This is a genomic window from Mucilaginibacter sp. P4_G9 (assembly GCF_056400985.1).
Genome location: NZ_JBFUKF010000003.1, coordinates 1 through 57671, shown reverse-complemented (window position 1 = coordinate 57671; position 57671 = coordinate 1). Strand labels below are relative to the sequence as shown.

At 43.5% G+C, this 57671-nt stretch carries 43 protein-coding genes (1 of these 43 running past the window's edge); 32 read left to right on the top strand and 11 right to left on the bottom strand.

The annotated features are described in order from the left end of the window. From AC1DPZ_RS00960 to AC1DPZ_RS00905, 12 genes are all read left to right on the top strand, one after another. Nucleotides 1-137 carry the final stretch of a DUF3826 domain-containing protein gene (locus AC1DPZ_RS00960; RefSeq protein ID WP_477400604.1) on the top strand. Its footprint begins 577 nt before the window's first position, so the window shows 137 of its 714 coding nt (coding positions 578-714); the start codon falls outside the window, past its left edge; its stop codon occupies nucleotides 135-137. Nucleotides 138-148: 11 nt separating this feature from the next. Continuing rightward, nucleotides 149-1285, top strand: a complete 1137-nt coding sequence (locus AC1DPZ_RS00955) for a sialidase family protein (protein WP_477400603.1) — start codon at nucleotides 149-151, stop codon at nucleotides 1283-1285. Between the two features lie 12 nt (nucleotides 1286-1297). After that, complete coding sequence (locus AC1DPZ_RS00950; RefSeq protein ID WP_477400602.1) at nucleotides 1298-2698, top strand: acetylxylan esterase; 1401 nt, start codon at nucleotides 1298-1300, stop codon at nucleotides 2696-2698. A 5-nt stretch (nucleotides 2699-2703) separates the two neighbouring features. Continuing rightward, nucleotides 2704-3597: a sugar phosphate isomerase/epimerase family protein gene (locus AC1DPZ_RS00945; protein WP_477400600.1), complete on the top strand. Its 894-nt coding sequence runs from the start codon at nucleotides 2704-2706 to the stop codon at nucleotides 3595-3597. A gap of 6 nt (nucleotides 3598-3603) precedes the next feature. Beyond that, nucleotides 3604-5526, top strand: a complete 1923-nt coding sequence (locus tag AC1DPZ_RS00940; RefSeq protein ID WP_477400599.1) for a hypothetical protein — start codon at nucleotides 3604-3606, stop codon at nucleotides 5524-5526. Next, entirely contained in the window at nucleotides 5523-6248 is a 726-nt protein-coding gene (locus AC1DPZ_RS00935; RefSeq protein ID WP_477400598.1) for an L-rhamnose mutarotase, read from the top strand. Before AC1DPZ_RS00940 ends, AC1DPZ_RS00935 begins: the two co-directional genes overlap by 4 nt. Before the next feature lie 6 nt (nucleotides 6249-6254). Next, nucleotides 6255-7334 carry a Gfo/Idh/MocA family protein gene (locus AC1DPZ_RS00930; protein ID WP_477400596.1) on the top strand — a complete coding sequence of 360 codons (1080 nt, stop codon included), beginning with the start codon at nucleotides 6255-6257 and terminating at the stop codon, nucleotides 7332-7334. Between the two features lie 8 nt (nucleotides 7335-7342). Next, entirely contained in the window at nucleotides 7343-8932 is a 1590-nt protein-coding gene (locus tag AC1DPZ_RS00925) for a sodium:solute symporter family transporter (protein ID WP_477400595.1), read from the top strand. Further along, nucleotides 8933-11128: an alpha-L-rhamnosidase-related protein gene (locus tag AC1DPZ_RS00920; RefSeq protein WP_477400593.1), complete on the top strand. Its 2196-nt coding sequence runs from the start codon at nucleotides 8933-8935 to the stop codon at nucleotides 11126-11128. It begins immediately after the preceding gene. A 3-nt stretch (nucleotides 11129-11131) separates the two neighbouring features. Further along, the gene (locus AC1DPZ_RS00915; RefSeq protein WP_477400592.1) at nucleotides 11132-14404 is read left to right on the top strand and encodes a glycoside hydrolase family 2 TIM barrel-domain containing protein; all 3273 of its coding nucleotides are present in this window, start codon (nucleotides 11132-11134) and stop codon (nucleotides 14402-14404) included. Between the two features lie 31 nt (nucleotides 14405-14435). Then, nucleotides 14436-17843, top strand: a complete 3408-nt coding sequence (locus AC1DPZ_RS00910; RefSeq protein WP_477400590.1) for a glycosyl hydrolase — start codon at nucleotides 14436-14438, stop codon at nucleotides 17841-17843. Between the two features lie 102 nt (nucleotides 17844-17945). Continuing rightward, the gene (locus AC1DPZ_RS00905; protein WP_477400589.1) at nucleotides 17946-19991 is read left to right on the top strand and encodes an aceric acid hydrolase; all 2046 of its coding nucleotides are present in this window, start codon (nucleotides 17946-17948) and stop codon (nucleotides 19989-19991) included. Nucleotides 19992-20741: 750 nt separating this feature from the next. Here the strand turns inward: AC1DPZ_RS00905 and AC1DPZ_RS00900 are convergent. From AC1DPZ_RS00900 to AC1DPZ_RS00870, 7 genes are read right to left on the bottom strand one after another with little or no spacing between them, the layout of a single operon-like run. Next, nucleotides 20742-23069, bottom strand: coding sequence for a DUF5703 domain-containing protein (locus tag AC1DPZ_RS00900; protein WP_477400588.1), 2328 nt, complete (start codon nucleotides 23067-23069; stop codon nucleotides 20742-20744). Between the two features lies 1 nt (nucleotide 23070). Next, entirely contained in the window at nucleotides 23071-24495 is a 1425-nt protein-coding gene (locus AC1DPZ_RS00895) for a sialate O-acetylesterase (protein WP_477400587.1), read from the bottom strand. Between the two features lie 32 nt (nucleotides 24496-24527). Then, complete coding sequence (locus AC1DPZ_RS00890; protein ID WP_477400585.1) at nucleotides 24528-26111, bottom strand: sodium:solute symporter family protein; 1584 nt, start codon at nucleotides 26109-26111, stop codon at nucleotides 24528-24530. Between the two features lie 12 nt (nucleotides 26112-26123). Beyond that, nucleotides 26124-27275, bottom strand: coding sequence for a four-carbon acid sugar kinase family protein (locus tag AC1DPZ_RS00885; RefSeq protein WP_477400584.1), 1152 nt, complete (start codon nucleotides 27273-27275; stop codon nucleotides 26124-26126). Next, nucleotides 27272-28318 carry a 4-hydroxythreonine-4-phosphate dehydrogenase PdxA gene (pdxA, locus tag AC1DPZ_RS00880; RefSeq protein ID WP_477400583.1) on the bottom strand — a complete coding sequence of 349 codons (1047 nt, stop codon included), beginning with the start codon at nucleotides 28316-28318 and terminating at the stop codon, nucleotides 27272-27274. Before pdxA ends, AC1DPZ_RS00885 begins: the two co-directional genes overlap by 4 nt. Continuing rightward, the gene (locus tag AC1DPZ_RS00875) at nucleotides 28315-29247 is read right to left on the bottom strand and encodes a dihydrodipicolinate synthase family protein (protein WP_477400581.1); all 933 of its coding nucleotides are present in this window, start codon (nucleotides 29245-29247) and stop codon (nucleotides 28315-28317) included. Before AC1DPZ_RS00875 ends, pdxA begins: the two co-directional genes overlap by 4 nt. A gap of 6 nt (nucleotides 29248-29253) precedes the next feature. After that, the gene (locus AC1DPZ_RS00870) at nucleotides 29254-30420 is read right to left on the bottom strand and encodes an iron-containing alcohol dehydrogenase (RefSeq protein WP_477400580.1); all 1167 of its coding nucleotides are present in this window, start codon (nucleotides 30418-30420) and stop codon (nucleotides 29254-29256) included. 446 nt (nucleotides 30421-30866) lie between these two features. Here AC1DPZ_RS00870 and fbp point away from each other — a divergent pair, with 446 nt between their 5' ends. Beyond that, on the top strand, nucleotides 30867-31889 hold the full coding sequence (gene fbp / locus AC1DPZ_RS00865; RefSeq protein WP_477400578.1) for a class 1 fructose-bisphosphatase: 1023 nt from the start codon (nucleotides 30867-30869) through the stop codon (nucleotides 31887-31889). A gap of 336 nt (nucleotides 31890-32225) precedes the next feature. Here the strand turns inward: fbp and AC1DPZ_RS00860 are convergent, their stop codons facing one another. Next, nucleotides 32226-33329, bottom strand: a complete 1104-nt coding sequence (locus AC1DPZ_RS00860) for a WD40/YVTN/BNR-like repeat-containing protein (RefSeq protein ID WP_477400577.1) — start codon at nucleotides 33327-33329, stop codon at nucleotides 32226-32228. A 151-nt stretch (nucleotides 33330-33480) separates the two neighbouring features. Here AC1DPZ_RS00860 and AC1DPZ_RS00855 point away from each other — a divergent pair, with 151 nt between their 5' ends. Further along, nucleotides 33481-34374: a winged helix-turn-helix domain-containing protein gene (locus AC1DPZ_RS00855; RefSeq protein WP_477400576.1), complete on the top strand. Its 894-nt coding sequence runs from the start codon at nucleotides 33481-33483 to the stop codon at nucleotides 34372-34374. Between the two features lie 262 nt (nucleotides 34375-34636). Next, nucleotides 34637-35110, top strand: a complete 474-nt coding sequence (locus AC1DPZ_RS00850; RefSeq protein WP_477400575.1) for a MarR family winged helix-turn-helix transcriptional regulator — start codon at nucleotides 34637-34639, stop codon at nucleotides 35108-35110. 622 nt (nucleotides 35111-35732) lie between these two features. On the opposite strand, the gene AC1DPZ_RS00845 is transcribed toward AC1DPZ_RS00850, so the two are convergent. Next, nucleotides 35733-36431 carry a Crp/Fnr family transcriptional regulator gene (locus tag AC1DPZ_RS00845; protein ID WP_477400574.1) on the bottom strand — a complete coding sequence of 233 codons (699 nt, stop codon included), beginning with the start codon at nucleotides 36429-36431 and terminating at the stop codon, nucleotides 35733-35735. A 58-nt stretch (nucleotides 36432-36489) separates the two neighbouring features. Then, complete coding sequence (locus AC1DPZ_RS00840; protein ID WP_477400573.1) at nucleotides 36490-36933, bottom strand: DoxX family membrane protein; 444 nt, start codon at nucleotides 36931-36933, stop codon at nucleotides 36490-36492. A 130-nt stretch (nucleotides 36934-37063) separates the two neighbouring features. Here AC1DPZ_RS00840 and AC1DPZ_RS00835 point away from each other — a divergent pair, with 130 nt between their 5' ends. The 11 genes from AC1DPZ_RS00835 to AC1DPZ_RS00785 all read left to right on the top strand — a co-directional run bounded on the left by AC1DPZ_RS00835 (nucleotide 37064) and on the right by AC1DPZ_RS00785 (nucleotide 48771). Continuing rightward, nucleotides 37064-38926, top strand: coding sequence for a chloride channel protein (locus AC1DPZ_RS00835; protein WP_477400571.1), 1863 nt, complete (start codon nucleotides 37064-37066; stop codon nucleotides 38924-38926). Nucleotides 38927-38947: 21 nt separating this feature from the next. Then, nucleotides 38948-39229, top strand: coding sequence for a hypothetical protein (locus tag AC1DPZ_RS00830; protein ID WP_477400570.1), 282 nt, complete (start codon nucleotides 38948-38950; stop codon nucleotides 39227-39229). A gap of 313 nt (nucleotides 39230-39542) precedes the next feature. Then, nucleotides 39543-39848: an ArsR/SmtB family transcription factor gene (locus tag AC1DPZ_RS00825; protein ID WP_477400569.1), complete on the top strand. Its 306-nt coding sequence runs from the start codon at nucleotides 39543-39545 to the stop codon at nucleotides 39846-39848. Nucleotides 39849-39896: 48 nt separating this feature from the next. Further along, nucleotides 39897-40337, top strand: coding sequence for an SRPBCC family protein (locus AC1DPZ_RS00820; protein WP_477400568.1), 441 nt, complete (start codon nucleotides 39897-39899; stop codon nucleotides 40335-40337). Nucleotides 40338-40363: 26 nt separating this feature from the next. Continuing rightward, nucleotides 40364-40927: a dihydrofolate reductase family protein gene (locus AC1DPZ_RS00815; protein ID WP_477400566.1), complete on the top strand. Its 564-nt coding sequence runs from the start codon at nucleotides 40364-40366 to the stop codon at nucleotides 40925-40927. A 175-nt stretch (nucleotides 40928-41102) separates the two neighbouring features. Continuing rightward, nucleotides 41103-41771, top strand: a complete 669-nt coding sequence (locus AC1DPZ_RS00810; RefSeq protein WP_477400565.1) for an ABC transporter ATP-binding protein — start codon at nucleotides 41103-41105, stop codon at nucleotides 41769-41771. A 344-nt stretch (nucleotides 41772-42115) separates the two neighbouring features. Continuing rightward, complete coding sequence (locus tag AC1DPZ_RS00805; protein ID WP_477400563.1) at nucleotides 42116-45295, top strand: histidine kinase dimerization/phosphoacceptor domain -containing protein; 3180 nt, start codon at nucleotides 42116-42118, stop codon at nucleotides 45293-45295. Between the two features lie 6 nt (nucleotides 45296-45301). Continuing rightward, nucleotides 45302-46042, top strand: coding sequence for a LytR/AlgR family response regulator transcription factor (locus tag AC1DPZ_RS00800; RefSeq protein WP_477400562.1), 741 nt, complete (start codon nucleotides 45302-45304; stop codon nucleotides 46040-46042). A gap of 353 nt (nucleotides 46043-46395) precedes the next feature. Next, nucleotides 46396-47061 carry a peroxiredoxin gene (locus AC1DPZ_RS00795; RefSeq protein ID WP_477400561.1) on the top strand — a complete coding sequence of 222 codons (666 nt, stop codon included), beginning with the start codon at nucleotides 46396-46398 and terminating at the stop codon, nucleotides 47059-47061. Nucleotides 47062-47306: 245 nt separating this feature from the next. Then, nucleotides 47307-48434: an NAD(P)/FAD-dependent oxidoreductase gene (locus AC1DPZ_RS00790; RefSeq protein ID WP_477400560.1), complete on the top strand. Its 1128-nt coding sequence runs from the start codon at nucleotides 47307-47309 to the stop codon at nucleotides 48432-48434. Between the two features lie 43 nt (nucleotides 48435-48477). Then, a complete protein-coding gene (locus tag AC1DPZ_RS00785) occupies nucleotides 48478-48771 on the top strand; it encodes a hypothetical protein (RefSeq protein WP_477400558.1) in 294 nt (97 codons plus the stop codon). A gap of 372 nt (nucleotides 48772-49143) precedes the next feature. On the opposite strand, the gene AC1DPZ_RS00780 is transcribed toward AC1DPZ_RS00785, so the two are convergent. Next, nucleotides 49144-50124 carry an NADP-dependent oxidoreductase gene (locus AC1DPZ_RS00780; RefSeq protein ID WP_477400557.1) on the bottom strand — a complete coding sequence of 327 codons (981 nt, stop codon included), beginning with the start codon at nucleotides 50122-50124 and terminating at the stop codon, nucleotides 49144-49146. A 65-nt stretch (nucleotides 50125-50189) separates the two neighbouring features. Here AC1DPZ_RS00780 and AC1DPZ_RS00775 point away from each other — a divergent pair, with 65 nt between their 5' ends. The 6 genes from AC1DPZ_RS00775 to AC1DPZ_RS00750 form a co-directional block, all read left to right on the top strand. Continuing rightward, nucleotides 50190-50534, top strand: coding sequence for a winged helix-turn-helix transcriptional regulator (locus AC1DPZ_RS00775; protein WP_477400555.1), 345 nt, complete (start codon nucleotides 50190-50192; stop codon nucleotides 50532-50534). Nucleotides 50535-50830: 296 nt separating this feature from the next. After that, nucleotides 50831-51439, top strand: a complete 609-nt coding sequence (locus tag AC1DPZ_RS00770) for a TetR/AcrR family transcriptional regulator (protein WP_477400554.1) — start codon at nucleotides 50831-50833, stop codon at nucleotides 51437-51439. Between the two features lie 54 nt (nucleotides 51440-51493). Then, nucleotides 51494-52855, top strand: a complete 1362-nt coding sequence (locus tag AC1DPZ_RS00765; RefSeq protein WP_477400553.1) for a TolC family protein — start codon at nucleotides 51494-51496, stop codon at nucleotides 52853-52855. Nucleotides 52856-52864: 9 nt separating this feature from the next. Then, nucleotides 52865-53965 (top strand): efflux RND transporter periplasmic adaptor subunit, encoded by a 1101-nt coding sequence (locus tag AC1DPZ_RS00760; protein ID WP_477400551.1) that lies wholly within the window; start codon nucleotides 52865-52867, stop codon nucleotides 53963-53965. A 4-nt stretch (nucleotides 53966-53969) separates the two neighbouring features. Next, a complete protein-coding gene (locus AC1DPZ_RS00755) occupies nucleotides 53970-57023 on the top strand; it encodes an efflux RND transporter permease subunit (protein ID WP_477400550.1) in 3054 nt (1017 codons plus the stop codon). 97 nt (nucleotides 57024-57120) lie between these two features. After that, the coding region (locus AC1DPZ_RS00750; protein ID WP_477400548.1) for an SDR family NAD(P)-dependent oxidoreductase at nucleotides 57121-57671 on the top strand (551 nt) is incomplete at its 3' end.

The window sequence follows — 57671 nt, the reverse complement described above, 5'->3', positions numbered from 1 at the left end:
TTTTTGAAATCTACAAAACCAAAAACGAGCAGTACCTCAACAATAATGGCCGTAACTGGCACCAGTTATTTAMGGCTTATGTAGATGCTGCTAAAGCTAAAAAATCTGCTGATGCAGCAAAGAAAACAGCTCAATAAATATAATAGTTATGTATAAGAAAATCTTGCTGATCATATTAGCCGCCTGCGCAATAGCCGGCGAAACATTTGCCCAAACTAATCCCTGGCGCAAAGGCATTGTAAAGGATGAATTTATTTACGATAAAGCACCTTATCCCGAATGCCATGCAGCCACCATTGCCGAAACACCAAAAGGCCTCGTGGCATCCTGGTTTGGTGGTACAAAAGAACGTAACCCCGATGTATGTATCTGGGTAAGCAGGTTGGTTAACGGCAAATGGACCGAAGGCATTAATGTGGCCAACGGCATACAGAACGATACTTTAAGCTACGCCTGCTGGAATCCCGTGCTTTACCAGGTTCCGGGTGGTAAGCTGTTGTTGTTTTATAAAATTGGCCCAAGTCCTGCAAAGTGGAGGGGGTATATGAAAACATCAGACGACGGAGGGATTAGCTGGTCGGCTCAAACTGCTTTGCCGGATGGCTTTTTAGGCCCGATTAAAAACAAGCCGGTTTTGCTGAAGGATGGCACATTATTAAGCCCGGTAAGTACCGAGGGTAAAGCCTGGCAGGTGCATTTTGAAGCCAGTCATGATTTTGGTAAAACCTGGACCATGATAGGCCCTATTAGTGATGGTAAAGAGCTGAAAGGTATACAGCCCAGTATCCTGATCCATAAAGATGGCAGGCTGCAGGTACTTTGCCGTAGCCAGAACCGGGCGATACTAACAGCCTGGTCAAAAGATAAGGGACAAACCTGGTCGCCGCTCGAAAGAACTACTTTGCCAAACAATAACTCGGGTACCGATGCGGTGACGTTAAAGGACGGCAGGCAGCTTTTGGTTTATAACCATGTGTTACCGCCGGGAACACTGGCAAAAGGCGCCCGTACGCCTTTAAACGTGGCTGTATCAAAAGATGGCGTTAACTGGTATGCTGCCGCGATACTGGAAGATTCGCCAATCAGCCAGTATTCTTACCCATCGGTGATCCAGTCGGCAGATGGACTGGTGCATGTGGTTTATACCTGGCGCAGGCAAAAAATAAAACATGTAGTGATCGATCCCCAAAAACTGGATCTGAAAGAAATAAAAGACGGGGTGTGGCCTAAGGTTGATGGGTACACAGCACCTGTGGCAACAACAGGTGATGCTAAAGATCTTTAAAGGAAAAATGTGATGAAAAAAATAATCGGTATACTCATAACCTGCTTTACATTATTGTTTTATACAGCCGGTGCACAGCAAACCACGGATGGCCTGTACAAAAAATCATTAAAGGAAGTACTTGATGAGATCCAGGATAGGTATCATGTAAAGATTAAATTCACCGATGCCCAGGTTCAGGATAAATGGGTAAACTATGCAGAGTGGCGTTTCCGGCCGGATGTGGATACTACGCTGGCTAATGTGCTTACCCCGCTCGATCTGAAAGTAAATAAAGAAGGCCCCGGCAGGTATAAGCTAAAGGAGTACGAATATTTCCGCTGGGCTGTTACCGATGGCTGGAAGGAGTTGGACCGTATTGCATCGCAGTATCATGATAAAGCGAGCTGGGAACAGCGCAAAGTTTTACTTAAACCACAACTATATAAAGCTTTGGAGTTATGGCCTTTACCTGCAAAACCTGCTTCAAAACCTATCATTACCCCAAAAAGAGTATTTGATGGTTACACCGTAGAGAACATAGCCATTGAAATTTTACCGGGTTTATACATCAATGGGTCGTTATATAAACCATCAAAAATAAAAGGGAAGATCCCGGTCGTATTAAGTCCCGACGGGCATTGGGAACACCAGCGCTACCGTGCCGATTGCCAGTTGCGTTGCGCCACCCTGGCCCGTATGGGGGTTATGGCCTATAGCTATGACCTTTTTGCCTGGGGCGAATCGCTGTTGCAGTTTAAGTACGAAGATCATCGCCGCAGCCTTGCGCAAAGTATTCAAATTTTAGGAGCTATCAGGATATTGGATTATGTATCATCATTAAAAGAAACGGATACTGCAAGAATAGGAATCAGCGGCGGATCTGGTGGCGGCAGCCATACCGTTTTAATGACCGCGTTGGACGACAGGATTAAGCTAAGCGCACCGGTAGTTTCTGTATCATCCTATTTTTATGGCGGTTGCCCCTGCGAAAGCGGGATGCCTGTACACCAGTGCGGAGGTGGAACAGATAATGTAGAGCTTGCAGCTATGGCCGCCCCAAAACCGCAATTGCTTGTATCTGACGGGCAGGATTGGACAGCCAATATGCCCGAACATGATTTTCCTTACCTCAAAAAAATGTATGGTTATTATGGAGCCGAAAATATGGTGGAAAATGTACATCTCCCCAATGAAGGTCACGATTTTGGACCATCCAAAAGGTTTCCGTTGTATAGGTTCATTGCCAAAAACTTCCACCTCAATATCAGCACGATTGAAGATAAGAGCGGCAATATAGATGAATCAAAAGTAACCATTGAAAAAGAACCGGCTATGTATGTATTTGGAGATAAGGGCGAAAAGCTGCCTGCCGGCGCCATACAAGGGTTTGACCAATTGAAAAAAGTTTTCGCGGCAGCAATAAACAAGTAGAGGATATGAAAAGCAGGATGATATTGGTTTTGGGCGTTGTGCTATTTACAATAGGGCTGGTACAACAGGTTATAGCGCAAACTCCATCGGCAAAACAGCGGTACAAGGTGGCCGTAGTTGACCTCATGATAATCAAAAGGCAAAAAATTGGCGCTTTCCAGCTTGCCAAAGATATAGGCGCCGACGGGGTTGAGGTTGACATGGGCGGCCTTGGCGATCGCGAGACATTTGATAATCAACTGGCAAAAGATTCGGTACGGGAACTGTTTTTAAATAAAGCTAAAGAACTGGGCCTGGAAATACCCTCATTGGGAATGACCGGTTTTTTTGCACAATCATTTGCCGAGCGGCCCACTGCTGTTAAGGCTGTTGAAGATTGCATCAATACCATGAAGCAAATGCATGTAAAAGTTGGCTTCTTGCCATTGGGTATTAAGGGCGACCTGGTTAAATACCCAAAGCTGCGCCCTGCAATAGTTGGCCGCTTAAAGGAAGTGGGTAAAATAGCCGAAAAAGCGGGTGTAGTGATTGGTGTTGAAACTTCACTGGACGCCAGGAGTGAGTTGCAGTTGTTAAAAGAGATAGGTTCGCCGGCTATAAAAAGCTATTTCAACTTTCAAAACGCGCTTGATAATGGCCGCAACCTGGAAAGGGAATTGCAGATACTGGGCAAGAAAAATATTGTAATGATCCACTGTACCAATACTGATGGCCAATGGCTACAGAACGACCCCGAAATAAACATGGAACGGGTAAAAGCAATTTTGGATAAAATGGGCTGGAGCGGCTGGCTGGTGATTGAGCGGTCGAGAGATACCAAAGATGTGCATAACGTTAAATGGAACTTTAGCGCCAATGCCACCTACATAAAATCAATTTTTCAAACATCAAACCAATAATTGTTAATGAACATCTGCCGCATATTTATCGTCGCTTTGCTGTTAATTGTTGCTTTAACGGGCAGCGTTTTGGCTGCGGAAATATGGGTATCGCCTAATGGTTCGGATAAAAATACGGGAACACAACAGCAACCGCTGGTTACGGTAGCAATGGCCCTTAGAAAAGCGCGTGAGCTGCGCCGCCTGAACGATGTATCCATAAAGGGAGGGATTCATATTATGGTGGAGAAGGGAGTTTACCAATTATCCGAACCTTTGTTTATTCGCCCCGAAGACTCGGGCACTGCGGATAGCCCTACTACTATAGAAGGCACTGACAAAGGCGAAGCTATTTTAAGTGGTGGTGTTAACGTAAACGGCTGGAAAAAGCTGCAAGGAAATATCCCCGGTTTGCACTTGAATGTTGCCGGGAAAGTATGGGTTGCCAACGCACCCTTAATTGGTGATGATGTAGTGAATTTCAGGCAATTATGGGTTAACAATATTAAAGCCACCCCGGCAAGGGAAACAGATGCGCCATTAATGAGCCGTATTTTATCGTGGGACCATCAAACCCAAATCTGCTGGATCCCTAAACCCGCGGCTTTTGATACCCTGCACATAAAGGGTATGGAAATGTTTATACACCAGTGGTGGGCTATCGCTATACTAAGGGTTAAATCGGCAAAAGTGGCGGGTGATAGTGTGATGTTATCTTTTTATCAGCCCGAAAGCCGCATCCAGTCGGAACATCCCTGGCCTGCGCCCTGGATCTCCAAAAAAACGGGCAACTCAGCCTTTTATCTCAGCAGATCGGCACAGTTTTTAAACCAGCCCGGTGAGTGGTACCTGGATATGGAACATCGTAAAATATACTACATGCCCCGCCCCGGTGAGGATCTGTCCACCGCCAGGGTAACTGTTCCTGTCCTTGAAAATATTGTAAAGATTGAGGGGACGATAGATCATCCGGTAAGTCATATCAGTTTTAAAAACATTGGTTTTCAACATAGCAGCTGGCTCCGGCCTTCAAAAGCAGGTTTGGTGCCGCACCAGGACGGCATGTATATGCTGGATGCCTATAAACTTAAAATACCCGGTACGCCCGACAAAAAAGGTCTGGAAAACCAGGCATGGGTTGGCCGGCCCGCCGCTGCCATTGAAGTGGCTTACGCTGCTTATACCACTTTTGAACGCTGCCGCTTTGAGCACTTGGCCTCAACTGGCTTAGATTACCAGCGGGCCACGCATGATGACGAGATAAAAGGTAACCTGTTTAAAGACATTGGCGGAACAGCCATCCTCGCCGGGGTTTATTCGTATGAGGCGCAGGAGGTTCATTTACCTTATAACCCAACCGACAAACGCGAAATATGCACCAACGACCGTATTGAAAACAACCTGGTAACCGATGCCACCAATGAAGACTGGGGATGCGTGGGCATTGGCACAGGATATGTAAAAGGCATTACTATAGCCCATAACGAGGTTTGCAATGTAAACTATACCGGCATCAGTATGGGTTGGGGCTGGACAAAAAGTACCAACGCGATGAGTGATAACCATATTACAGCCAATAAGATTCATCACTATGCACGTAATATGTACGATGTGGCAGGTATTTATACCTTATCGGCACAACCCGGTTCGGTGATCAGTAATAATTACGTGGATAGTATTTATAAAGCTCCCTACGCGCATGATCCCGAACACTGGTTTTACTTATATACCGACGAAGGCTCGTCATACATCACCATTAAAAACAACTGGTGCCCTGCAGAAAAATTCCTGAAAAATGCCAACGGTCCCGGCAATGTATGGGAAAATAATGGGCCGCAGGTGGCAAACGAAATTAAGAAAGCGGCAGGGGTGGAGCCGGCTTATCAATACCTGCTTAAATACAAAACAGTTAACCGGGAAGGCCAGCCCACTAATTATAAGTCGGAATGAGGCCTTTAATTATTCACATCACCCGGAGAAGTTTAGGATTAATGACGGTCCTGGTATTGCTGTTTAATGCAGCCTATGGAAGGGTAATTAACAACCCTTACGCTGTCGTTGAAATTACCGGACCAGTTGGGAAAACTATAGATCAACGACCGTTATTGAGCCTGGTTAAGAAGCAAAACTTGCCATTATCATCAATTTATGAGTGGAGTAACCATTTAGTTGTTTACGATAAATATCTGAATATAAATAAATTATATAATTTAATTAAAGAATTGTACCCCGGAATGACAATAAGGACATATAGTCATCCCTTTTATACTTTCAATAAGCAACAATGTTGCGTTAATTGCGTCTTAGCGCCGGAATGGCACAACATAATACTGGCGGCCAATTTGGTGAAAGAACCCAAACTGCAGCAGGAATATTTAAACTATCATGCAACCCAGTTTAAGAAATGGCCCCAAGTTTCCAAAGGTTTTTGCAACGCCAATTTTCAGCAACTGCTGGTTTTTAAAAATGGACGGCAGTTGATGTTAGTCATCAGCATCCCCAAAGGTGAAAGCCTGGATAAGCTGAATCCCAAAACAACAGAAAACAACCCGAGGGTAAACGAATGGAATAAACTGATGAAAAAATACCAGGAAGGTATTCCCGGTACAAAGCCCGGTGAAGTTTGGGTGTTTTTTAAGCCATTAAAAATCAATAATTCAGTAACTCAATAATTAAATATGAAGGTAGGAATATTAGGATTAGGCGAAGGCCGCAGTACCATGTCGGCAGTATTACAGAGCAACAAACTGGAATTGAAAATGGTATGCGATATGAGTATTGAAATGTGCAAACGCCGTGCAGCGGAATTTAACTTTCATAACTACACAACCAATTACCAGCACATGCTGAGCGATGCAGACATTGATATTATTGCTATTTATACGCCCGACCACCTGCATGCCGAACATGTGAAACAAGCCCTGCATTATGGCAAGCATGTGGTATGTACCAAACCCTTTATTGATGACCTTAGCAAAGCCGCCGAATTACTGGACCTGGTTGAAAAAAGTGGCAGAAGGGTGTTTGTTGGCCAAAGCTCCCGTTTTTTTGAGCCGATGAAAAAACAGCGCCAGGATTATGAAGCAGGCCTGGTTGGCGACCTTATCACCATTGAGGCTTATTATCATGCCGATCATCGCTGGTTTTTAGATAAACCATGGTCGTTACAAAATGCTTTTAAATGGCTTTATGGAGGCTTAAGTCACCCCACAGATTTTATACGCTGGTACCTGCCCAATATTGAGGAAGTAATGGGATACGGCATGTTAAGCTCAAACGGGGCAAAGGGCGGATTGAAGAACCCCGACACTATGCATTTTATATTCAAAGCAACAGATGGGCGCATTGCCAGGGTAAGCGGTTGTTACACCGGCCCGGTACAGCCCGCTACCCGTGATAGCGAGATGAGCTGCATTTTAAGAGGTACTGAAGGTTGCAGCCAGGGCGATTATATGGACCTGCGTTATGCCATAACCGATAAAACGGGCGAAGAAAGGATCATTACCTGGGAACATAAGCTAAAACATTATTTCCGTTTTGAGGGCAAAAGCCACCATGCGGGCGAATACCAGAACTATCTTGAATATTTTGCCGACAGTATTACCGAAGGTTTTACGGCTTACCCGGATATTAAAGAAGGTGTAGGCACCATTGCGCTGTTGCAGGCTATGGATCGTTCCCTGCAAACAGGCATGCCGGTTAAAGTCGACGATATTTTGGCCGAATATCATTTAACCGCTAATCAACTCAGTGCATGATTATCGCAATGAGCAATATCGTGTCGCGTTTAACGGCCCTGGATTACGCTGTGGTGGCCGTTTACCTGGTGCTCTTATTGGTAATTGGCTACCGTGCCAGCTTTGGCAATAAAAACAAAACGGACGAAACACTTTTCCTGGCCAATAAATCATTAGGATGGCCAAGTATAGGTTTCAATATGTGGGGTACCAACGTGGGGCCATCCATGCTGCTGGCTTTTGCCAGTATTGGCTATAGCACGGGCATAGTAGCCGTAAATTTTGATTGGTATGCCTTTGTATTCCTGATGCTGCTGGCCCTGGTTTTCGCGCCCAAATATATTGCTGCTAAAGTATCTACCATGCCCGAGTTTATGGGCAACCGTTACGGCGACTCAACCCGGAACATCCTGGCCTGGTATGCACTCATTAAAATGCTCATTTCCTGGTTGTCTTTAGGTTTGTTTGCCGGCGGTTTTTTGGTAAGACAGATATTAGGAATCCCCATGTGGCAATCGGTTATTGTATTGGTTTCATTTGCGGGGCTGTTTGCATTTGCCGGGGGCTTAAAAGCCATTGCCAAAGTGAATGTATTCCAGATGTTATTGCTCATCGGTGTATCATTAACCTTAACGGTTTTAGGTATAAACAAGGCGGGCGGTCTGTCGGCGGTATTTCATAAAGTGCCCGGCAATTATTGGAACCTTATTCATCCGGCCAGCGATGTAAAATATCCCTGGTATGCTATATTGCTGGGTTACCCGGTATCTGCCATCGCGTTTTTTTGTACCGATCAGGCTATGGTACAATCTGTGCTGGGTGCTAAAAACCTGGAGCAGGGCCAGCTTGGTGTTAATTTTATAGGCTGGCTTAAAATCTTGTCGCTGCCCCTGTTTATCCTTACGGGTATTTTGTGCTTTATCCTTTACCCGCACCTGGATGATCCCGCATTGGCCTACATGACCATGGTGACCAACCTGTTTCCTCCCGGCATGAACGGATTGGTGATAGTAGTGCTGATAGCCGTTTTGGTGGGTACTATCGGCTCGTCATTAAACTCGTTAAGTACGGTTTTTACCATGGATATTTATGCCGAAAAGATAAACCGGAATGCCAGCAACCACGACCTGATCAGGATTGGCCGGTGGGTGGTTGTTGCAGGCTGCCTGTTTGCAATAGGCATGGCACTGGCTATTGATAGCATTAAAGGGCTTAACCTTTTCGATGTATTTCAGTCGGTACTGGGCTTTATAGCCCCGCCGCTGGCAGTTGTGTTCCTGCTTACAGTTTATTGGAAACGCACTACACGTAAAGCCGTGAATACTATTCTTTCGGCAGGTTCGGCTTTTAGTTTGGGTACGGGAGTGGTTTACCTGTGGGTGCTGCCATCTGCTAAGTACAATCTCTGGCCGCATTACCTGCTACTGTCGTTTTACATTTTTGTTTTTCTTGCTGCCCTGGCTGTTGCCATTTCCTTACTGGATACCTCGCCCGAAATTTATAAACCGGATGCTTCGGAAATCAGCCGGATAGCCAAACCAACCAAACGGGTAAAATTAGCCTGGACATTACTCACCATAGTAATGATTGTTTTATACCTCATTTTTAACGGACACTAAATGAAAAACACCACTACACATAAAAAATTAAACGGCTGGCATTATGTGATGCTATGCCTGGGTTTCCTGTTTTTTGCTGACACGGCAATGGCGCAAAAAGCCAACTGGATCTGGTATCCCGGCGACTATGAAGTATGGTTGAGCAATAAAATGCAAAACAGGCGTACAGAGCGGGGAGCATTCCTGCCCCCTTTCTGGAAGCTGGACAGCCATTACGTGCTGATTGATTTTCACAAAGATTTTGTGTTGCCTAATGCCGAAAAGGTGGAGTTAGCCGTTGAAGGGCAGTACAACGTAAAGCTGGATGGCAAAGCTTTACCGGGCTATCCAAAATCAATAAATATCCCCGCCGGTAAGCATCGGTTGAGCCTTAAGGTATCTAACCAGGCAAGTGTACCGGCTATATATGTAAAAGGACAATACCTGGCATCAGATACCTCCTGGCTGGTTACCTACGAGGATAAGGAGTGGATAGACGAATCCGGCAAAACATCTGATGTATCAGCCACAAAATATGTAGCAGCCGGAGCGTGGAATTTTGACTCATCAGCGCAACTGCCATCAGCGTTCCGTTTGCCTGTGGAAGAGCATCAACCCGAAAAAACTGAAAAAAAAGATCATTCCATACTGGTAGATTTTGGAAAGGAAACCTTTGGTTATGCCAAGCTGATCGGCCTAAAAGGTAAAGGCAACATCAGGCTTTGCTATGGTGAATCAAAGGAGGAGGCCTTGTCTGCCGCTACCTGCGAATTGCTGGATAGCATCCAGGTTGATCAGCCGCAAAAGGCCGATCTTACGATGGAAGGTTCGCGCGCGTTCAGGTACATTAATGTATTGTTTGACGATGATGTGAGCATAGATAATGTAGCCATGCTTTACGAGTATTCGCCGGTTCAGCAGCGGGGAAGTTTCCGTTGTTCTGATGAGCAGGTTAATAAGATCTGGGATATATCGGCCTATACGCTGCATTTAAATACCAGGGAATTTTTTATTGATGGTATAAAACGCGATCGCTGGGTATGGTCGGGTGATGCCTACCAAAGTTATTTAATGAACTACTACCTGTATTTTGATTCACCAACGGTAACCCGCACGTTGTACGCCCTGCGCGGGAAAGACCCCGTAACCAGTCACATCAATACCATTATGGATTATACCTTTTACTGGTTCATGGGTATTTATGATTATTACCAGTATACCGGCGATAAAGCTTTCATTAAACAAATGTATCCCCGCATGCAAAGCATGATGAACTATTGCCTCTCCCGCAGGGATAAGGACGGCTTGATGGAGGGTCTGCCCGGTGACTGGGTGTTTATTGACTGGGCTGATAAACTAAGTAAAAAGGGAGAGGTGAGCTTTGAGCAATTACTGCTTTGCCGAAGCCTGGAAACCATGGCTTTATGCGCCAATATCATGCAGGATCAATCCCAGGCCGCTCAATATCAACAATTATCAACCGGTTTAAAATCAAAAATATTTGCTTATTACTGGAATAGTGAAAAACATGCCTTTGTACACAGCCGGGTAAACGGTGCGCAAACGGATAATGTAACCCGCTATGCCAATATGTTTTCCATCTTCTTTAACTATTTCACCGAAGCCCAAAAGCAGGAAGTTAAAAAATACGTGCTGCTGAACGATAAAATTCAAAAGATAACCACCCCATATATGCGCTTTTACGAACTGGAAGCCTTATGCGCCATGGGCGAACAAAGTTACGTGCTCAAAGAAATAAAGGATTACTGGGGCGGCATGCTCAACCTTGGGGCTACTACTTTTTGGGAGGTATATGACCCGGCTGAAAGCGGCGCGGCACATTATGCCATGTATGGCCGCCAGTTTGGTAAAAGCCTTTGCCATGCATGGGGGGCAAGCCCTATTTACCTGTTTGGTAAATATTATTTAGGGGTTAAGCCAACAGCTCCAGCATACCAGCAGTACCTTATTGAGCCAAAACTTGGCGGTTTGCAATGGATGGAAGGCAGTGTGCCAACCCCACATGGCGACATTAAAGTGTATTGCAGCACTAAACAAATAAAAGTAAGTGCGGGTAGTGGCACAGGAACATTACGTTTCGCCAGTAAAACAACACCAGTTTGTAAGGATGGTGTGATAGTAGTAAAAGATAAAGACCTGTATGAAATAGCCATTCAAAAGGATAAAAAATACACGGTAGCATATAGTGCATTGTAAGTGATGATGAAAAGACTGATTTTTATTTTATTCGTTTTGGGATTTTTGCCCTGTAGGCTTTACGCCCAGTTGGTTGATAAAACCCCGGCGCCTATACCCAATGTGCCGGTGGTTTATGATGCCGAACCCTGGGAAAACCCATCTGTTGATGGCATAAACCGCGACCCGGCCAGGGCTACAGCTTATTCATACAGCAGTATTAAAGATGCGCTTGCCGGCAACCGTGAAAAATCGGGCAGAATGATGTCCTTAAACGGCTACTGGGATTTTAGCTATGCCGTTAAACCGGGTGATGCGCCAAAGGATTTTTATAAAGGCCGGGTAAGCGGGTGGAAAAGGATCATCGTGCCCTCCAGTATCGAGATGCAGGGTTATGATAAGCCTATTTATAAAAGTGCTGTTTACCCGTTCCGGCCGGTGAACCCGCCGCATGTGCCACAGGATTATAATGGCGTTGGCAGCTATCAGCGTACGTTTACCCTGCCTCCAAACTGGAAGGAACTGAATATCACGCTGCATTTTGGCGGTGTAAGCTCGGGTTTTAAGGTATGGCTTAACGGTAAATTTTTAGGTTATGGCGAGGATAGCTTTCTGCCATCTGAGTTTAACATCACGCCATATTTGCAGGCAGGCGAAAACGTGGTATCCGTACAGGTGATCCGCTGGAGCGATGGCTATTTTTTGGAAGACCAGGACCAGTGGCGCATGAGCGGCATACATCGCGAAGTAATGCTACTGGCCGAGCCTAAACTGAGGATTGCCGATTTTCAGTGGCAGGCTAAGCTGGATAAACAATATAAAGATGCCGTGTTCAGCATCCGCCCGCGGATGGAGAACCTTACAGGCAAAGCTGTTCCCGGGTATAAAATCGAGGCGCGGCTTTTCGACAAAAACAATAAGGAAGTATTTCAAAAGCCATTGGAACGCAGTGTGGAGAGCATGATCAACGAAATCTATCCCCGGCTGGATAATGTAAAGTTTGGTTTGCTGGAAACAACGCTGAAAAACCCAGATAAATGGAGCGATGACCGGCCTAACCTTTATACGCTTACCCTATCGCTGCTGGATAGCGCCGGGCAAACTGTGGAAGTAAAAAGCTGTAAGGTAGGCATCAGGAGCATTGAGTTTGGCAAGGATGATGGTAAATTACTCATTAACGGAAAAGTTACTTACCTGTACGGCGTAAACCGGCCCGACCATGACCCGGTAAAAGGCAAGGCATTATCCCGCGAGGATATTTTAAATGATGTGCGCACCATTAAACGCTTTAATTTCAACTGTATCCGTACAAGCCATTACCCAATGGACCCTTACCTGTATGACCTGTGCGATGAATATGGCATTTTGGTAATTGACGAGGCTAACCTGGAGACACACGGTCTCGGCTCCAAATTAAGTAACGACCCTATGTGGACGGGCGCTTATCTTGACCGTGCCACCCGCATGGTGATGCGCGACAAGAACCACCCAAGCATCATCACCTGGAGTTTAGGGAACGAGGCAGGCAGGGGGCCAAACCATGCAGCTATGGCCGCATGGATCCATGATTTTGATATTACCCGCCCGGTGCATTATGAACCCGCCCAGGGAACCCCGCAGGCCGAAGGTTATGTAGACCCAACCGATCCGCGTTATCCTAAAACAAACGATCACTCGCACAGGCTGCAAAACCCGATAGACCAGCCTTATGTAGATATTGTGAGCCGCATGTACCCCGGTTTATACACGGCGCCATTATTGGCCAACCAGCAAAATGGCGATAACCGGCCAATATTTTTTGTGGAATACGCGCACGCTATGGGTAACTCCAACGGCAACCTGAAAGAATTTTGGGATCAGTGGCGATCAACCAAACGCATCATAGGCGGCGCCATATGGGAATTTAAAGACCAGGGGCTGTTAAAAAAAGATTCTACCGGGGTATTATACTATGCCTATGGCGGCGACTATGGCGAACGTTACTTTGATAATTTCACCATCAAGGGTATTGTAGCATCAGATGGGCGGCCGAAGCCTGCTATCTATGAATGCAAGCACGTTTTTCAGCCTGCCGTTTGTGAATTGGTTGATGCCGGTAAAGGATTGATCAAAATTAAAAACTGGCATAGTACGGTTTCATTAAGCCAATACGATGTATATCTCCAGGTGCGGGAAGATGGGCATATCATTGCCAAAAAACAATTACCGCATATTGATTTGGCTGCAGGTAAGGACACCATCATCAGCATAAAACAATACCTGCCCCGTTTTAAAACGAACCACGAGTATTTAGCCGATATTCATTTTACACTTGGCGAAGATAAACCCTGGGCTGCAAAAGGTTATGAAATTGCAGAGGATCAGTTTGCACTGACGGGTTTGCCTGTTGTTAAATCAATTACTGATAATTACCCGGAGATTACTGTTGATGACGCTAACTCCGCATATACATTAAGCGGGAACAATTTCAAGCTCCGGGTAGATAAAACAAACGGTGCCTTAAGTTCATATGTATTGCAGGGACAGCAGCAGATATTCGCGCCGCTTTTACCACATTTTACACGGCCCGTTACCGATAATGATCACCGGGGATGGAAAGCCGAAGAAAAACTAAAGCCATGGTTTATCAACCAGCCCCAGTTAAAAAATATCAACATTAACCGCTCTGTAAAGGGCCTGGTGAAAATTAACAGCACTTACACGCTTATTAATGACAGTGCTTCTGTTAAAGTTACTTATACCATAAACGGAAAAGGTACTATCAAAGTTGATTACAGCCTGGTCGCCGATAAAAACCTGCCCGGTCTTCCCAAAGTAGGTATGCAAATGGGCATTTTACGGGCTGATAGCAATATCGCTTATTATGGCCGCGGGCCTTACGAAAACTATACAGACAGGCGTACAGCATCCGAAGCCGGTATTTACAATCAGGTCATCAGTCAGTTTATAGAGCCATATGTGGTACCACAGGAAAACGGTAACCGCACCGATGTGCGCTGGATGCTGCTGCATAATAAAACTAATGGCCTGCTGGTAACTGCCGATAGCCTGCTCAGCATGAGCGCCTGGCCTTATACCGAGGATAATATCCTGCATGCTAAACATACCAACAAGCTAAAAGACGCTGGTTTTATAACCCTAAATATCGACCTGGTACAAATGGGAGTTGGTGGAAATGATAGCTGGTCGGAAGTGGCGGCGCCAGTGGAACAATACCGCATACCTGCAAAGGATTATCATTATACGTTTTATATCGCGCCATGCCGTATAACGGAGATGTTGATAAAGCAAGAGTAGTGGCTGGTAAAACAAAATTTAACTGATGTTTATGAAAAGGTTTATCCTGGTACTTCATACATGTATTTGCTGCATCGCATTGCAGGGCAGGGCCCAGGTGCGGAGTGTTTCCTATACAAAGGACGAATTAAAACAAGCTTTTTTGCACCCCGGCGAGGCCGCGAAACCCTGGGTGTTCTGGTACTGGATGCAGGCAGCAGTAACACGCGAGGGCATCACCGCCGATCTGCAGGCTATGAAGCAGGCAGGCATTGGCGGCGCTTATCTTATGCCAATAAAAGGAGCCGCAAATCCGCCATACTTAACCCCGGCGGTTGAACAGTTAACGCCTGAATGGTGGGCCATGGTGAAATTTACCATGCAGGAAGCCGATAGGATAGGCGTTAAACTGGCTATGCATGATTGTGATGGTTTCGCGCTTGCAGGCGGGCCATGGATCACACCCGAACTGTCTATGCAAAAAGTGGTTTGGTCGAAAGTTAAAGTAGCCGGCGGTAAAGTTTATAGGGATACTATACCAACTCCGTTGCATTACAAAAACTATTATAAGGATATCGAAGTGCTGGCCTATCCTTCTCCGCAGGGTGAGGGCATCAGCAGTTATGATGCACAACCTAAAGTAAGCACCAGTATTGCCGATGCCGATGTTCAATATCTTGCGGAAAAAAACAATAAAAAGAGCTTTACAAGCAATGAGCCCTGTTGGATCCAGCTGGAGTTTCAAAAGCCTTTTACCTGCCGATCACTTGTTATCCATACCGCAGCCAGCAATTACCAGGCAGAGCGGTTGCTTATCGAGGTTAGTAATGATGGTAAAAACTTCCGGTCCTTAGGCAGGCTTAATCCTCCCAGGCATGGCTGGCAGGATGGGGACTCGGAGATCACCAACGGAATTCCTGCTACTACAGCCAAATATTTCAGGTTTATTTATGATAAAGCGGGATCAGAACCCGGTGCCGAGGACCTTGACTTTGCCAAATGGAAGCCAACATTAAAATTATCGGGCATTGAGTTATCGTCGGAAGCGCGGATCCATCAGTATGAAAGTAAAACCGGCGAAGTATTGCGGGTAAGTAAAAGAACCAGTGCAGCACAATTGCCCCCTGAGTTTTGTGTTGATAAAAGCAGGATCATTAACCTCACGGATAAATTGAGCCCCGGTGGTAAACTCGATTGGGACGTACCGGCAGGCGAGTGGACAATATTACGCATAGGCCACACCTCAACAGGCCATACCAACGCTACAGGTGGCGCAGGCAGCGGCTTGGAGTGCGATAAGTTTAATCCTGAAGCCGCCAAAGTACAATTTAACCATTGGTTTGGCGAGGCCATCAGGCAGGGCGGGCCCGATCTTGCAAAAAAGGTTTTAAAGATTTTCCATATCGATAGCTGGGAATGCGGCAGCCAAAACTGGTCGCCCGTTTTTGCCGGGGAGTTTAAAAAACGCCGCGGGTATGATCTGTTGCCTTACCTGCCGGTAATGGCGGGTGTACCGGTGCAAAGCGCCGATATATCTGAAAAGGTATTAAGTGATATAAGGCAAACCGTTGCCGAATTACTGGTTGATAATTTTTACGGCACCATGGCCGGGCTGGCCCATGAAAAAGGCTGCGAATTTACTGCCGAAAGCGTGGCCCCAACCATGGTAAGCGATGGTATGCTGCATTACAGCAAAGCAGATATCCCGATGGGCGAGTTTTGGTTTCGCAGCCCTACGCATGATAAGCCTAATGATATGCTGGATGCGATATCGGGAGGACATATTTATGGTAAAAATATTATCCAGGCCGAGGCATTTACCGAGTTGAGGTTGTTATGGGACGAGCACCCCGCCATGCTGAAAACTATGGCCGACCGCAATTTTGCCCTGGGTATTAACCGCCTGGTGTTCCATGTAAATGTGCATAATCCCTGGCCCGACCGTAAACCGGGGATTACCCTGGATGGCATCGGGGTGTTTTTTCAGCGCGATCAAACCTGGTGGAAACCGGGTAAGGCATGGTTTGACTACCTTCAGCGATGCCAGGCATTATTACAAATGGGCCACCCTGTTACCGATATAGCTGTATTTACCGGTGAAGAAACACCACGCCGGGCTATTTTACCTGATAGACTGGTTGCTACCCTGCCGGGGATCTTTGGAGCAGAAAGAATAAAACAGGAAGCAGAAAGGCTGGCCAACAAAGGCGAACCGATAACAAACAGCATCTCAGATGCCAGCCACTCGGCCAATATGCCTTTGCCCGAAAACTGGATTGATCCTTTACGTGGTTATGCTTATGATTCTTTTAACCGGGATGCGTTGCTGCGTTTGGCCACAGTAAAGAATGGCAGGATTGAGCTTCCCGGTGGTGCAAGCTATGCCATGCTGGTAATTCCGGGCGTGCATCCCATGTCGCCCGATCCGGGTTTAATGTCACCGGAGGTTGTAAAAAAGTTCCAGCAATTGGTTAAGGATGGCGCAACTGTACTGTTTAATAACAAACCTTTAAAGGCAAATGGCATGACCGATGACCAGCAGGTGAAACAAGCGGGTGAAGCATTATGGGCATTGGCTAAATACAAAACCACCCCGGGCAAAGTTTTAATTGGGCCATATAAAGAGGAAACTTTTGATATGATAGGCATACCGCGTGATGTGATCGTTAAAGACGCAGCCGGGAACTACGCTGATGGTATCGCCTGGACACATCGGCTTGCGCCAGATTTTGATATTTACTTTATAGCTAACCAGCAGGAGCAACAACGGACGATTGAATTGTCCCTAAGATCAACAAAAGGTAGCCCCGAACTATGGGATGCTTTAACCGGCGAAAATGTTTTAGCTGCTAATTGGCGGGTAACAAAGGGCCGCACCGTTTTGCCTTTGCAACTCGCGGCAAACGGATCTGTGTTTGTGGTGCTCAAAAAAGGTGCTGCCCCGCTTAAAGTGGTTCAGCATGTTAAAGGCGAAAAGGAAACGCTATTGCAAGCGCTTAAACCACAATGGGAACTTAGTTTCGACCCTAAGTTTGGCGGTCCGGCAGTGCCTGTTATGTTTGATAGGCTGGATAGCTGGCCGGAGCGGCAGGACGAGGGTATTAAGTATTATTCGGGCACGGCAATCTATAAGCAAACTTTTATCACCAGAGGTGCCGTGGCCGAAACATGGCTCGACCTGGGCAGGGTCGCCAACATGGCACAGGTTTATGTAAATGGTATTGATTGCGGCGTGGCCTGGACTTACCCTTACCGGGTAAATATAACCAGGGCAATAAAGCCTGGCACTAACAAGCTAAGCATCGAAGTAACCAATACCTGGGCCAACCGCCTGATGGGCGACCACATCAAACCCGAAAAGGATAGGATTACATGGACAAACGCGCCATACCGTTTAGAAGGGAAAGCTTTGTTGCCTGCCGGTTTATTGGGGCCTGTAAAGCTGGTATCGGTGAGGTAGGAGATCGCCGATCTATTTCGACATACTACATGCAAGGTGTAGAGCATGCAGGTTGAACGCTGGCGACTCGGCAGTATATTAAAAAGGAATAAAATATCGAATATGAAAAATATATGGAAATGTGCGGGGATGATAATGTGCCTTGCCCTAATTGTTAAAACATCCGGCGCACAAAATAAATCGCTTGTTAATACCACCAAAAGCCCCTTTGCTCAATTGAGCAGTGTGGATATGGGTAATGTAACCTGGACGAACGGTTTCTGGGCAGACAGGTTTAAAGTTTGCCGCGATACCATGATCCCCAACCTGTGGCGCGTTTATACCGATCCGAAGATCAGTCACGCTTACCGGAATTTCGAGATAGCCGCAGGGCTGGATACAGGGTCGCATGAAGGGCCGCCCTTTCATGATGGAGATTTTTATAAACTGTTTGAGGCGGTTGCCAGTATGTATGCCTCAACACGCGATGCTAAATTAAATGAGCTGATGGATAAAACCATCACCGTGATTGCTAAAGTACAACGTGCGGATGGCTACATTCATACCCCCACAATTATTGAAGAACGTAAGCAAACCGGTAAGGAAAAAGCTTTTAACGACCGCCTTAATTTTGAAACCTATAACCTGGGCCATTTAATGACCGCTGCCTGCGTACATTACCGGGCTACAGGCAAAACCACCCTGTTAAAAGTGGCTATAAAAGCGACGGATTACCTTTACAAATTCTACAAAACGGCATCGCCAGAACTGGCGCGGAATGCTATTTGTCCGTCGCATTATATGGGGGTGATTGAGATGTACCGCACTACGCGCGATCCCAAATATCTCGAGCTGGCTAAAAGCCTGATCAATATCAGGGGCCTTATGGAGAACGGTACCGATGATAACCAGGACAGGATCCCTTTCAGGCAGCAAACCCAGGCTATGGGCCATGCCGTGCGGGCCAATTACCTTTTTGCCGGCGCTGCTGATGTGTATACAGAAACGGGTGATACAACCCTGATGCATACGTTAAACCTGATGTGGAACGATGTGGTAAACCGCAAAATGTATATAACAGGTGGCTGCGGCTCACTGTACGACGGCGTATCGCCCGATGGTACATCCTATAACCCCAATGATGTTCAGAAAGTGCACCAGGCTTACGGTCGCGATTACCAGCTGCCAAATTTTACCGCGCATAACGAAACCTGCGCCAATATTGGTAATGTATTATGGAACTGGCGGATGCTGCAAATTACCGGCAAAGCCCAATATGCCGATGTGATGGAGCTGGCTTTGTACAATAGTGTACTATCGGGCATCAGTTTAAGCGGGCGGAATTTCCTGTATACTAATCCGCTGAGTTATTCGGATGATTTGCCATTTAGCCAGCGGTGGTCGARAGATAGGGTGGGTTATATCAAACTTTCCAATTGCTGCCCGCCGAATGTGGTACGGACTATAGCCGAGGTGAGTGATTATGCCTATAGTGTATCCGACAAGGGTCTGTGGTTTAACCTGTATGGAGGCAACATCCTATCAGCCAGGTTAAAAGATGGCACTTCAATTAAGCTTACACAAACCACCAATTACCCATGGGATGGTAAAATTACTATCCGTTTGGATGAGGTGCCGGGCGATAAAGCGTTTTCCATTTTTCTGCGGATACCGGGTTGGTGTAAGGGGGCCAGCATTAAAATGGCAGGGCAGCCGGTACCGCAACTGGATACATCGCCAGGGGCGTACACGGAGTTAAAAGCAGTATGGCGAAAAGGCATGGTAATAGAACTTAACCTACCCATGCCGGTAACCATGATGGAAGCTAACCCCCTGGTTGAGGAAACCCGCAACCAGGTAGCCGTGAAACGTGGCCCGGTGGTGTATTGCCTGGAGTCGGCCGATTTGGCCAAAGGGCAAAAATTATTCAATATTGCTTTATCGGCCCAAAACGAACTGAAACCGGAAATGATCGTGATTGATAACAGCAGTATCATGAGCCTTACCGGCAAAGCCGACGTGCGCAACGAGGCCAATTGGAAAAACCAGCTTTACAAGGAAGTATCAACCCCAAAACAAAACGCAGTGGATGTAAGGCTAATCCCTTACTATGCCTGGGGCAACAGGGGCCACGTAGATATGGAAATATGGATTCCGTTGGATAGATAACTTTTGGGTGAAAGGCGAAAGGTAAAAGGCGAAAGGTAAAAGGTTTTTATACAGTTTCGGGAACGGTGATTTAAAACTTGCGAAGTTTTTGAAACTTCGCAAGTTTGGTTGGAGCGTTTTTAAGGGGGGATATCACTTTTAAGAGGAGGCACCTACGGAGCCAAGAAGAAAGAAAGCCGGGCTCCGTAGGTGTCTCCTGTTGTTTTTAAAGATTTCCCTGGTTTTTAAGGCCGGGAAATCGCGTTTAAAATATCTGCATGGCAAATTTTGGCTGAAGCCGCTTTTTGTTTCTTCGCTACCGTCCCATAAATGGGACGGCTATGAATTTTTGGCTGCTTTAAACAGAATCAGTCCGTAATTCATTGCCGTTTGGCTTCAGCCAACGGTTAATTAACAGAAATGAGTTAGGGCTTTAGCCAAAAAGTATTATATTTTTTTTAACACGATTTTCCTGTTTTTAAGGCCGGTAATTTTAAAAATAGCCCGATTTTTTGTAAATTTGTATACCGTCCGGTTTATAGGTTACTCTTTAAAAATAAAATAAGCTTCCGAAGATTAAAAATCTATTTAAGTTATTGATTTTTAAGTATTTAATTAAAATTCATCGGTGCTTGAAAGGTACCCAATAGTGTATCAAAGGTGCATGGAAGGTGTATCAAAAGGTATCTCAAGGGTGCGCGAAAGGAGCATGGAAGGTTATGGTTTAACAGCTGCACCGGGAAGCTTTTTTTCTCCTCTTTCCGGACCTCACTATTCTGCTTTTTGATCTTCAAGCATCAGTATAATATCCTTCTTTCTTTCCTCCGGGATGACCTTTAAATTTTCGACTTTTCCGTTCTTCAAAATGCCTTCAACTGTTGTATTGTAAGGCGCGTGCAACTTAAAGTGCACATCCCAATCCTTTGGCCATGCCGGGAAAAGGTAGATTTTTTTATCGTCAACCTGCATCAGCATTTCCTGCAAACCAATCATGCCCGAGCCTCCCCAATTATGGTCGGGTGTCCAATCGAAACCTGGTCCCCAAAATGCCGGGAAACGCCTACCGGAGTCTTTGAGCTTAAAGGTGGTTAGCTCGGCGGCCTCTTTAGTTAAACCCAACCGGGCTGCAAATATGTTATCCTGTTTCCAACCCACACCACTCCTGAATTTGATGGCAAGGGTGTCATATTTCCAGCTGTTAAGGGCTACGTCTAACCCTGGTTTGCCAATGCCGTGTATACCCCAGGGAAAAACAGTGTAAAATTGGGTGCTCTCTACATTACTCACCCGTTCCCATGACTTTGCGGGAGTTAGAACCTTATGGCCATCAATTTCATTATAAGTAATAGGAGGGATGCGTTTTAAAAAACCGGTTAATTTTAATCGTTCATCTTTGTCTAAATAATTACCGGGCAAAGCCAGCAGGCGCCGGGTAATGGTTTGTAAAGCTGCAATGGTAGAGTTGGAGTTATAGGCCATCTTAAACGTTTCGGCTCCCGATCCCGGGTATAATACCAAATGGCCATCGCCATCCAATGGCTTGCTGCCGCGTTTATGGGCAAGGTACTGGTAATGCTCATCAAAAAATGTTAAACAGCTACCGATAAAGGGAATATACTGGTGGATGTCTTTAACAGCATACCGTTCGGTTTCCAGCATCATGAGGCAAAACTCAAAAACGGTATCCCAAGTATATTCCAGCCATTGGTTGTATTCCAAGCCCTTATCAAAACCAAGGGGACGTTTCCAGTTATACTCGGCGCTGTTGGGCAGTCCGAAATTTTCCAGTTGCTCGGTAAAAGCTGCCCCTTTATGCCCCCAGTAAACCTGGCTGCGCAGTTCGGCATTATGTAAGGATCGCAGGTAGAAATCGAACTGCGGTTTCATCATATCGATGTCGCCGCTTTTAAGCATCGGGAAATAAACCAGCCGCTGGTTTTGGGCTGTCATCAAACCACCGCCCCAGTTACGAAAATCGGGGGTGTAATTGGTTTTTTCACTTACAAAAACCGGGTCGTAGGTGAATAGTCCGCCATTAAATTTTGTAGGATATTGCCCGTAAGCATTGCAGCCGAGCATATACCTGAACAACTGGTAATTTTTGCCGGTTTGCCATGCGGCCGTGTCCTGGTTGTTTTTAGGGTTGATGTAGATAAAGCTTCTGCCCCAATATTGCTGCCACCAATTGGCTGTTTGCCGCCAGGCGGTTTTGTGATGGGCATCGGCTTCAAGTATGCGTTTTTGCAGGGTGTTTTGCCATTCGGAAACAGCTGCTGTTTGTGTGGTATTAAGATAAATAGCTATGCTTTGGGTACGGGCAGGATTAATGCTTTGCAGTTTCCAGCCCTCAAAATCAGTATCCATGTACTTACCACTATAAGTGCCGGCGGCTTTAAGGTTTTTGCCAAGGATTAAACCGCCGAAAGTGAGATTTTTAAGCGGGTTAAACAGCTGGTCTTTCACCGCATCCATACCCTGCTGCTTCACCGTTACATCAAATATGGTAGAATCAAGGTTATGATGGTAAAAAAGGATCCCACCATCCCGGAAAGCGATTGAATCCTTTAGCGTTTTAACATTACCATGCGCACCAAATTTCCAGGAGCCCTGGTTGTTTTCGACACCTTTTACAGGTCTGTCTTTATATCGCCAGCTTTCAAAGGCGGCCTCTGTTTTTATGACTTTATTGCTGTTGATCTCCAGGTGGATCACCGGCCGGTATACATCAACCCAAAGCTTAATCTCTGCGTTGATACTGCCATTTTTCCCTGTAACAAGTACCGCTCCGTTTTGCAGCGTTAACCGTTGTTTAAATTCGGTACCATTAAAAGGATTTGGGGAGAGCTTTACCCTTACACGGCCAGGTTTGAGCATGGCATTATTTTCATCAAACGTACCGCTGCGGGCTATGTAAAAAAACAGTTCGCCTTTTTCAACCCATACATTTAAGCCTATATCACCACCGCCACAAGGCATAGATTGGCCTGAATTTTGGCTTTGGCTGGTCCAGGTAACATTATATTGCTCAATACCTTTATCGGTTTGCGCAAAGGCAACATCGCCCCATAATATAAATATAAACAGCCACAGGTTTTTCATATTACCAATCGTCGGTCCTGAAGGAAGATACAGGCAGTCCATTGGTTCCAAAGAGATCGCCGGTTACAAAATCGTTGAAAGCATAACGCACAGCAACAGGTTCTTTTACCAGTGGAGATGAAACCACAATGGTACTGCCCGAAATAGCGGCCTGCGCCGGGTAAAATCTTTTGTCTTTCCCGGCAATTTCAAAGTATTGGAGCGGTTTGTTGTATGCTGTAAGGCCATTTTCGGCATGCTCAAACCTGATAGTGGCTCTGTTGCCTTCAATGGTCATGGTCTTATACAGCGGACTTGCATAGTCGAAGCCGGTGATGCCATATGTTTGGGCAAGGGCAAGATAAGCCAGGCGCGTACCGGCCGGTTCTTTCCGCGAAGGGTGAATGGTTGCCTGGTCGCCCACATCAAGCAGTACGGCCATACCGCTATTGGGGATTATATTTAACGATTTTCGCTGGGCATCGCGCAGGTAAGCCGAGTTGTATTTGCCGCCTGAATTGTACGGTGGAAGCTGGGTATAATCATAGGGCGCTATCTGTACATAATAAAAAGGAAAATCGTCTTGCTGCCATAATTCGCGCCAGCGCTTCACCATGGCCGGGAAGAGTTTTTCATACTGATCGGGGCGTTCGTAGTTTGATTCGCCCTGGTACCAGATACAGCCTTTAATGCCATAACCAATTACCGGGTTAAGCATGCCATTAAACAGCGTTGTTGGCGTGCGCGATACCGCTTTAATGGAGTCTGTTTTGGCTGGGATCTTTATTTCGGGAAAGTCTTTTAATCCTTCAGCATCCATCCAGGCTTCTGCGCTTGAGCCTCCATAGCAATCGCTGATAAGGCCGATGGGGATATGCAGTATATCATTAAGCAGGCGGCCAAAATAATAGCCCGTGGCGCTGAAATTAGCCACAAACTCCGGCAGGGCCACATGCCATTCGGACGGTTTACTGTTTTCCTGTGCTTCGGTTACAGATGAACGGGGAACTGTGTAGATATGAATATTACTGTTTGCCGATCTTAATATGGCATCAACCGAACCGCTGATAGGCTGGCTTTTATAACCCTTCATCGGGATCTCCATATTTGACTGCCCTGTACAAAGCCAAACTTCGCCAATAAGTACATTTTCGAGCTTGATAGTATTGCCATCACTGATAGATACAGTATACGGACCTCCATATACTGGGGTCGAAATTTTTACCATCCATTTACCCATTGCATTTGCCCTGGTTTTATAGCTTTTTTTATTCCAGGAAGTGCTTACTGTTATACTGGAACCGGCTTTGTCCCACCCCCAGATGGGTACATTACTTTGCTGCTGCAATACCATATTGCTGGTAAACAAGGAAGCCAATTTTACCTGCGCGTTCGCAGGTGCATATAAAAATAAGATAGGGGCAAACAGGATGATTAATTTCTTCATTCGTTTTTTTTATAGAGTGCCGGTCAACAATCTCAAATTGTAACCTCATGTTGCTCACCGATCTTACCGGCGCGTTTAGCTTCGAGCCAGCCGCTGAAAAGCAGGTTTTTGTTGATATTAGGTTTTGGCCAAAACAGGCTGGCTACCGATCCAACAATGATCACAACCAGGTGACTGTAAACACCCAGCATGTATTTATGCTGATTAAAGTTGTATTCTTCCAAATCGAGCAGGATGTGCTTTTGATCACCTAAACCAATTTTGGTAGATGTTAAAAAGGCATAAGCCGTAAATACGATACAGGCGGCTATCCCAATATTAAGTCCCTGCCGGTTGGCACGGCTGCTAAACAATCCTAACAGGAATATACCCGCAATCCCTCCAGAAAATATGGCATATAAGGTGAATACGATACCTAAAGCCCCCTCATCACCTGCAAGCAGGTAAAGCGAGGCAATCATTATAGCGCCTATACCTGCAATTACTACTATCCACCTGCCCGCTTTAAGGTATTCTTTATCAGTTTTATTTGGCCTGAACTTTTTGTAATAATCTTCAACCCCAATTGCCGAAAGACAGTTCAGATCGGCGCCAAGACTTGATATGGCAGCTGATATTAACGCAGCCAAAATAAGGCCAACTACGCCTGTAGGCAGTTTGCTCATAATAAAATAAGGGAAAACCGCATCGGCTTTAATGCCTGCAGGTAAGGGGTTTTGCTGGTAAAAAGCAAACAAAGCGGTACCGATAAACATAAAAAGCGCCCATAACGGAACCGTAAGGGCTACACCCATTATGGAGGCGCGGATGGCTGCCTTATCTGTTTTGGCCGTCAGGTAGCGCTGCACCATGGTTTGATCGGTGCCGTATTTTTGTATGGCATAAAACACCCCGTTAATGGCCATTACTATGAAAGTGAGCTTTTTGAAATCCCAGGTGTAGGGGCCAAAATTGTTTTTATGATTGATACTGGCAATATGCCAAAGCTCGGGCAGGCCGCCTTTTATAGAACAGATGAGTATAATAAATGATACTATGCCGCCACCTATCAGCAGGAAACCCTGTACCACATCAGCCCAGATCACAGCCTCAATACCGCCAATGAGGGTGATAACGATAATGACAAATCCTATGATCCAGATAATGGCGTAGGTATTGGTATCTGTCATATTAGCGAGGGCGAGGGCGAGTAGGAAAAATACCGTGCCCATTTTTGAAAAATGGGTTAATACAAAGCTTATTGAGCTATAAAAACGGGCAAAAGTGCCAAAACGTTTTTCGAAATATTCATAAGTGCTTACCCCGATAACTTCGCGGTAAAGTGGCACAATAAACCATACTATTAAAAGCAATACTATGGGCACCATTAAACCCTGTACAAGCAGGATCCAGTTTGATGAAAAACCTTCCCCGGGGTAGGCCAGGAATGTTACACTACTGATGAGCGTAGCCATAAGCGACATGCCAATTGCCCAGGCGGGTATTGAGCCGCGCGATACAAAGTATTTTTTGGTTGAATTTTGTCCTTTTGAAAATCTTATGCCTATGGTTAATGAAATGGCCAGCGCTAATGCTATAATAATATAATCTGCCAGGTGCAGGGTTTCATGTTTCATAATCAGGTATAATTAATTGGTTACCCAAACCGCGGCAGGCCATTCATAGCTGCCGGGCTTTAAAGTTACATATAATTGGGTATCACCAGGTACGTTCATACGGATAACACCCGGAGCTAACTGGTTAACAGGATACATTTTTTTAAAATTTAACTGGCTTAAAACCGACCATGCAGTTGCACCGCCTTCAATTAACAGTTCATTTAGCGTAGTATATTGGATCACCTGTTTTACAATGGTGGCTATTTTATTACTTAGTAAAACGGGATCGATTTTTATACCACTGATAGAATCAGGATTTATGGCGATGATAGCATTATTTTGCTGAATAATACTTCTGGCAACGTGACTTGCAAACAGATAAATTATTTGCTTGTCATCATCTTCGCTGCAAACGATGGCGGCCGGTACATAATGTACAGCTATATTGTTCAGGAGGCCATTATTAACCGCAAGTTTGCCCTGGTAAAATGTGCTGCCAAATACAAACAAACGCCGGCCTGGCAAGCCTGGATATGAATAACCGGCCGGTTGTGCAGAGAACAGGTGCTGAAGCAGGTTGTTAAATAAACCTGATGCACCGGCTAAAAGTGTATCGCCATCAGCTTGTTCAACCCAATAGTTTAAATCAATTTCATCAAATACCTCACCAACCATAATGCCGGTTTCCGGTAATTCTTCCCCGGTTTTTAATAAGTTTATAGGGTTGGCTGCCCTAAGCATTTCTTTAACATTTGATGTTATTGCCGGAAATGCAGGATCATTGGCATAATCGCTAAGGTGTATCGGCTCATTTTTATAATAATAAATACCGTCAACAATCTTTTTTTCATGTAATGGATTGCCCGGGATAATTAATGTCCTTTTTAATCCGGATACCGCTAACTGGCTTTCAATTTCATTTAAAATATGCCCGCGTAAAACAGAATCTATCTTTTTAAAAATGAGCCTGGGTTTAAGCGACATCAATTGAATGGTTAGTTCCGCCATGATGTGCATGGCTTCAGCTTCGGGTAATGAACGTGTATTGGTTGCAATGATAAGCAGGTCGGCATTACAGTTTGAATCAATAACGGTACTAACCTCGGTTTTTAGCTTATAACCAAGTCCAATACCAGCAAGTTCTGCTGCTCCTGTTAAATCATCTGCAATTACGGCTATCATGCGTTTTGCATTATCCTGTTTTTACTAAGCTGTATGGCCGATTCAATAGCCAGTATCATTGCATCGCTACTGGCTACTCCCTTTCCTGCTATTTCGAAGGCCGTACCATGATCAACCGAAGTGCGTATAATAGGCAGCCCCATGGTAATATTCACTCCTTTTACACTATCCATCTGTTGTTTTTGCGCATTCCATTTAAAGCCGGTAAGCTTAAAGGGGATATGCCCCTGGTCGTGATACATGGCCACTACGCCGCCGTAATATCCTGTTGAAGCTTTTGAAAATAGCGTATCGGCAGGTACAGGACCCTCTACGTCATAACCTGCCTTAAGCGCTTCCTGTACGGCAGGCAGTATTTCCTGGTCATCCTCCGTGCCAAACAAGCCGGAATCGCCCGCGTGAGGGTTAAGACCGGCAATGCCTATTTTGAGGTTGGTTTCACCCAATTGAATCAAGCCATTATGTAGCAGTTCAATTACCTGTACTATGCGGTCTTTTTTTACCAGGTCGCAAGCCTGCCTTAGCGATACATGGGTTGAAACGTGGATCACTTTCATGTTATCCTCAACCAGCAGCATGGCGTATTTTTTAGTACCTGTAAAATGCGCGTATATTTCTGTGTGGCCCGCAAAATGATGCCCRGCCTCGTTTACTGATTTTTTATTGATGGGCCCGGTAACGGTGGCATCAACCTCACCTGCAAGGGCAAGATCAATCACTTTTTTTACGGCCTCAAAAGACGCGTTACCGGCCATTGCCGATATTTCGCCAAAACGGAGTTGACTCATATCAACATTTTGAAGGTCATACACATCGGGTTCGCCGTAAATAAAGGCGGCATCCTTTATACTTTTTATAGGGTTGATGGTGGCTTGCATGCCAAGCCTTTTAACAATATCATTAAAAACAGCGGCATCGCCAATAATTACAGGGCTGCATATATCAAACAATCGTTTGGTAAGCAGGGCCTTTATAGCTATTTCGGGCCCTATACTTGCCGGATCGCCCATAGTGATGCCTATAATTGGTTTTTTATTGATCATTGGTAAATTGGTAGATTAAGATTTTCGCGGGTAACTATGTTTTGCAAGTCCTGTTGTAATTGAGCGGCACTTGCTTCTGATACCGGTTGTAAAGGCGGCATCATGTATGGCTGGCAAAGGCCGGCACTTTGCATTAATGATTTTAATGCGGCCAGTGAACCGCCCAACAGACGCTTGCCCTGGTACAGATCGCCAATTAAGTTTGAATGTTTTTGTAAAAGCAGCGCGGCTGGCTCGTTATTATTGTCGGCAGCTACAATCATCTTATAGTAAATATCCGGAAACAGGTTGCCGGTGCTTGGTACAAGCCCATCGCCCCCGGTGAACAGGGCATGTGCAGATTGTGCCCCCCATCCTAAAAAGTGGCTGAAATCGGGCCTTTTAGCCCATAAACTGAGCGACTGCTTTAACCGTTCATAATTGCGTTCAGAGTCTTTTGTACCTACTATATTTTCATGATGGCTTAACTCATTAAGTAAATTTAACTGTATAGATACATTGGTTGTAGCTGGTATATTATAAATAATAAGCGGCAACGGAATGTTACTGGCCAGGGTTTCAAAGTAATCTTTTATTTCGGCCTCCGTTAATGTGAAATAGGTTGGCACGTGTGCTACCACTACATCAACCCCCTCATCGGCGCATTGCCTGGCCATTTCAATTGAATCGGTTACGCAATTTGATGATATGCCTGCATACAGTAGTTTATGGGGTTGCTTAAGTCTTGCGGCCAGCTTTATGAAGTCGTGTTTAACATCATTTGGCAATGATGGAGATTCGCCCGTAGTACCCAATATAAAGGGAACACCTCCATAATTGAAAATATTGTCAAAAATTTTCTCAACAGCTTCATGATCCAGCTTGTGATTTTCGGTTAAGGGGGTTATTGACGGTACCACTAAACCGTTGTATTTCTTTTTTATTTTCATTTTATTTCAATAAKCTGCTTCATAAATACTTATAGCATCTTTAAAAGCTATTGTACGTGGGTTATTTTTAAGTAATCGTGTAATTTTCATTGCATCAGTGGCCATTATTGGTATAGCAGCTCTATCTATGCCTGCTTCGCTCAGCCCTCCGGGGATGCCACATTGTTTTAACAGGTAGCGGACTTTTTCGACACCGGCGTAGGCGGTTTCAATGTCACTATCAAAGCTGTTACAGCCGAGTGCTCGGGCCACATTTGCATAACGGGCAGGAGCAGCCGGTATATTAAACTTCATTACATGTGGTAAAAGCAAAGCGTTTGACAGGCCATGTGCTAAATGAAACATACTGCCTAAAGGATAGGAGAGTGCATGTACCCCTGCTGTATTTACCGGCCCTAAACAAAAACCGCCCAGCATACTGCCAATGGCCAGTTGAGTGCGGGCAATTTCATCGGTCCCGTTCTTAACCGCTTTTACAAGGTTGCCCGCAATAAGCCGCATGCCTTCATAAGCATACATATCAATAAATGAATGTCCAAATATGTTTGTATAAGCCTCAAGGCAATGTGTAAGCGCGTCAAGCCCGGTGGCGGCTGTAACATCAGGCGGCAGGTTAAATGTTAATGACGGATCAATTATTACCGTATCCGGAATAAGGTATGGACTTATAACTGCCTTTTTTTGATTGTCGGCATCATCAATGAGTATGGCATTTGGCGATACCTCGCTGCCTGTGCCAGCGGTTGTTGGTACACAAATTAATTTTATACTGCGGTTTTTAAGCAGGCCAATACCGGCAATGTCGCTTAGGCTTTGGTCGTTATTAATTTGAGCGGCTAGTAATTTTGCAATATCAAGTACACTGCCACCGCCAATACCAATAACTACATCAATAGGACTACCTGCTACAGACTTTAATAAAATATCAAGATCATCGTATGATGGTTCCTGTATAACAGAGGTGTTTACCAGGATATTAATACCCTGTTGCTTTAGTTGTTGTATAAGCGGGTTAAGCCTGGTTAAAAGAGGATTTATAGTAATTATTAATACATTGGTATACCCGGCACCAACAATTTCGTCTTCCAGTTTCAGGATAGAATTTGTTCCGATAATAATTTGTGCCGGGAATCTTATCGTAATATCCCGAAAGGCAGTATTTGTTTGTATCATTTAATAGATATACGCTGTTTAAAATTGAACACCACTTTGCCAGGAAAAAATAATGAGTTCGGTTGCTTAGTTGGTATAGACAAAGATGTGTAAAGACGTATATGGTTTTTACCTATCTGTTATCAAATTATTGTACGATATTATCTAAAGAGTTACCGCCTTTTATGATGAAAAGAAGTATAATAATTAAGCTTTAAGTATAAATATCTACGTCAAGGTTATATTAACAGGGCATACAGTGTTTAAAACCTTAAGACAGTGCATGACAGTTAGGGGATACAGCCCAACTACCTTAGTAAAAAGGGATTTGGATAATAACCGGCTATAATTGGCCCGTACAAACAGGCACCATAAACCTGCCTGGTATTTAAAAATCACCTTTTGATACCTTATAAACCACTTTGCTCCGATGCAAAGGTTATGTTAACAAACCAGTAAATATTTATATGAAAGCAGTAAAAACGTTAGGACAATTTATTATAGAGAAACAAAGTCATTTCCCGTATGCAAAAGGGGAGCTTTCCAGGCTTTTGCGGGATATTGGTATTGCTGCAAAAATTGTTAACCGTGAAATAAATAAAGCCGGCCTTATGGATATTATTGGTGAAACCGGCGAAACCAATACACACGGCGAACAGCAAAAGAAAATGGATATTTATGCCAACGAGCAATTTATTGCGGCCCTTAAAAGTGGGGGCGAATGCTGCATTGTTGTATCAGAGGAAAATGAAGAACATGTATATATTGACTCAGACATATCAAAAAATGCCAAATATATAGTGGCTATTGATCCTTTGGATGGCTCATCAAATATTGATGTAAATGTGAGCGTAGGAACTATATTCTCTATCTATCGCAGAAAGTCAAACGCCGGAAAAGCTACGCTTGATGATGTTTTACAAAACGGAACCGAACAGGTTGCAGCCGGGTATGTAATATACGGTTCATCAACCATGCTTGTTTATACCACGGGGAAGGGTGTTAATGGTTTTACACTCGATCCCTCCATAGGGGAGTTTTGCCTGTCGCACCCGGAAATGAGTATTCCTAAAGAAGGCAACACTTATTCAATAAATGAAGGTTATTATATGCATTTGCCGGCCGGGGTAAAAAAATATATAAAATATTGCCAGGTGGAGGATGATGAAACCAACCGGCCATATACCTCAAGATATACCGGTTCGATGATTGCCGATGTTCATCGTAGTTTAATTAAAGGGGGCATATTTATATATCCAACTACCTCAAAATATAAAAACGGAAAGCTGCGCCTGGTTTATGAATGTAACCCAATGGCATTTATAGTTGAGCAGGCCGGGGGGATAGCCTCAAATGGCTATGAAAGAATACTTGAGTTAGAAGTGGAGGAGCTTCACCAACGTTCGGCTATTTTTATTGGTTCAGAACAGATGGTGGAAAAAGCACAAGAGTTTATGAGGTCTTTTTCACCTCAAATAGTTAATGTTTAATTAAAAAGGGGAGGCGAGGCCTGGCGGGCGGCACCTTGCTGCAATAAATATTTTACCATGCACAAATGCCCGGGTAATGATAAACCGCGATTCTGGCCTGGAATCGCGGTCTTATTCATTCGGGTGCGGTTAACTGAGCGCTTCCCGAACTATTTTATGGATGAGTTGAAGCGCTGTATGCTTGGACCACGACCACCGAAGAAAAATGGAGCAATAATTAAAATTAGGTAGGTGATTGTTAGCTTGTTGTTCATACTACAGAAATGATATTGATTAATAATAATTACCACATGATTTAAAATCAGCGATACACATTATTTCTGAGTTTGGATTTTTTTAACATCCTTTATTTGGTGTGACATAAATCACGTTGCCTGAAACAGATAAATTGAAGCCATAATTTTCTATAGCAGGAAGTAACAGTTTTTTCCATGTTTTGCCCATGTCTGATGACCGGAATATACCATCTGAGCGGCCACATATTAAATATTTACCCATTTGCTTAATTGATAAAATATCCGATGAAGATTTAAGTAAGCCTATTTTTTTCATTAATAAACTATTCCAGGAAGGTTGAAGTTCTTCGCCTATGGCATTCCAGGTTTTTCCACTATCCAGTGAAATGTGCATGCTGTTTGTTTGGGTTATTGTGTTGTAGACTATAGCAGCAAATCCTCCATCTATACGTTCCACAGCGATGCCAACACCCCCTTCGCTAATCACACTATCCCAGTTTTGACCATCATCGGTCGATCTTAATATTCCATCTTTGCTGGTACTCAGGAGTACACCGTTTGACTCTGCCAATTTCATTCTACCGTCTCCAACGTGCACTTGTTTCCAGGTTTTTCCACTGTTAGTGGATCTAAAAAGGCTGGTGTTGGAGCCAATGAAAACTGTGCCTCCGGCAGTTTCAAAAACGGTGCGTACTTCTCTCTCCTTATAATTCTTGTACATCCAATCTATCGTTCTGTCTATGCGTACGGCTTGCTCTTGAAAATCCGTGTACATGGGTGACCAATTATTTGTTCCGTTTATTTTTTGTAAAAATTGACCCCTGAAATCATATGCGAGTATCCCATTCTTGCCAGGGGCAATGTTACGTTGTTTACCAGGGAAAATTTCTTTTGTCCAAAAAGGAGTTGTGGAATTTGGTTCACTGTGATAAACCCCATTTCCAGCACGTAAATATAGCCCACGGTCATTTGCAAATAAACCATCTCTCCACACACCTTCTCTCTGCAATTTTTCAGGCAGTCCTTCGCTTATGTCCTGCCATGTTTGTCCGCCATCAGCAGATTTAAAAATGATGTTGACAATCGCCGATGATTTGCCTTCTTTTATTGGTTTCTTTTTTGCTTCCTTTTCTTTTAACACAAAAGAATTTAGTAGAAATAATACCAGGAAGATAGCCGGAACAAATACAAATAATCTTTTCATTTTTTTAAATTTTAAGTAAAACATAGAACGTTTCTTTTATTTTTCATAACCTATCAGAATTGATGCAGCAAAATTACTTTGATATATTTCAGCGTGGAGAGCTTTAATTGTAAATAAAAATGTAAACTTTGTAAAATAAAATCTTGACACTATGTTAGATAGCAGAATTCTCATATCCGGGAAACGCAAGTACCTGTTCGGAGTGATAATACTCTCGTTTATCTCTGTAATCTGCGCGGCTTTCAGTATGACCGGCAGTGACGATTTTGATATCGCCAGAAGGGAAGTTTTGCTCCGCAGGATAGGGCATGAACTGCTTTTACAGTCGGGCGACCGTACATCAAGAGTTCTTCCGGTAAAAAAGATCGCCGAAAACGAATACCAGATCGGGTTTGAGAATGAGCTCACTTTTCAACCGGACTCCCTGGTAAATACTACCGGGCGTTTGTTAGCCAAAGACCCGTTAACACGTGATTATGTTGTTAACGTTCTGAACTGCGGCAACTCCACTGTAGCTTATGGATTCGCTATATCCAAAAATAAAAAAGATGATATTGTAGCATGCAGAGGAAGAGTGCAACCCAGAGCATGTTACATGATCAACATTAAATTTAAACCGACGGGCATAACCGCAGCAAAGAATGGATATCTTCTGGGCAGCCTGCCATTTTTAGCATTTGTTGGTTTTGTTTTTTTTAGATCGTTTAAACCGCGAAGAGCTTTACCTGAGGATGGTCAGAATACGAGCATGATCACTTTGGGCTCAGTTTTGTTTGATGCGAAGAATCGGAAGCTCATCATAAATGGTAAGACGATAGACCTGACCGGAACTGAAACCCGTCTGCTGCTTATTTTCGCGTTGTCTCCTAACGAAACTATAGAGCGAAGCCGGTTGCAAAAAGAGATATGGGAAGATGAAGGTGTTATAGTAGGCCGCAGCCTGGATATGTTCATATCAAAACTTAGAAAAAAATTGGAAATTGATCCGAATAGCAAAATTGTTGTTATACGCGGCAAAGGATATAAGCTTGAGATCAGATCATAAGAAAGCTTAATCCACTTTAGCTTTGTCTGTTCTAACTGTAAGTGATTATATCCGTTTTTTCTGAAAGTTAATATATTGCTCGGTGCACCCGCCTGGGTGCTTCCCTAACCGCTTATGCACGATTTGATGATATAAGCCTTGCCGGAAATATAAAATAACCCTGAAAAGTTTTTTGAGTTTTATGAAAAAATGATTTGAATAAATGTTCAGTTTATTATCTTTGTAACTAAGATACTTATATTATAAGATAAATGATTAGTCTATGAAGAGGGAATTAGACAAACGGGATATACAAGCAATTTCCGATATGGGAAGGCAGTTCTCAGACATTACTATCGCAATGCACGAAGCAATTGCCCATAGTGCAGGTTTGTCTGGAACAGATCATAAATATTTAGGGATTTTAATAAGAAATGGTTCTATGTCAGCGGGCGACCTATCGAAAATTACAGGCTTAACTACAGGCGCCGTAACAGGAGTAATAGATCGGCTTGAAAGAAACAATTTGGTAAAAAGAGAATTTGACAAGCATGATCGAAGAAAAATTATAATAGTACCTAATACTCAAACTGCAATGAAGCTATTGGGTGGACCATTTTCAGATTTACAAAAAAAGATGGTAAGCATGATTTCAAAATTAAAAGAAAACGAAATTGAAATTATAGAAAGATATATGCTTTCAGCGATGGAAATAATGAAGGAAGTGACAGACAATTTAAATAAATCTAAAAAATAGGAATATGGATAGTATAACATCAAATTACTTGTTAAGGGCAGAAATTTGGCTTTTTGTTACTACACTTATTTACTTCTTAATGAATGGCGCTCAAATATTTGAGACAATAGTTATCGTCCCAAAATGGACGGCATCACCACCTGATTCATTCCAAATATTCAAGGGCAAATATGGACTCGACTTTAAACTCTTTTGGATAGTATTACATTCCATTCACGAAATAACTTTTATTCTTGCAATTATATTTTGTTGGAAATTAGACTTAATCAGAAATTGGCTTTTAATATTATTTGCAGTGCATTTTGTTGTCAGAGTATGGASATTACTATATTTTGCGCCTAATATTATTGATTTTCAGAAGATTGCAAACGCCTCTTCCGTAAGAACTGATTTATTAAATAAAACTATGCTTTGGAAGAGTTTGAATTATGTAAGGGTTGGTTTATTTATTCTGGTATCAATTGGACTTATCCCATTGTGCGTTAAATTAATGACCTTCACTCTTAATTGAATTCAAACCAAAACAGCTTCCTTGTTATACTTTGCCTTGTAATCCAAAGGAGTCAGGTCCGTTAGTTTTTTAAAAAAGGGAAAAACGTAATGTATAATTTAAACAAAGCGGCTATTTGATTTTTAAATCCAGGGTCATTTCCATCAAAGCGTTTTCATTTGTGATGCTAAGATTTTTGCCCTTAACTTCTATCAGGTTATTACGGATAAAGTCGTTTGTGACTTTGAATAGTGTTTCATAAGAAACAGCCGCAAAGGAAGATAGATCCTGTCGGGAAAGCTCAATATTTAGCGCGCCGGTATCATCAACCCCAAACTGCTTTTTTAAAGTAAGCAGGGCTAATGCAATACGTTCTTTCACGGGCATATGAACCAAATTTCGCATTCGTTTTTCAGATTCCTGGAGTTCATTGGCAAAAAACTTCATCAGCGAATAAGTAAGCTTCGGGTTCATATTCAATGAAGATTCGAAGAACGGCAATTCAATAAAACAAACCGTTGCAGGTTCAATCGCTGTTGTCGACACCGGGTATACCGGCTCATTCCCTAAACCTAAATGACCCAGAATATCTCCTGGTTTTGCAAACCGAAGTATGATCTCTTTATCGGCATCCCAGCGTTTATGTACCTTTACCTTACCCGAGAAAATAAAATAGATCCCGGTAACCGAATCGCCTTCGCTAAAAATCCGCTGCCCCTTTTTAATCGTGAAGTTTTTCTTATGAACAGCGATAGCTGGTCTCCAATCCCCGGCGCAGTGCGTACACAGATAGCAGCTGGTTAAGTCGCAACCGTTTTTTGTTTCCTTCATTCAGGGGCTAAATTGCAAAAATAAATGTGACATAACAGCATGCCGCGTTGAACTTGCTTCATTCCGCTTTTAATTTATTAAAGTAGTTATCGAGCGATAAAGGCCCGGAACCAAGCAGTAGAAACACCAATAACAATATTCCACTTGAAATTGAAAGCCAGAGCTCGGTATTAAGGGAAGATTTAAAAATATTGATCACAAATATGGCGGCTAAAATAATCGGCAATTGCATTAAACAAACCAACCTGGTTAAGATTCCCAGCATTAACAATGCTCCGCCGGTCATGTGACAGAAAATTACATAAAACATGATAAAGGAAATGGCTTCCGGCGGCAGGTTGGCAAGGTCCTGGGTTGAAAGCATCCACCTTAAATAAGCCATGTTTTGTAAAAAAGCATAACCTTTCAAAAGCAGGAACAGCCCAAGCAATATCCGCACAACATCTATAGCGGCAGGATGATGCCGGTTACCCCAATCTTGAAATTTATTGATAGTTTTCACGTTTTACATGATTGTCGTTTCTGAATAAGTTATATGCTTGTTTTATTTAAAACATTGTTTATGCAATAAAATTATCTAATTTTGCAATTAAAATTAATAAATAAACATTGTTTAAACAATATAAATATCAATGATCAACAGTAAGCGCGCTGATAGTATTCCCATTTCGCCAATTTTAACATCATTAGAAGAAGACGTAAAATATGTAAGCTTTAAAAAAAGCCGTTTAATAAAAATATCCATCTATGCGGTATTGGTAGCTGTAGCCATAAGTTTTATAGCTAAATTCCTGGTGCTGCTCATCAACCTTGTTACCAATATTTCCTTTTACGGAACATTTGATTTAAGCTTTCATAGCCCTGCCAATAATCACCTGGGTATTTGGGTAATTCTTATACCAGCCATCGGTGGCGTTTTAGTTGGCTTAATGGCGTTATATGGCTCTAAAGCAATCAGGGGGCATGGCATACCAGAAGCAATGGAACAAATTTTAGTGAACCAAAGTAAAATTAAACCGTCGATTACTTTTTTAAAGCCAATATCATCGGCTATTGCAATTGGTACCGGCGGGCCTTTTGGCGCAGAGGGGCCAATTATTGCTACAGGCGGGGCGCTTGGTTCAACGCTGGGGCAATTGTTAAAAATTACTTCAAGCGAACGTAAAGTTATATTAGCAGCAGGCGCTACGGCTGGTATGTCGGCCATATTCGGTACGCCTATCGCGGCTGTTTTTCTGGCTATTGAGTTGCTGCTGTTTGAATTTTCGCCTAAGGCTATCCTTCCTGTTGCCCTGGCCTGCATTACGGGTGCGGCAGGTCATCATTTACTTTTTGAAGCCGGACCGGTGTTCCCGATGCCTGACCTCGAGACGCCGTCTAATTTAGCCTTAGCTGTATACAGCTTTATCGGGATACTTATTGGTTTTCTTTCATTAGCATTAACAAAAGCCGTGTATTTGATTGAAGACTGGTTTGAAAAATTACCTGTTCATTGGATGTGGTGGCCGGCATTAGGCGGTTTGGCGGTTGGGTTAATTGGCTACTTTTATCCGCATACGTTGGGAGTGGGGTACGATAACATAACCAATTTACTTACCGGCAATGTGCCTTTAGCCTTAATTTTAAGTTTATGTTTATTTAAATTCCTTTCCTGGGCTATTGCTTTAGGTAGTGGAACATCAGGCGGTACCCTGGCTCCGTTGTTAACTATTGGCGGCGCTGCCGGTGCAATTATCAGCACCGTGTTACTGGGTTTATTTCCAGATATCGGTATCAGTATACCAATGGGGGCATTAATTGGCATGTCTGCCATGTTCGCGGGTGCATCGCGGGCTTATCTTACAAGTATTACTTTCGCTTTGGAGGCCACTATGCAATCACATGCCCTGCTGCCATTATTGGGCGCCTGCACAGCATCATACATTGTTTCTTTTTTCCTGATGGAGAATACTATTATGACCGAAAAGATAGCCCGGAGGGGTGTTGTTACGCCTGATTCCTATGAGCCGGATGTGCTTCAAAAAATTAACGTGTCACAGGTAATGAGTAAAGAGAACGTTAAACTCAATGCAGGCATGAGCATCCGGCAAGTAAAAGAATGGCTGGCCGTGAACCCGGTTAAAGATAGTTGGCTCGCCTTGTTTAATGATAAATCAGAATTTCAGGGCACGGTAAAAGTCTCAGATATATATTCTGCCAAGTACGACGATGGTTTTAAGGTTGCCGGGTTATCGAAAAAAAATAATGGTGCAATAAAAGTAAGCGATAGCCTGCGAAGTGCTGTTGAATTAATGGCACAGCAGGATGTTGAAGCGCTGCCGGTATTCGCCGGTAATAAAGTTGTGGGTGTATTAAGCTATAGGGACATTATATCGAGCTACAAACAACAATTTGATGAAAATGAAACGGCCATTACGCATATCTCTTTAAAGCGACAGCGGATGAAAATGGTATTAAAAGGGAAGACCATTTTTAAAAAAGCAGCTGAAAAATAGACAAAATGCCCCCGGCAGCCTATGGAAAGCCAAAAAAGAAATATAACATTAACACTCATATTCAGGGATGAAAGACACATCATCCAGGTTTATTATAACGAATACCACAGCCTGATGACATTAATCGCCGATCGTTTGGCTATTCCGGGTTTTGGTTTGTGCAGTGGCATGGGCAGCTGCGGCACATGTGTGGTTGAATTGTGCGATAAATACACCAAAAGCAAAAGAAGCGTATTGTCATGTGATACTATGGTTAATGATACCCTGGCTAATACAGAAGTATACATTAGAACAATTTATTAACGGTATCTGTTTGAACGATACAAAAACTTTTAACGCCTCGTATTCTCCTTTATTAGGATCGGGGAGGTGATTCCGGGGCCTGTAAATGTTCATCTCATAGGTGCCTTTTCCTTGTTAACGGTATGGAAACATAACTGGGTTATTGGGAAAAGGTTACCTTTCTAAGGGTACACTAAACGGCTTTGCCGTCTTCAATCTACAAGGATCACTTTTATACTTCCGCACACACTAATTATATCGCCAAAAAACGTTAAAAAAATTGCGCAACTGAACAATTGCATATATATTTGCAATCAAACAGTTGCAAATATATATGAGACGCGATATTTACCAGGCCATAGCCGATCCTACCCGCCGGGCCATTCTGACCCTGCTTACCGTAAGCGCCCTAACGCCCAACGCCATTGCCGGGCATTTTGGCAGCAGCCGGCAGGCGGTGTCTAAACACATTCAGATATTGGCCGAATGCGGCGCCGTTGACCAAACACACAGCGGCCGCGAGATCTATTACCAGCTTAACATAGAAAAGATGAAAGAGATAGACCATTGGATGGAAGCCTTCCGTAAGCTTTGGGAGACCCGTTTTGACCAGTTAGACAACCTTTTAAATAACATTTAAAACAAACACAACATGATCAGCATCAGCAAAGACACCGCGAATAAGACAATGCACATTGTTAGGGAATTTAAGGCGCCGCGCCAAAAGGTATGGAGCGCCTGGACGGAAAGCAATAAATTGGATCAATGGTGGGGACCCAAACCGTGGAATGCCAAAACAAAGACCATGGATTTTAAAGAGGGTGGGCACTGGCTTTATGCCATGGTAGGCCCGGAAGGTGATACGCATTGGAGCATATGCATATATAAGGCCATTGACGCGCCGAACAGTTTTAAATCGATCTGTAAATTCTGTGATGAGAATGGCACCCCCTTAGACGACTTTCCCGCTATGTATTGGCTGGTGGAAATGAGCGAGAACAACGGCGTTACCATTGTAAACGTGACCATCACCTTTGATGATATCTTTGGGTTGGAGCAGCTTGTAAAGATGGGCTTCGAGACGGGCTTTACCATGGGCCTCAACCAACTGGAAGAGCTGTTAGGATAATACATCACTTTTTAAAAACGATTACAATGCGAAAATTAAAATTACAGGTAAACATAACACTTGATGGCTTTGTAGGCGGGCCTAATGGCGAAATTGACTGGGTGTTTCTGACCGGCCCGGATGAAGCTGGTTTCCAGACAATAATTGAGTTGGCCGACAGCTGCGATACCATTTTGCTGGGGCGTAAAATGACCCCCGACTTTATCGCTCACTGGGAAAATATGGTTAATAACATGCCCGACAACCCCGCGTATCCTTTGGCGCAACGGATGGTAAATATGCGCAAGATCGCCTTCAGCCGCACAGAGACAGCCATTACCGGCAGGAACCTGGAGGTAGAAAACGGCGACCTGGCTACTGCAGTACAGGCGCTGAAAGAACAACCAGGTAAGGATATCATCGTTTATGGCGGCGCCAATTTTGTAAGTTCGCTCATCAGCCTTAACCTTATTGATGAATATTATATCATCGTTAACCCTGTAGCCATCGGTGCAGGGCTTTCCATTTTTAAGGAAAGGAAGATACTGAAATTAGAAAGTTCAATAGCCTTCAAACATGGCAAAGTGCTCAATAAGTACCTGCCGGTATAAGTTGGGGTCTAAGTTGCACTATATACAATATCATAATCACCCCTAAAGGGCGATTATGATATTGTATTGACCTGATTTTGTGGTATTTTACCTATCTTACTCCATTCGTTTTTTAAATAGAAAACAGGATAACGTTAGCTTTATAATGATTTTAACCCTCTAAAATCTAAAGCATATGATAAAGATCTCTGATATCGAAAAATGCTACCATACAGATGAACTGGATATCGTGGCATTAAACAAAATGTCCATCGAGGTTGATGAAGGCGAATTTGTGGCGATCATGGGCCCATCAGGCTGCGGAAAATCAACCCTGCTGAATATTTTAGGGTTTCTTGACGATCCCGATAGCGGAAGCTATGTTTTTAACGGTGTTGAAGTAACCCATTTTAATGAGCGTAAACGCGCAGACCTGCGTAAGCAAAATGTTGGCTTTTTATTCCAGAATTTTAACTTGATCGATGACCTTACCGTATTTGAAAATGTGGAACTTCCTATGATCTACACCGGCTTACCAACTTCAGTACGTGCAAAGAGGACCGAGGAAATATTGGATAAAATGCATATAGATCAGCGCCGAAAAACTTACCCGCAGCAATTATCAGGAGGTCAGCAGCAGCGCGTTGCATTGGCAAGGGCAGTGGTGAACAGGCCTAAATTGATACTTGCAGATGAGCCAACAGCAAATTTGGATTATGAGAACGGTAAGGAAGTTATGGACTTATTGGACGAGCTGAATAAAGATGGAGCGACTATCATAATGGTTACCCACTCTGAAAACGATGCCAAATATAGTCACCGGGTTATCCGGTTGCCTGATATTCCGGTATCTGTAAAAAAATAACAGCCTACAAAAAAAGCGGATAACCACCGGTTATCCGCTTGTGCGCGCCCACCTGGGTGCTTCTTGCACCATTTTATCAATGATTTCAAGAAAATTAGCCTTATTCTCAAACTGATAAACTCGTTTGAATGCTGGGGTGAAAAGATTATGAATCCTCCAGTCATTTTTTTTCTGAGTAGTTGATTTATGCGTACTGATTTTAACCCCGAAATGTAGTGCTGAAGCCTTCAAATTTTTTGTACTGCGTGGTGCCCTATTGATGAGTAAATAGCTGCAAATCTTAATCGGTGCCCGTTAACAGGGCAATGGGATTATAATCAAAAAAAAGTATCTTCAACAATATTATGAGCCGCTTGTTTCTTTCCCGCTACATATTGATTTTGGTTTTAATAATAACCGGCGGATTTGTTTTTGGGCAAAGCAAATTTGAAAATAATACCGCCGGCTATACCATCACCAAAAGAATGATTTCTATTGAAGATGGGCTGGCTTCTCACGAAGTGTTTTGCGGACTACAGGATAAGGCGGGTTTTATGTGGTTTGGTACACGCAACGGGCTTAATCGCTACGATGGTAAAAATTGTTTGCTCTTTACCCGCCAGAGAAATCATCTGCAGGACAACAAAGTGGTACAGCTTGCGAAAGATGACACCAATAACCTGTTCATTGAATACGGTAGTACAGGCTTTCAACTTACAACAAACGGTAAGGTGGATGTGATGAATACGGTGACGCAGGAAGTTAAAACACTAACGGATGCTTTTCCAAAACTGCCTTTTAAAGAGCACGATGTTTACTGGATCTCGAATGACGGCACCAATCAAATTGATTTCCTTACAGCCCGTCCTTTCAGGCTTTGGCAATACACTTCCCAAAAAGGGTTTACGCTTCGCTATGAAATGAAAGACTGGGACAAGCCGGGTGTCGCGTCTTCTTTGGATTATAGGGCTACAGGTCATTTCTGCATGTTCGGCATGGGAAAAACGTTGTTGAAAATATTCACCCAGTCCACACAGTATTTGGTAACAAAAGATACCGTGATCGCCTTTATTCAAAAAGATGCGCAAAGATCGCTGCCGGTTGGTTTTAACAGTCGGCATGATCTTTTAATTACCTATACCACTACCGCCCAACCCAATACATTTAATATTGGGATGATAACGGGTAAGGGTGAAATTAAATTCCCCGCCGATATAAAAGGATTTAATACAGACAGCATAAAAGGAAAATATTGGTACCAGGCCGCAAACTCAACGGATGGCACATCCAGTATTCTTGATATTCCCGATGGGCTATACCTCTGGAATGAAAACATTTTTTTGAAAGTAGCCTCAAACTCAGAAATAAAGACTTTTGAAAATCTTTTCATTTACAACCTCGTCCCCGACAATTTTGGGAACCTCTGGCTTTGCACTACGCTCGGCGTGTTGCAATTGAAGATAGAGAAAAACCGCTTTAAACCCTACTTTACAACCAGGCAACAATCTGTTGAAAAAAACAATCAGGCCCGTGGAATATACGCCGACGAAACCGGCAAGGTGGTGGCGAATATCTGGACGCACACTTTTCAGCAACAAGGTAGTAAAATGCAGTACGTTACCGACGATCAATACAAGTACGCACTCACCAATCATCATTCGTCATTGTACTGCGGTGGCTATAGCCTGTATGAATTTAATGACAAAAAAAATACACTGTCTAAATACACGGGCGGACAAATGGATGAAATATGGTCCCTGTTTTCTGTCAATGACAGCCTGCTGTTGTTGGGAAGAACCAACGGGTTTTCGTTATTCAATTCCAACAGCAAAAAGTTTGATTCACTTGAGTATGAATCTAAAAAACTTCCCGAAGCAAAATTTGTGTACCGTTTTTTTACAGATAAGGCGGGAACGATATGGGCAGTGGCGGAGAACGGGTTATACAAAATTATTGATGGTCATAAACAAGGCAATCGGCGATGGACAATTGTTAATGAACGATCACCAGTCATCGCTCAGCTTAGTTTATTAGATGCTTATGCCGATGCTAATGGCATTATATGGCTGGCCACTAATGGAGAAGGCCTATACCGCTGGGACAGGAAAGTAGATACATTTCAGCAATTCAATATCGCCAGCGGCTTCCCTTCGGATGTGTTGTACAGGATAGAGCCGGATGAATATAATAACCTTTGGATCAGCTCCGATTATGGCTTGATCCGTTTCAATAAGAAAACATTTGCTGCAAATACCTATACTATAGCAAATGGTATATCGAACAACGAGTTTAACAGGACTTCTTCGTTTAAAGCAAAGGACGGACAGCTTTTTTTTGGCGGATTAGACGGCATTATCGGGTTTAACCCAAAAGATCTGATAGAAGATACCCGCTCGTTTAACGTGCCGTTACGTGTAATTGCTTTTAACCAGTTTATTGGTTCCCAAAACAAGCTGGTTAATGAAACAACGGAGTTATTGAATAGCTCACAAATTACGCTGGCCCCGAATGATCGTTTTTTTACACTTGAATTTCAGTTGCTGGATTTTGCAAAAGATGAAGTGCACCATTATGCCTATAAGATTGAAGGGGTTGACAAAGATTGGATCTATTTTAATGAAAACTCTATTCGCATCAGTGGTTTGCCATATGGGCAGTTCATATTACATATCAAAGCACAAAATCGGGAGGGCGCCTGGAGTAAAAGCGAGTTAACTATCCCCTTGTTTGTGCTAAAGCCATTTTATTTTAAATGGTGGTTTATTACATTGCTTGCCGTTTTTCTGATAATGGCAGTTTACCGGGTAATAAAATGGAGAACAAAACAATTGGCAGCTGATAAAAGTAAGCTGGAGCAAATTGTAAGCGAAAGAACCGCACAGCTAAAACAATCACTATCAGAAAAGGTAGAACTGCTTACAGACAAAGATGTGCTTATGAAAGAAATTCATCACCGCGTAAAGAATAATTTGCAGGTTATTTCGGGGCTGCTGGAGTTGCAAAGTAAAACCGTGAATGATGAAACTGCAAAAGATGCATTGATGGAAGGTCGCAACCGCGTAAGAAGCATTGCGTTGATACACCAAAACCTCTACCAATTTGAAAATCTAAGCAGTATCGAATTAAAACGCTTCGTAAACGATTTGTGCCGACAAGTAGAGGGTGTATATAAAAAGCAAAATAAGATAGTGATCAATGTCGGGGTGCCTGTTTTTCATCTTGACATTGATTCTGCAGTTCCTCTTGGCCTGATTATGAATGAATTGTTATCCAATTCTTTCAAATACGCATTTAATGATAGCACCGCCGGTGAGATAGACCTCGAAATTCATACTGTAGCTGAAGGTAAATATGAACTATTTTATTCCGATAACGGCCCTGGTTTGCCTGCAGATTTTGATTTAGCCAGTGCGACTACTCTCGGCTTACAATTGATTAATGACCTGAGCAGGCAAATTGGTGGTAAGGTGAAATATGAGTACAAAAACGGCGCTTCATTTATTATTAACTTTACTAACCGCGACTTGCGTAAAAAAGAAGACTAAAAACCCATGAGCGTTTTAAAAATAGGTATTGTAGAAGATGAACTTGTAATAGCCAGAACCATTTTGAACACCCTGGATGAATTGGGCTACCCTCATTGTGGTCCTGCTATTAACTATACCGAAGCAATGAAAATGCTTGATCAGGATAAGCCTGACCTATTATTACTGGATATCCAGTTATCAGGCAAAAAAGATGGGATAGATGTCGCTGAAAAGCTTAATGAATTGTACCGCATACCATTCATTTTTTTAACTGCAAACAGCGATGGCGAAACGATTGACCGCGCTAAAAAGGTGAAGCCTCATGCTTATATTGTTAAACCTTTTACAAAGGAAGAATTGTTTGCTGCTATTGAAATTGCATTCAGCAATTTTACCGCTAACCGCGATAATGTAAGGCAAGACCATCCAAATACTCATCATCCAAAAGAGTATATGTTTGTGAAAGATGGGTACATATTCAGGAAAATATTTTTTAATGACCTGCTATACCTGGAGAGTGATGCGAATTATGTCACGTTAAATCTCAAGTCGCAAAAGAAAGTAATGGTTCGGTCTACGCTTAACGATTTTATTGAGCACCTGGATATGCGAATGTTCATTCGTATCCATCGCAGCTATTCTGTAAACATCAACCTGGTTGATGATGTTTTTCCTACGGAAGTTTCGGTTAACGGAACTAAGATCCCCGTTGGGAAATCGTATAAAGAAGATCTCTTTAAAGCCTTAGGAATAAAAGAAGCTTAATAGCCCGATACTTTTCTTTTTCACAAACTTCCGGTAGTTCGTCCCTAACCGGGTACGTTTATCCCTTTTATTTCAGAATCATTTTAAACGTATGCAATTTCATACCTGTTATGACGCTGATAGATTTAGACAAGATAATTATTAAACGAACAGTGATAGGGGTACGCTGCACAGCGTGCGGGGGTAATTTGGTTGATTCAAAAAAAAAACATTTATAAGCCGCTTTATAACGCTGATCACATTCGGAGCCGTAAAGCCCCAGATTTACGAATGCGAAAACTGCAAAAAGAGACACATCTTATTATAATAAGACAATTCACTTCATCATTATCAAACAATTAAAATACAAAGTCATGAGCATCAGATTAGGCGATATCGCACCAGATTTTCAAGCCGAAACAACAAAGGGCACCGTCAAATTTCACGACTGGATCGGCAATGGCTGGGCTGTTCTTTTCTCCCACCCGAAAGATTTTACGCCGGTTTGCACTACCGAGCTCGGTTACATGGCAAAAATGGCACCTGAGTTTGAGAAAAGGAACTGCAAGGTCATCGGTCTTAGCGTCGACCCTGTAGAGAGCCATTTAAGATGGGAAAAAGACATTGAAGACGTACAAGGAGTGGCAGTAAACTATCCCATGATTGGTGACCCTTCACTAACCATTGCCAAATTGTATGACATGCTTCCTGCCGACGAACCCGGTACTTCAGAAGGCAGAACGCCTCTTAACAATCAAACTGTACGCACTGTATTTGTTATTGGCCCAGACAAAAAAGTAAAGCTACATTTGACTTATCCAATGTCGACCGGTCGTAACTTTAACGAAATACTTCGTGTGCTTGATTCTATGCAACTTACCGCAGCGTACCAGGTTTCTACGCCGGTAAACTGGAACAACGGGGATGATGTGATCATTCCGGCAGCATTAGCTGAGGCAGATGCACGGGAAAAGTATCCGGTGGGGTTAAAGATTGTTAAACCTTACCTGCGTTTTGTTCCCCAGCCAGGTAAAAACTAATCTGAAATCACTCATTTATTCCAACATGGTAAAGAAATTATGAGAGCGTCAAAATCAATGCGCATATGGTTTGCCTTTGTAGGCACGATTTTGTGGACAGGCATTTATCTTATGGGTTTCTCCAGAACAAATTGGGTGCTCTATGTTCCCGCCGCTGGTTTTATTCTTGGAGCTGTTACAGGGTTATGCCCGTCCCTGACTGTTATCTCAAAAATATTTTTTAAACAAACATAAAAAAATAGGAAATGAAATTACGTGTTGTGGTATTGGGCGCTGGTTTTGGAGGGTTAGAGCTCAGCTCCATACTTTCTGAAACGATAGGGGAGAGCCTTGATCTTACGCTGATAGATCAGAATGATTCCTTTTATTTCGGCTTTTCAAAGCTGGATGTCATGTTTGGTTACAAAGCACCTGATGCAGTCAAAATATCTTATAACAGTATTGCCAAACCGGGCGTAAGGTTTTGTAAAGAAACAATCACGGCTATTGACCCGCTAACCAAAACTGTTACTACGCAAAACGGAACTCATGTGGCTGATGTATTGGTAGTAGCGCTTGGTGCCAATTATGACATTAACGCAACCCCCGGACTCGCTGAACACGGCAACGAATATTATACTTTTAAAGGTGCAGAAAAATTGAGGGATCACATCCCCAGGTTTACAAAGGGCCACGCTATTGTAGGTGTATGCGGAGCGCCTTTCAAATGCCCGCCGGCACCCAGTGAAGCCGCGCTGATGCTGCACGATCACCTTACCAGAGCCGGCGTACGTAATGCCTGCACAATAAGTTTGGTGATACCGTTTGGTTCTCCAATTCCTCCATCGCCTGATTCCTCGAAAGCATTGATCAAGGCTTTTGAAGAAAGAAGCATTCAATTCATACCGCAGCACAAAGTGGCTTCACTTCGCGCAAATACTGTAGTTCTTGATGATGGGACTGAAATGTCTTTCGATCTGTTTCTGGGTATTCCAAAGCACGTTGCGCCGGATGTAGTATTGCAAAGCGGTTTGGCGGTTGATGGATGGATACCAGTTGACAGGCAAAATCTATTAACCAGGTTTCCAAATGTTTACGCAATTGGCGATGTAACCAGCGTGGGCACACCAAAGGCCGGCGTATTCGCCGAAGGCGCTGCAAAAATTGCCGCGGCTTCTATTATTGCGGCTTATCGGGGGAAAGAAAACGAAAGCGCTTACACTGGTGCAGGCTCTTGCTATATTGAATTTGGTAAAGGTGAGGTAGCGCGTGTTGATGTTGACTTTTTCTCTGGCCCCAAACCCTTTGGCATTCATCATGATGCTTCTGAAGCCCTGGTAATTGATAAGCAACATTTTGGCACGAGCAGAAAAGCCCGTTGGTTTGGATTATAGCAAAGCAACCCTGATGATTATTTCACCAATTAAACCTAAAAAAATGACAACTTACCTAATAGAAATTCCCCATTCAGAAAACACTGTTGAGTGCCAGCATGTGATCAAATTGTTTGTAGAGTCGGGCTCACACCTGCTTTCACATGCCTGGTGGGGCTGCAAATCGGGAGTTCACAAATCGTTTTTCATCAGTGAGTTCGAAAGCAAAGAAGAGGCGCTTCAAATTGTTCCGCCGTTTTTACGGCGCCATGCAAATGTTATTGAGTTGGTAGCCTTCAATAAAAACGATATTGTGCAGTTTGCGGAGGCTAATAAACAAAGGGGATTGGTTGAATAGAATTTAATCATCTTATGAAACGAAGATCTGTCTGAGTTGCTGAAACATCGAACCCAAAAAATCTCTGTATCGTAGATAAACTCCATATTGAGAAAATGAATGTAAATATTCTAAAGTAAAAGCGTTTAATCACCCCTAATGCAATCAAGGATGTTTTTTTCGGTAAATCAACGAAGGAGCCATTAAGGCATGTCAAACCCGCAGGCCAAATTGCCCCACAAGTATTAGGTTTTTTGCCGACGGATATTGACACGGATTTACCCCTGTAAATTATAAATTCGATCCTTTTTCATATCCACCAAGTGTTAATACTAACACTTAAAATACGAAGTGAAAAAGGACCGGATTACTACCTGATGTGCGTTATATATATCATTTACCTGTTAATCCTTCGTCGATCCTGATAATTATTCGGCCTTTTGCATGACCGTCTGCGCTAAGTTCTTGCGCCTGGGCAATCTGATCCATTGAAAAAATGTTTGCTATAGGTAAAGTGAATAGTCCTGCCTCATATAATTCAACAACCTTTTGAAGCGATTGAGTTAAATTTCTGGGTATAAATGATGATTTTGCACCATATTTATCTGCTGAGAAGTCTCCAAGCGTTAAAACTTTTGATGGGTCTCCAGTGATCTCTATAAGATCAGGAAGGATTCCAGAAACGGCAATATCAAGTGCCGCCTGCACTCCATTTGGTGCCAGCGCAGTCACACGCTCCGGAAGACCCGGGCCATATGTTGTAGGTACTGTTCCCAGGCTTTTTAAGTAATCATGTCTTATTTCACTGGCAGTACCAATAGTATGGATACCCATAGTTTTTGCAACCTGGATCACTGCAGACCCAACACCTCCGGCTGCTCCGCTCACTAAAAGTGTATCGCCATCCTTCACATTAAGCTCTTCTAAAACGCGCACAGCAGTCTCGGCAGGCCCCGGGTAACCCGCAGCCTCTTCAAATGAAAGCGAAACAGGTTTGTGTACCCATTCGTTGAGTATGGCGTATTCGGCCATCGCATTTTGCCCGGTGCCCAAAACTGCATCTCCTATCGCAACGCCATTCACGTTTTCGCCAATTGCAATTACGATGCCCGATGCATTAAACCCTACGCCGGATGGAAAGGTGACTGGCATTATTTTATGTAAATAGCCTGCCCGAAGCTTAAAGTCAAGTTGGTTTACACCCGCCGCTTTAACCGCAATTTTAATCTGCCCCGGGCCAGGTTCCGGCGCACTGACATTTTCAACCACTAAGACTTCCGGGCCGCCATACTGATGAAAACGGATAGCTTTCATCGTGCTCTTTTCTGTATTACCTATCATATCAATTTTATTTTTTTGTAAAAGTAGATCCATTACTATACTTTTGCAAGTAGTATAATAAAAGTGTATTAGTTAATAAAAATATAGTAATACTGATAATGAGTGAATTAAAATCTGGTGTAAACAAAGAAAATATTTGTCCGGTCAATCATGCTGTGAGTTTGTTGAGTGGAAAGTATAAATTAAGAATTCTGAATGCATTGCTTAATCAAAGCCCGAAACGTTTTAAGGTGCTTGAAAGAGAAATTGTAGGTATATCGCCAACCATGCTGACCACACAATTACGAGAATTGGAACGCGATGGCCTGGTAAGCAGGGAAATCTTTGCTACTGTACCGCCGACTGTTGAATACAGGACAACGGCATTGGGGCAAACAACGTTACCAATGCTTAATGAAATTCACAAATGGGGATTAACACATTTATCGCATCGTGACGGGTAAGTCTTAATCACCGTTTTAGGGTTATTAATAAAAAAATAGGTTGTGTGTCAGGTTGTTTTGCAAATGCCCAAATTTCATTGGCCAACATTTCTGTTTTTAATGTCAGCTTTTAAAATAATGGATGAATATTTTTGTTTCGTTGAACACTGTTCAATACATTTGTATCGGTTTAACATTAAATCAAGTCACCATAAAAAAAGCATTGGTCAGCCGGGGATGTAAAATTAAGTAGAAAACCGCAACGGAACTTGGTCACATGACCGGCAATCTTAATATTTGTAAATTAGTAATTTAGAATGGGCATAGCAGAAAGAAAATTGGAAGAGAAGCAGGAAATGCACAAACGCATCCTTGACGGTGCGCGCAAAATATTCCTGGAGAAGGGCTATGAACAGGCCAGCATGCGCAGTATTGCACAAGAGATCCGTTATAGTCCGGGCTCGCTTTATTTCTATTTTAAGGATAAAAGCGAAATTTTCCACGAATTGCATAAAGAAGGTTTTCGCCTGTTGTTGAACCAGTTAAAAGTACTGGACAAGGTTGGCGACCCCTTCGAGCGGTTAAAGGCTTCCGGCCGCGTTTTTATTCAATTTGCGCAGGAGAACAAAGATTATTATAACCTGATGTTCATTGTTGACGAACCGGTAAAAGATTCGCTGCCTGAAGGGTTCCAGATTGCTGAGGAGGCGATCAGTTATATGCAGGGAATGGTAAAGGAATGCCAGCAGAAAGGCAGATTCAAGGATATGGATGCGGAATATTTTACCTTCCTGATCATTTCCGTGGTGCATGGCATCAGCGCCCTTTTCTGTAAGCACCGCAACACAAGCTTTGTTGGTAAAACCAATGAAGAGCTGATGCAGAACGGATATGAGTCTTTTGTGGCCCTGCTCGAAAAAAGCTAGCCTTTTTTTTATAAGTATATTGAACACTGTTTAAATTTAAAACAATGATTAAAAATGAAATTTAAAAATCAAACACTTTATCAACTTTTGCTTTTATCGTCGGCCTTACTGGCTGCACCCATTGCAAAAGCTCAGGGCAGGTTGGATGAGTATATCCGGCAAGGCCTTGCCTCCAATGAAAGTATCAAGCAACAAAACTTTGTGCTTGAAAAGAATGTCTATGCACTCAAGGAAGCCAAAAGTATGTTCCTGCCCGAGGTAACTTTTTCGACGACCTATACCAAAGCCGATGGCGGGCGTACGATAGATTTCCCAACCGGCGACCTGTTTAACGGAGTTTACACCACGCTGAACCAGCTGACGGGTACTAACGCTTTTCCTCAGTTGCAAAACCAAAAGATCCAGCTCAACCCGGACAATTTCTACGATGCTAAATTCCGCACGACACTTCCCATCCTGAATGCAGAACTGATCTATAACAAGCGGATCAAAAAGCAGCAGGTAGATCTGCAAAAAGCCGAGGTATTGCTCTATAAGCGCGAACTGGTCAAAGAAATCAAAACGGCTTATTACAATTACCAGAAAGCCGTGTACGCCACCGGTATTTACGAATCTTCACTTCGCTTGGTTGATGAAGGGCAAAGGATCAATACCAAACTGTATGAAAACAGCAAGGTAAACCGGACCGTTGTGCTCAGAAGCCAGAACGAAGTATCCAGGATCAATGCTTCACTAATTGGGGCACAGAAAACAGCAGAATCAGCACGCTACTATTTTAACTTCCTGCTTAACCGCCCGCTTACAGATAGCGTACTTTTAGACGACATTAAAACACTGCCTGCCAGGGACCAAAGCTTGGGAAACAGCGTTACCGGCAGAGAAGAGTTATCAAAATTACGGATAGCTAAAGATATTAACGGCAACCTGACCGGGCTGGCCAAATCCTATATTGTACCCAAGTTAGGAACCTTTATCGACCTGGGTTCGCAGGCTTTTGACTGGAAGTTTAACAGTAACAGCCGTTATTATTTGTTTGGGATTTCCCTGGAATGGAACCTGTTTTCTTCAGGTAAAAACAATTACCGCGTGAAGCAGGCGATTGCCGACCGCGAGGCCCTGGCCTCACAAACCGATTACGTACAGCAGCAGTTGCTTACCGAGCTAAAGGTACGTCAGGCAAGTATGCAAAGCGCCATTGCGCAATACGAGGCGGCACAATCCCAATTAAAAACCAGTCAGACCTATTACGGTGATATGCTGAAGCTATACAAACAGGGAATGGCGATCTACATCGAATTGCTGGATGCCCAGAACCAATGGATCGATGCCCAGCTTCATGCCAATATTGCCCTTTACGACACCTGGGTCGCAGATGCTGCGATTGAACGTGCCAATGCCAGTTTCACCGTTCAATAAAAACCCATCATGAAAAACCCCGAAGGGCTCTTGAATACCTTAAAAAAACAAACAATCATGAAAAAAATAAAATTACTCAGCCTTGTTGCAGCCACCCTTATTGTCGTTGCCTCCTGCAAAGAAAAATCCAAAGAAGAAAACCATATTGGCGAACCGGATATTATTTCCGTTAAGGTTTCCAAGGTATCTGTTTTAGGCGTGCCTGACAGCGTTACGGCCACCGGCCTGGTCAGTACGGAAGACGAAGCCAAATATGCTTTTAAGATAGGCGGCGTGATCAGCCGCATCCTGGTACAGGAAGGCCAGTCCTTTAAACAGGGACAATTGTTAGCGACCCTCAACTCTACGGAAATCTCGGCAGGTTTAGCGCAATCCAGTTTGGGTGTGGAAAAAGCGCAGCGTGACTATAGCAGGGCACTGAATCTTTACAAAGACAGTGTTTACACTTTGGAACAATTGCAGAATACCAAAACAGCTTTGGATGTTGCCAAAAAGGCAAGAGAAGCAACAGCCTTCAATGAGCGCTACTCTAAAATATACGCTGCATCTGACGGTTTTGTAAGCAAGAAAATAGCGAACGAAGGCGAAGTAATTGCAGAAGGGACGCCGGTTCTGCTCATCAATTCAACCGAGCAACATAACAGTTATTCTCTTAAAGTGGGTGTGACCGACCGCGAATGGGCCATCATCAAACCAGGGCAAACCGCTAAAGTGACGCTCGACGGCTATGCCGGTCAAACCTTTGATGCCACTGTATTCCGTAAGTCGCAGGCGGCAGACCGTGAATTAGGCTCGTTCCAGATCGAACTCAAGCTGCAATTAAACGGTGTAAAACCTGCGGTGGGCATGTTTGGCAAAGCCGAAATAGCTACCCATCAGGATGAAAGCGTAATGGTTATTCCGTATGCATCGCTGGTAGAGGCCGATGGCAACAAAGGATTTGTATTTACGACCATAGGATTAAACCGGGTGAAGCGGGTGCCGGTCAGCATTTTGAAGTTCGATAATGAAAATGTGTACCTCAAAGATAAATTGGAAGGTATAGACCAGATCGTCGTTTCCAACAGCGCCTACCTCAACGAACAGTCTTTTATTAAAATCATCAAGTAAGGCCATGAAGATCACAAATTTTGCCGTTAAGAATTATCAGTTCACGCTGATCATATTTCTTTTGGTGGCCGTTGTCGGCGTGCTGACGCTGTTTACCATGCCCCGTTCGGAAGATCCGACCACCCATCCCCCACAATACATCATTACCGTTATTTACCCAGGCACCAGTCCCAAGGATATGGAAGAACAGGTGGTAAAGCCTATCGAGAATAAGATTTACGGCCTGGAAAATATTGAAAAGATCCTAACGACTGTAGAAGACGGCGTAGCGGTTATCCAGCCTAAGTTTAAATATGGCGTAGATGTGGATAATAAATACCAGGAAATATCCACCGAGATCAATGCCTTGAAAAACAGCGAACTTCCCAAGGATATTTACCTGATCAAAACAGAAAAGGTTTCCTCGTCAGATGTAAAGGTAATACAGGTGGCCCTGTTGTCAGACAATGCTCCCGGTAAGATGCTGCGGGACGAAGCAGACATCTTAAAAACACAGTTAGAGAAAATTACCAACCTGAAAGAGGTGAAATACTTTGGTATGCCCGAACAGGAGATCCGCATTGATATGCAGCTGGATAAGCTGGCGCAACTGAAGATACCGCTTAATGTGGTGATGGGTAGTTTGCAAAGCGAGGCTGCAGATATTCCCGGAGGCAGCATTAACCTGGATAGCAAAGTGTTTAACGTTAAAACCAGCGGCAAATTCAAGAACACCGATGATGTTGCCAATACGGTGATTTATAATGCCAATGGCAAGATCATCTATTTGAAAGATGTGGCCACGGTAAGTTATAAGGACGGCACAGTAAACCACATCACCCGGATAAACGGTCACCGTTGCATCCTGGTTACGGCCGCTATGAAAGACAATGTGAATATAGCCAGCGTTCAGAAAGAATATTTACCGGTATTGGAAGCGTTTGGCAAAACCCTGCCGGAGAATATCCACATGGTTAAAAACTTCGACCAGGCCAATATGGTATCCGAGCGTTTGGGTCATTTGGGGTTTGACTTCGGATTGGCCATCTTGCTGGTGGTTATTACCCTGCTTCCGTTAGGCTTCAGGGCATCGCTCATCGTAATGATCTCCATCCCGCTTTCCTTAGCCCTGGGCCTAATTGCCATGAACTTACTGGGTTATTCGTTAAACCAGCTGAGTATTGTTGGCCTTGTAGTGGCTTTGGGATTACTGGTGGATGACAGTATTGTGGTGGTAGAAAATATTGAACGCTGGCTCAGGGAAGGTCATTCGCGAACAGATGCCATATTCAAAGGAACGCAACAGATTGGCATCGCAGTTATTGGCTGTACGGCCACGTTGGTTATCGCATTCCTGCCCCTGGCCTTTTTACCCGACATGGCCGGTGAATTTATCCGCAGCCTTCCCATGGCTGTCATGACCAGCGTTTTGGCATCCATGATCGTAGCTTTGACGCTTGTCCCTTTCCTGGGCAGCCGGATGTTAAAAACCCATACCCACGGCGAAGGGAACTTCTTTTTAAAACACTTGCAAAGGTTTCTGACCAGATCTTACAGTCGCGTTATGCCACTTGCCTTAAAATGGCCTAAAGTTACTATCGGGATATCATTAGCCCTGAGCGGGTTGGCATTTTTCCTGTTCACATTAACGGGGTTCAAGCTTTTTCCAACGTCGGAAAAACCGATGTTCCTGATTAATATTAAAATGCCCTTACAGGCAGACATACCGGAAAGTGACCGGGCGACCAAACTGGTAGAAGGGGAATTGAAAAAACATAAAGAGATTGTCTATTACACCTCAAACGTAGGTAAAGGTAACCCACAGATCTATTACAACGTGCATCAGCAGGATGTAAAACCTGATTTTGCCCAGGTTTTTGTCCAATTGGATGAAGAAGCTAAACCTGGAGAAAAAACAGATCTGATTAAACAGTTGAGAACGAAGTTTAAAGACTTCCCCTATGCCAGGATCGAAATTAAGGATTTTGAACAGGGAACACCTATTGAAGCGAATATTGTAGTAAGAGTATTTGGCGAGAACCAGGATACCTTACGGTCCCTTTCGTTTAAAGTGGAAGAGATCCTGAAGAAACATCCGGGCACTTTCTTCGTCAACAACGAACTCAATACTTACAAATCTGATGTTAAAATAAAGATTGATAAGGAGAAAGCCCGTACTTTGGGCGTCCTGACCAGTGATGTGGACAAAGTCATCCGTATGGCTGTTGCCGGGTTAACGGTAGGGGATTACATTGATGACCGGGGCGATTCACGTAACGTAGTGATCACCATGCCCAGGGATAAGTTTTCCAATTTAAATGCACTCAAAAAACTTTATGTCAATAATGTGCAAGGCACCCCGGTGCTGGTAGACCAGATTGCTACGATCTCTTTTGAAACTTCTCCCACCGCGATCAATCACTTTAATAAATCACGGTTTGCCAAGGTTACTTCCCTCACTAAAGAGCACGTACTGGCCAATGATATTCTCAAAGACGTTGTTCCGCAGTTAAATAAATTAAAGATGCCGCAGGGCTATTATTATAAGCTCTCCGGCGAGGCCGAGTCAGAAGGTGATGCGCTTGGTGGTAACTTCCTGTCGGTGATCATATTAAGCACCTTTCTTTTCATTGGTGTCCTGCTGCTGCAGTTTAAAACCTTTAAAGGGATCATTATTGTGCTATCGATCATACCCCTGGGAGTTCTTGGCGGTGTTGTATTCCTGCTCTTCACTGGTAACCCCATGTCTTTGGTATCCATTATCGGTTTCATTGGACTCTCGGGTATAMAGGTAAAAAATTCGCTGTTGCTGGTAGATTTTACCAACCAGTTACGTGCGGAAGGTCATAGCATAGACGAGGCGATCAGCATGGCCGGTGAAACCCGTTTCCTGCCGGTAGTTTTAACTTCTATAACGGCGATTTGCGGTTTGCTTCCTATCGCGCTAAATCCGAACCCGCTGATAGCGCCATTAGCTATTGTATTGATTGGCGGGCTAATCAGTTCTACCATTCTTTCGAGGATCGTAACGCCGGTAATGTATAAACTGATACCGCCAAGCATTGAAGATGATTTATAGTAAATCAATTAAAAAACTGTAAAAAAAAACGCTTTAAGAACCTGATTAAATAACACATTTTAAATTAAAAAAATCACTAACATAAATTTTAATCCACATGAAAGAATACATATTGCTCACCGGCGCATCATCCGGTATTGGCTACGAAATGGTCAATCAATTAGCAGCCAAAAGCTTCAACCTGATATTGGTTGCCCGCACTGAAACCAAATTGCAGCAAATGCAAACTGAACTAACAAACAAGTATGGCATACTGGTTCAGTATTTCGTTGCAGATCTCTCTGATGCAAATGCTGCTAAAGAACTTTACAAAAATGTCCAACAGGAAAATTTATTAGTAACCCACCTGGTGAATAATGCAGGTGTAGGCAACTATGGCAATTTTATTGAAACATCATTGGAAGAAGAACTGGGCATGATTCAATTAAATATTTCCAGTTTGGTAGTACTTACCAAGCTCTTTGCAAAAGATATGGTCAGCCGCAAGTCTGGCAGAATTATGAATGTGGCATCGGTGGTTGCATTTTTACCAATGCCGTATTTTTCTGTTTACTCTGCCACCAAGGCTTTTGTAAAGGCATTTAGTGAAACACTTGATGCCGAATTAGACGGCACTGGTGTTACCGTTGCCTCTCTTTACCCCGGCAC

What these genes read in the sequence shown, in the direction of transcription:
- AC1DPZ_RS00795 (WP_477400561.1), top strand. Translation starts at nt 46,396, where the DNA reads ATGAGCATCAGATTAGGCGATATCGCACCAGATTTTCAAGCCGAAACA.
- AC1DPZ_RS00950 (WP_477400602.1), top strand. Translation starts at nt 1,298, where the DNA reads ATGAAAAAAATAATCGGTATACTCATAACCTGCTTTACATTATTGTTT.
- AC1DPZ_RS00945 (WP_477400600.1), top strand. Translation starts at nt 2,704, where the DNA reads ATGAAAAGCAGGATGATATTGGTTTTGGGCGTTGTGCTATTTACAATA.
- AC1DPZ_RS00785 (WP_477400558.1), top strand. Translation starts at nt 48,478, where the DNA reads ATGACAACTTACCTAATAGAAATTCCCCATTCAGAAAACACTGTTGAG.
- AC1DPZ_RS00830 (WP_477400570.1), top strand. Translation starts at nt 38,948, where the DNA reads ATGGAAAGCCAAAAAAGAAATATAACATTAACACTCATATTCAGGGAT.
- AC1DPZ_RS00800 (WP_477400562.1), top strand. Translation starts at nt 45,302, where the DNA reads ATGAGCGTTTTAAAAATAGGTATTGTAGAAGATGAACTTGTAATAGCC.
- AC1DPZ_RS00900 (WP_477400588.1), bottom strand. Translation starts at nt 23,069, where the DNA reads ATGAAAAACCTGTGGCTGTTTATATTTATATTATGGGGCGATGTTGCC.
- AC1DPZ_RS00805 (WP_477400563.1), top strand. Translation starts at nt 42,116, where the DNA reads ATGAGCCGCTTGTTTCTTTCCCGCTACATATTGATTTTGGTTTTAATA.
- AC1DPZ_RS00935 (WP_477400598.1), top strand. Translation starts at nt 5,523, where the DNA reads ATGAGGCCTTTAATTATTCACATCACCCGGAGAAGTTTAGGATTAATG.
- AC1DPZ_RS00790 (WP_477400560.1), top strand. Translation starts at nt 47,307, where the DNA reads ATGAAATTACGTGTTGTGGTATTGGGCGCTGGTTTTGGAGGGTTAGAG.
- AC1DPZ_RS00955 (WP_477400603.1), top strand. Translation starts at nt 149, where the DNA reads ATGTATAAGAAAATCTTGCTGATCATATTAGCCGCCTGCGCAATAGCC.
- AC1DPZ_RS00890 (WP_477400585.1), bottom strand. Translation starts at nt 26,111, where the DNA reads ATGAAACATGAAACCCTGCACCTGGCAGATTATATTATTATAGCATTA.
- AC1DPZ_RS00775 (WP_477400555.1), top strand. Translation starts at nt 50,190, where the DNA reads ATGAGTGAATTAAAATCTGGTGTAAACAAAGAAAATATTTGTCCGGTC.
- AC1DPZ_RS00845 (WP_477400574.1), bottom strand. Translation starts at nt 36,431, where the DNA reads ATGAAGGAAACAAAAAACGGTTGCGACTTAACCAGCTGCTATCTGTGT.
- AC1DPZ_RS00765 (WP_477400553.1), top strand. Translation starts at nt 51,494, where the DNA reads ATGAAATTTAAAAATCAAACACTTTATCAACTTTTGCTTTTATCGTCG.
- AC1DPZ_RS00760 (WP_477400551.1), top strand. Translation starts at nt 52,865, where the DNA reads ATGAAAAACCCCGAAGGGCTCTTGAATACCTTAAAAAAACAAACAATC.
- AC1DPZ_RS00770 (WP_477400554.1), top strand. Translation starts at nt 50,831, where the DNA reads ATGGGCATAGCAGAAAGAAAATTGGAAGAGAAGCAGGAAATGCACAAA.
- AC1DPZ_RS00915 (WP_477400592.1), top strand. Translation starts at nt 11,132, where the DNA reads ATGATGAAAAGACTGATTTTTATTTTATTCGTTTTGGGATTTTTGCCC.
- AC1DPZ_RS00825 (WP_477400569.1), top strand. Translation starts at nt 39,543, where the DNA reads ATGAGACGCGATATTTACCAGGCCATAGCCGATCCTACCCGCCGGGCC.
- AC1DPZ_RS00815 (WP_477400566.1), top strand. Translation starts at nt 40,364, where the DNA reads ATGCGAAAATTAAAATTACAGGTAAACATAACACTTGATGGCTTTGTA.
- AC1DPZ_RS00885 (WP_477400584.1), bottom strand. Translation starts at nt 27,275, where the DNA reads ATGATAGCCGTAATTGCAGATGATTTAACAGGAGCAGCAGAACTTGCT.
- AC1DPZ_RS00875 (WP_477400581.1), bottom strand. Translation starts at nt 29,247, where the DNA reads ATGAAAATAAAAAAGAAATACAACGGTTTAGTGGTACCGTCAATAACC.
- AC1DPZ_RS00810 (WP_477400565.1), top strand. Translation starts at nt 41,103, where the DNA reads ATGATAAAGATCTCTGATATCGAAAAATGCTACCATACAGATGAACTG.
- AC1DPZ_RS00930 (WP_477400596.1), top strand. Translation starts at nt 6,255, where the DNA reads ATGAAGGTAGGAATATTAGGATTAGGCGAAGGCCGCAGTACCATGTCG.
- AC1DPZ_RS00850 (WP_477400575.1), top strand. Translation starts at nt 34,637, where the DNA reads ATGAAGAGGGAATTAGACAAACGGGATATACAAGCAATTTCCGATATG.
- fbp (WP_477400578.1), top strand. Translation starts at nt 30,867, where the DNA reads ATGAAAGCAGTAAAAACGTTAGGACAATTTATTATAGAGAAACAAAGT.
- AC1DPZ_RS00940 (WP_477400599.1), top strand. Translation starts at nt 3,604, where the DNA reads ATGAACATCTGCCGCATATTTATCGTCGCTTTGCTGTTAATTGTTGCT.
- AC1DPZ_RS00895 (WP_477400587.1), bottom strand. Translation starts at nt 24,495, where the DNA reads ATGAAGAAATTAATCATCCTGTTTGCCCCTATCTTATTTTTATATGCA.
- AC1DPZ_RS00780 (WP_477400557.1), bottom strand. Translation starts at nt 50,124, where the DNA reads ATGGATCTACTTTTACAAAAAAATAAAATTGATATGATAGGTAATACA.
- AC1DPZ_RS00835 (WP_477400571.1), top strand. Translation starts at nt 37,064, where the DNA reads ATGATCAACAGTAAGCGCGCTGATAGTATTCCCATTTCGCCAATTTTA.
- AC1DPZ_RS00910 (WP_477400590.1), top strand. Translation starts at nt 14,436, where the DNA reads ATGAAAAGGTTTATCCTGGTACTTCATACATGTATTTGCTGCATCGCA.
- AC1DPZ_RS00820 (WP_477400568.1), top strand. Translation starts at nt 39,897, where the DNA reads ATGCACATTGTTAGGGAATTTAAGGCGCCGCGCCAAAAGGTATGGAGC.
- AC1DPZ_RS00920 (WP_477400593.1), top strand. Translation starts at nt 8,933, where the DNA reads ATGAAAAACACCACTACACATAAAAAATTAAACGGCTGGCATTATGTG.
- AC1DPZ_RS00855 (WP_477400576.1), top strand. Translation starts at nt 33,481, where the DNA reads ATGTTAGATAGCAGAATTCTCATATCCGGGAAACGCAAGTACCTGTTC.
- AC1DPZ_RS00925 (WP_477400595.1), top strand. Translation starts at nt 7,343, where the DNA reads ATGAGCAATATCGTGTCGCGTTTAACGGCCCTGGATTACGCTGTGGTG.
- AC1DPZ_RS00860 (WP_477400577.1), bottom strand. Translation starts at nt 33,329, where the DNA reads ATGAAAAGATTATTTGTATTTGTTCCGGCTATCTTCCTGGTATTATTT.